Here is a 57,671-nt window from a genome sequence, read left to right on the forward strand (position 1 = left end):
TTTTAAGGTTGCTTTTTAAAAAGCTGTTCGTTTGCGATCATTTCTGATCGACTTGAATTATTCTCTTAGAATCTTTCAAGGTTGTTTCACTGTTCAGTTATCAAGGTTGTCCTTTGTCGCATCTGTCAGACACAACTCATTTAGAATATCATATGTATTTCTCTTTGTCAACAACTTTTTAAAAGTTTTTGAGAAATTATATTTTATTCCGTTGTTGCAACCGCCTCACGTGCGGTGCGAAAATTATATTATCAAAGACCACACCCAATGTCAAGGCATTTTTACTACTTTTTTTCTTATTTTTTTGTTTACTATTACAAGAAAATAGATGTTGGGGCAAACCGATCATTTACCACAACATCTATTGCTCTATTTCTTCTATAATAAAAAGGATGTATTTTGTATCCAAGAGCATTTTCCGGATCACATCGTAGAAAGAAATGCCATAACCAGATTATGATCGTACAGATAAGTCAGGAATTTGCTCTGATCGATGCCGGCAAGAAGCCCCTGCCCAAGTGTCGTTGTACTGATGCAGGCAGCCGCATACATGATGATCCAAACGACCAGAAATCCTTCTGCAGCCCCGGCGACCAGACCAAGAAAGCCATTGACCTGCCCGAGCCCCGGTGCCTTTCTGGCACCTTTGACAAAATAACCCACGATCAGCACAATGATCTGTGCTATCACAAAGGCGATAAAGACTGCAATACCCTGCATCATAAAATCCGCGATCTTACCGCAGATCATTTGTCCAAGGGTCTGCGTGCCATCCGATAATTGCAGGATACTGGATGCCCCGCCAAATTGCGCGACTGTAAGATCATTCTGCGTCTGCAGTCCATTTAAAAGATCCTGTAATTGCGGGTTCTGCTCCACATTCGTCTGCATCTGCCGGATCGAATCCGTCACATCCCCCAGCGCATTTCCCGGAATGGCATCCGTCAGGGATTGATACCAGTCCTCAAGCCCTGTGTCCTGCGGCAGGTTTTCCGCCTTATTTGTCACAAATTTTTCTGCCTGCTCATAGACTTTATCATATATATTTGTCTCTGTTTTCAGATATCCCAGAATATAAGGATTGGCTACCGATACAAATATAAAGATAAAGATCCAAGAAACCAGTCCATATACAATGCCAAGTATTCCCTTACGCCAGCCTTGCAGCGTCAGGAAAAAGAGAATAAACAGCATAACGATCAATACTATGTTCATTTTGTCCCCTTTTCACTATTTCAATCGGACCACATCTGTATGTCCATCTTCCACGAAAACATATCTGCGCGATGCATCCTGTGGTATTATTTTATATATGCTTGTGCTAAATTCGTATGCAAACTTTTTGATCCCCTGCAAGGTGTATAGTTCTACCTCTTTATTATTAGAAAGAACAATTTCATGGTTTGCCACAAATTCCGCATTGGTTGATGCTATGTCGATCGTCTTCTGGCAGCGTTTTCTGCCGGTCAGGGTATAGACTGTCATCTGATCGATATACTTTCCCTCGTCATCCGTCGCCTGACAAATGATCCCCCAATACTTGTCATCATAAAAGACACTCTTGATCTGTCCGTCAACAAAGGTCTCCTTGGCAATGCTCGCCTTGGAATTGTTGTTGAACACGATCACTTCGCTGTCACCAAAAGCGATCGCCTTGTCTCCATCCACATAGGCGATCTGCGGGATGATCTGATCCGAAAAACTGTAGGTAGCAACAATATTGTCGATCTCATCCTTGCCTTTGTTGCTAAAATCATAGAAAGAGATCGTCGTCTTTACATTTCCATCTTTGACATCCAGTTGTGAGACCATGAGCCTTTGCGCAGTAGAGGAAAGAGCGATCGCCAGTGGATAACCACTATTTTTCATGTGAAGTTCGCCGGATGCCAGCACTTTTCCCGCGTCATTGCAGACTTGCACATAACCCGCCTCACCGTCCTGCATCAGGATCGCAACCGTTCCCTGGGATGCGATATTGGCATCCACGATCGGCATGGCTGTCTTAATGGTCTGCTTGAAGCCGGTATTGGTAAGGATAGCCGCCTGCGTGCCCTGCACATCATAGATCAGGATATAATTGCCGCACACATCGATCTGGGGATCATCCATTTCATAGGTATAGTTCCAGATCAGGTCGCCGTCATACTCCGTATAAAAAGCGCCATCCCTGCTATATTTCAAAAAGTTGTCCTGAAAATCCACATAGTGTGTCTCCGCAGAATCCACACGCTCATATGTCTCTTTTACATCAAAGTCATCATACTTGCGCAGATTAAAGACAAGCACCCATAAAATGACCGCAACAATACAAAGGAAGAAGACCAAGATCTTCTTCCGATGTCTCGTATATATGTGCTTATGATTTCGCAGGAATTCGGTTCCCGCCGCGCCCAGATCCTTGACGCTATGTTTCTTTCCTTTTGCTGAAACTACTGCATTATCCTCTGCCATATATCCCTTTCCTTATTCTAAAATACAAATACAGCCACTCCATATGCCGGTAAAGGATAGCCAATTGAATATTCCCGTCCATCACATTCCTGTCGCTTCGGTGTATAGGATACCTGTCGTTTGGTATCTGTGCCGCCGTATTTGGCATCCTCGCTATTGAGGATGAGTTTATGTTTGCGTTGGTTTAATACGCCAACGCGGTAATCATCATAGGCTACCGGTGTAAAGTTGCATACAAAGAGCAGGTCATTCTTGCCATTCTTAGACTTGCGGACAAAACTAAAAATGCCGCGATAACTGTCGTTGGCATTGATCCATTCAAAGCCCGCCCATGAAACATCCTGTTCATACATTGCCGGATACTTCTTATATATATGTAAGAGATCCTTTACAAAGGTCGAAAGATGGCTGTGATTTGGATTGTCTAAAAGATACCAGTCCAGTTCTCTCTCCTCGCTCCACTCCTGGATCTGTCCGAAATCCTGACCCATAAAGAGAAGTTTTTTGCCCGGATGCCCCATCATAAAGGTATAGCCTGCCTTGAGGTTCTTGAACTTATCCCCCTCAAGTCCCGGCATCTTGCTCAGCATGGAGCATTTCAGATGAACCACTTCGTCATGGGATAAGACCAGAATATAACGTTCATACTCGTTGTAACTCATAGCGAACGTCATCTTACTGTGATTGTCTTTTCTAAAATACGGATCCAGTTTCATGTAATCCAGGAAATCATGCATCCAGCCCATATTCCATTTATAAGAGAAATTCAGACCGCCATCTTCTACATCACCAGTGACCTTTGGCCATGCAGTCGATTCCTCAGCGACCATGACAACGCCCTTGTTGCGTCCGCGGATCAGGGTATTGATATGGCGGAAAAACTCTACCGCCTCAAGATTTTCATTGCCACCAAACTGATTTGGCACCCACTGCCCCGGTTCCTTGCCATAATCCAGATAAAGCATGGATGCGACTGCATCTACACGCAGACCATCGATGTGATACTGCTCGATCCACATAAGGCACTGCCGATCAAAAAGTTCTTGACCTCATTCTTGCCATAATCAAAGATCTTGGTACCCCACTCCGGATGCTCGCCCTTTCTCGGATCCGCATACTCATACAAGGGCTGACCGTCGAAATCTGCCAGTCCATGCGCATCCTTTGGAAAATGCGCCGGAACCCAGTCTAAGATAACACCGATGCCTCTCTGATGCAGATAATCGATCAGGTACATAAAGTCTTCCGGGCTTCCATAGCGCGACGTCGGCGCATAATAGCCCGTTACCTGATAGCCCCAAGATCCATCATAGGGATACTCTGAGATTCCCATCAACTCGACATGGGTATATCCCATATCGCATACATAGTCCGCCAGGCTCTCAGCCAACTGGCGGTAAGAATAAAAGCCGTCATTCTCTGCAGTCGGATGCTTTTTCCAGGAACCCGGATGTACCTCATAGATAGACATTGGCTGTTCCCAGAAATTCTCCTGTTTGCGGCGTTCCTTCATCCAGTTGTCATCCTGCCATGCAAAGGAAAATGGCGCAACAATACGGGATGCCGTACCCGGGCGCACCTCTGCCATGGCTGCATAAGGATCTGCCTTGTAGAGTTTGCCGCCGTCCGGCGTATAGATCAAAAACTTGTATAACTGTCCCGGCTTTGCCTCCGGTACAAAGAGTTCATAAATTCCCATATCCGGCTCGACCAGACGTTCCATCATATGTGATGTCTCATTCCAACCGTTAAACTCGCCGATCACTGCTACCGCTGCTGCATGTGGTGCCCAGACATCAAAATATACCCCCTCGATGCCGTCTTTGGTCTGCACATGTGCGCCCATCTTCTTGTAGATATCATAATGTGTCGCCTGCCCAAACAGGTACATATCTAACTCTGAAAAATTGCCCATAGTAAACCCCTTTTCCTTTATATTACAACTCGAAATCCTGCTCCCGTAAGATCAAGTTGCCATCTTCATCATAACGTTTGGATCCAAAACGGCTGAACATTGCCTTGATACCGCCCTTTTCTGCTTTATCAATGGCGGATTCCACAATATCACGCACCTCGATCAGGGAGGTCGGATGGTCTACACGTTGGATCAGATTGATACGGTTATACATGGCAAGGATCGCCATTTCATCCACAACATAGCCCTCCTCTAAGGCATAAACCTTACCGAAATTGACCAGTTCGTCTATGGTAAAGATCGGGATGGTGATCTTTTCGGTAAACATGGCTGCAAATGCACTGTTGTGGGAAAGCATCTTGTCAATGCGCTTCTTCTGGTCTTCCATAAGAACCAGAACATCACAATTCTCCTGCGACATCAACTGGCGCATGGTCTCCTGAGTACGCTCACTCAGTCTGCCTGCTCCCTCAATGATCAGACATCCGCCTGACACCTTGGAAAGTACCAGTGCCACATCTTTTTTATTTAACTGTTCTGCATCAATCTTGCCGACATTGCCTGTCAGTTTGTCTGTCTCAATCTGCAATACCTTGATCAGATTGGATGCCAACATGGTCTTTCCACTGCCGACACCTCCCTGGATGATGATATTGCCACTTGCAGAATTCTTTTTATTTTCCAGACGGTAACGCACACCTGTCAATGCCTGGCAGATTGTATTTTCCATGCCGTCGATCGGCATAAAGTAAGAGAAGATCTCCTTTTCCTCCTCGGACAGGGTCAACTCCGGCATCTCCTCACTGATGGCACGTTCTAAGACATTCTCATCCAGTAGTTCTGCCATCTCTTCCGGGTCCAATACCACATCCGCGATCTCAGGGAGTGGCTCCTCTGCCACCTCCTGCTCCCGGCTTGGCATTGCCTCTTCTGCCACTGCCTCCTGTGGGCCGACTTCCGACTCTGCCGTTTCTGCCTCTGCTACAAACTCCTGTAAATCTTCCGGCAATGTGATCTCCGGCAGATCATCTTCCTCTACATCTGGGGCAATCTCCTCTGCCACCTCGGATGCAAGCGTTTCTTCCTCTAAGTGTCTGACCTCTTCCTGTCCCTCGTTTGCCATGATCCTGTCAATTTCCTGCTGTAACATGTCATTGACATCGGCAACGATCTTGCTTGCCTCTTTATAATCCACGTCTGTCACTTCCTCCAAATCTGCTTCTTCCGGCAGGGACGCTTCCTGCGCAGGATCTGCTTTTTCATCCTGGTCTTCTAGAACCGGTGGATGCCATTCTTCGCTGGCGTCCGGTTCTACAGACTTGACGATAGAAGGAGCCTCCGGGCTCTCTTCCCCTTTAATGATATGCGCACTTGCAGGATCTACGACCGGAATTTCCAGACCAACGCCCATGACGCCATCCGCTTCCACCTTTGGGATCTGGAATACCGCCGGTGCCGGATCCTCAGTCCGATCTTTGACCGGCTCGGATGAAGCCTCATCCTGCTTTGCCATATATTCTTCTTTTAAAAGATCTGTCGGCCTTGCGCCGGCATCTAATTTCGGGATCGCTTCTTCCAGACGATCCATGATCTGGGATGCCTCTTTGAGTGCGATATTCTTGGCGGACTCCAACTTTTGCTGCTCTGCCTCCTGTAATGCCGCCTCAGCTGCACGTCTGGTCTTTTCCCATTCCTCCATGACATCTTCAATGGTCATCTGACCGTCTACCTGCTGCTCGACCTCTTTGGATTCCGGCACGAGCAGACTAATCTGACCGTCGTATTCCTCGGCGAGATACTCATTGAAAGTATCTTTTAAGGACTCATCCAGTTCCTGTTTTGCCTGCTTTTGTTCCTCTGCAATAGCATCACTCTGTTCGTTGACCTGAAGATAGGGAATCTCCTCAACCAGAGTCTTGATATTTTCCATATTCTCGGAAACAGCCTCTGCCTCCGTTGCACGCATGATCTCGTCGATATTCTTTTTGATCTCCGCCTGCAAATTGACCGTGTTGAAGCGCTCCGCCGGTAACTCTACCTGCGGGATCGCCATAGTCTCATGCACGATCTCACCGGAGTGCAGGATCTCATTGGCGCGGATCTCCGTCACACCGTCGCGGCGCTGCTGGAAATGGCGGTACTTGTCCTCCTGCATCTTGTCGAGCGGCTGGTATATCATCTTCATCTCAAGGGCACGCTCCACATAAGGACCGTCACCAAACCAGAGGATGATCTCATCACACAGATCGATACACTTGTCTACCTGCATGGTCTTGTGATAGAGATAGGCAAGTTCATATGCCCACTCCTCCAAGAAATCATGCTCCTTTAACTCTTCCAAAATACCGATTAGTGTCGTATAATCGGCACCTTTTGCCTTGTTGATCTGGTATTTGATGATATATTTGAGACTGTCATGCGGCGCGATCTCCACGAATTCATCATAGAATTCCTTCGCCTCATCCAGATCGCCCAACTTCACACACAGAATCGCCAGATGATAAATGATCATCCTGCCGATCGGAGAGCGGTCGTGCGCCATATAAAGGAGTTCCCGCGCCTCTTCCAGACGGCCTGCCTCCTCGCACACCTCACTTGCCTTGACCAGCGCGTTGACGTTGTGCACCTTGCGCCAGTTTGTGCTCTCTACAATATCCAGAGCCTCATCTGTACGCCCTACTTTTATCAGTTGTTTGATCTCATCGTATTTTGTCTTAAACTCGTTCTTATCCAACGTTCTTACCTCGAAAAAGTATCCTGATACGCTCTTATCTCAAGCTATAAATATACAGTTTCAGTGTATCATAGGGCACATGACATGTCAAAAATATTTGTCTGACAAATCTGTGAAAAACCTGCCATTTTTTAGCAATATAAAGGACAGTTTCCTTTGCTTTTGAAACTGTCCTCCTCATAGTTTTATTCTTTTGTATCCTCTTTCTCAGAAGATTGTTTTTTCTTCTTTTTGAAGAACACATTGACTTTTACATGTGATTCTTCTTCATATTCCTTGGTATGCTCTACAAGAGTATGATCTGCCTCGTTGACTCTTTCCATATTGATATAGTCGGCTGTCTCCTCGGGCAGATCCCGTTTTCTCAGCATGTGCTTGGAGAAGCGTCCCACCAGATAGTAGATGAGCGCCATGGTCGGTACGCCAAAGAGCATACCTGCAAATCCAAACAATCCGCCGCCAACAACGATGGCAACGACAACCCAGAAAGAAGAAAGTCCGGTAGAGTCGCCCAGAATCTTTGGTCCGATGATATTACCATCGATCTGCTGCAATACGATGATAAAGATAAGGAAATATATTCCCTGCATCGGCTCCGTTAAAAAGATAATGATAACGGTCGGCAAAGCCCCAATATATGGTCCAAATACCGGTATGATATTGGTCACGCCGATGATGATGGATACCAGAAGTGGATACGGCATCTTAAAGATCAGCATACATACATAACAGATCACACCGATAATAGCGGAATCAATGATCTTCCCTATGATAAATCCATAGAAAATGTCTCTGGTCTTTCTGCCGATTTCCAGGATGACATTGGCTTGATCTGCACGGAAAATACCGTATATCAGTTTCTTGGCCTGTCCTTTAAATGTTTCCTTGCTACAAAGCACATAGACGGACACGATGATGCCGATAATGCAGTTGACCAGCAAACGCCCTACACCGAGCGCTCCTGTCACCGCCACGGATATCACATCCTTGGTGCTCACATCTATGTAATTTTCCAGCCACTTGACGCCCTTATCGATCGCCTTGTCAAGATTACTGCCCTTAGCGCTCATGATATTCTTTTCATAGCGCCCGCCGGTAATCTGGTTTGCCCAATCCAAGACACCATCGATCTGTTCGTTGATGTGTGTGACCAGATAATGGATGGTCTGGTATAACTGCGGTATGATCGCAACAAAGAACAATACAATAATACCAACCACAATGACCAGTGCGATCAAAGATGTGAGCATACGCGTGGTCTTTTTGGCATTTTCTTCCGCCTTGCAGTGTTTTGCAAAGAAGGGGTACATGTGCCTCTCGAAAAATTCCATGATGGGATTCATCAGAAAGGCAAGTCCAAATCCTATGATGATGGACTGCAGGACGCTCATAAACTTGCTCCAGCCTTCGCCCAGTCCCTGATAACGCTCTACACCAAAATAAAACAGGATCACACAACACGCCGTGAAGATGACCACCACAGAGATGGTCATCATGCGCTTTACATTCCCTCTGCCATTACTCCCCGGTTGTTTTTGTATATCCATAAGTCATTAACCTCTGTAATAGTTGATCAGGCATCCCTTTAAGATGATATCTCTCTCATCATCTGTCAGAGCACCAAGCTGCAGTTTGAACGGCTGCATCTGTCCATCCTTTACCACATATGCCTGAATTTCTTCTGTCTTATCGATGATCGCCTGACGGATCGCCGGAACAAAGAGATAATCTCCGTTCTTAAATGGAAGATCACCTGCCGGGATCAAAAATGGGAGCATGCCCCAGTTGATCAGGTTGGAACGATATCTCTTGGTCGCATATTCGTTGGCAATATTTGCCCAGCCACCCAATACCTTCTGGCAGGAAGCCGCCTGCTCTCTTGCAGAACCATCGCCCGGTTTTACGGCAAAAATGGTAGATCCTACACCAAAGTTGTCATGGTTTACATCCGGGAAGGTCTTTTTCACGGTGTGCACGATCTCACGCAGTTCCGGTACTGCCTGTCCGGCACATTCTCCGGCTTCCAGTGCCTTCTGTGCTTTCTGGATCTCCTTGGCACGGCCTACATATTCCGGATCCTTACGGGAAAGTGTAAATTCTGCCAATCCAAGAGGATTAGAGCGGTAAGAAGATGTCTCTCCTGACGGAATCAGTTCATCTGTCGTTGTTACCGGATCGTGGATCTCAGATACGACCTTGAGGAAAAGATTTTCCGGTAATGGGCTCATTGCCGGCCAATCCTTGATATTCGGTCCAAACTTGATCTCCTCATTCGGATCTGCAACGCCCTTGCTGTCAAAGACGCGGTTGGCATAAATATTTTTATCGAAATAGTATTTTGGCTTGGTGTAGTTGACATCCATATCGGTTGCCGCTGTCAGATAACCCTTATTTGCCGCAGTTGCAGCGATGGAACGGGCATCCATAAGTGCTACGGATGAGATCTGTCCATTCTGTAACTTGGATCCTTCTCTGTTCGGGAAGTTTCTTGTAGAGTGGCGGATGGAGAAGCCGTTGTTGCTTGGGGTGTCTCCGGCACCGAAACATGGTCCACAGAATGCTGTCTTGACGATCGCACCTGTCTCCATCAGATCTGCAACACAGCCATTTTTCACAAGCTCCATATAGATCGGTGTGGACGCCGGATAAACGCTGAGTGTAAACTCATCCGGTCCGATGGATGCACCGCGCAGGATGTCTGCTGCATCCGTGATATTCTCAAAACCACCGCCGGCACAACCTGCAATGATACCCTGATCTACATATAATCTGCCGTTTCTGACCTTATCCTTTAAGGTGAAGTCTACCTGTCCGTCCAGGCTGACCTTGGCTCTCTTTTCGCAATCATCCAGAATATCCATGAGATTTGCATTGAGTTCTTCGATCGTATAGGTGTTGCTTGGGTGGAACGGCATAGCGATCATTGGCTTGATCTGGCTAAGATCGATCTCGATCATACCGTCATAGTATGCAACCTGACCCGGATTTAACTCTGCAAAGTCCTCGGTTCTGCCGTGGATCTCATAGAACTCACGCACCTTGTCGTCTGTTCTCCAGATAGAAGAAAGACAGGTCGTCTCTGTTGTCATAACATCCACGCCGATACGATAATCTACGCTGAGGTTGGCAACACCCGGTCCGACAAACTCCATGACCTTATTCTTGACATAACCCTTGTCAAAGACCTCACCAATAATGGCAAGCGCGATATCCTGTGGTCCCACGCCCTTCATAGGACTACCGGTCAGATAGACACCGACAACGCCCGGCATGGCAATATCATAAGTCTTGTTCAGAAGTTGTTTTACCAATTCCGGTCCACCCTCGCCCATAGCCATGGTTCCAAGAGCACCGTATCTCGTGTGAGAATCGGATCCCAAGATCATCTTACCGCCACCTGCAAGCATTTCTCTTGCAAACTGATGGATAACAGCCTGATGAGGAGGTACATAAATGCCGCCGTACTTTTTGGCACATGTCAGTCCAAACATGTGGTCATCCTCGTTGATGGTGCCGCCTACGGCGCAAAGGCTATTGTGGCAGTTGGTCAGCACATAAGGGATCGGGAATTTCTCAAGCCCGGATGCTCTTGCTGTCTGGATGATACCAACGTAAGTGATGTCATGGGAAGTCAGTTTGTCAAACTTGATCTGCAAATTCTGCATATTGCCGGATGTATTATGGCTCTCTAAGATACCATATGCCATCGTCTGCTTGGCTGCTTCTTCCTTTGTGACTTCTTGTCCCGTCTTTTGTCTGATCTCATCCTGTGCCTGTGGGCCATTAGCGACCAACTCTGTTCCACGGAGCAGATATACTCCCTGTTCATATAACTTCATGTGTTTCCTCCTCAATTTTTATTTTCTGCCGAAGAGAGAGAAAATACCTTTTCCCTCCTCCGGCTTTTTCTCTTCTTCCTGGTCGGATTCCTTCCATGCAAAATACTCTTTGTCCAGATCCTCGGAAAGTGCGGCTGCCTCTTTCTCGGTCAACTCGCCCTGGGTCGGAACCCCCGTGGTCTCTTCCTCATCCTCCAACGGGATGCCATTTTGTATGAAATAATCCTTGTTGATGCGGATCTCCGGCTGCACATTGGCATAGGACGGGGTATCCTTTGGCGCGAAATCGCCTTTTTCTCCCTTTTCCCGCTCTAAGCGCAAACGGTGATTTTCCTCCTCGATCAGATGTAAATACTTTTGCGTGTCGATCAGATCTCCCAACTGCGACTTGAGTTCTGATTGGTTGGACTTGATGGTCTGCTTTTCGCTTGCCATCTTATCCTTGGCGTCTTCGTAGATCTTGGCGATCGCATCTCCCGCATCCTCAATGATCTGCTGAATGTCGTTTAAGGCATTGTCCGTATACATGATCGATGCCGCATAGATATCCTCCGCCTTGCGGGAAGCCGCAAAAATAATGTCGTCTCCCTGCTTTTGCATCTCACGGTTTGCCTTATCCTTTTTGGTCTGGGACAATTCATGTTCATCGATCATGTCATACATGCAGGCATTTAATTCCTTGAGCAGATCCATCATCTCGTTCTTGTTCACGATCACGTCGCGTTTACTGCCGTTGTATGGCTCTGCCTTGGAAAAAAGTACATGAATATCTCGTAGCACTTTCTCTGTGCGATCTGCTGCACTCATATTTCACACCTCATCCGTTCGTCTTTTGGCATTTTACATATAAATATGAAAATACTCTTTAAAATATAGCATACAAGCCAGAGTCTGACAACGCTTGACGGTCGGGGAAATCTTAAATTTTGTTAATAAAAGGACATCATTTCTAAAGAAGATATAAAAAATACAAAATGTAAGCAAGCAGCATGACGATGCCGGCTTTCTTTCGCAATTCTTTTGTCCGTGCCACACATACAAATAACAAAATGCCGACCGCCGCGGCGATCAGGGTATCCACAACAAAGCCGGAAGCAAAGGTAACCGGCGTGATCAGGGCTGTGGTACCTACGATAAAGAGGATGTTAAAAATGTTGCTCCCCACGATATTTCCAATGGCGATATCCGCATTATGTTTTCGTGCCGCGGACACACTCGTCACCAGTTCCGGCAGGCTGGTGCCAAACGCCACAATGGTCAGCCCGATAAAACGCTGACTGATGCCAAGCGCCTTTGCAAGATTACTCGCTCCCTCGACCGCGAAATTACTTCCTGCCGCAATCATGACGACACCCGCCAAGATCAGACCTATGATCTTTGCCGTGGAAAGCTGCTCCGCTTCCCTTTCTTCTTCCTTTCCCTTTTTTGCCATCATGTAGAGATAGCGCAGATAGAGGAGGAATAAGACCCAGAGGATAACGCCTTCCAGCCACGTTACCTGACCTCCGGTATAGCCCAGCCACAAGAGAACAAAGGTAGCGACGATCATAAAGGGGATCTCATAACGGACAGTGGAATCCGCCACCTTAAGCGTTGCAATCAGCGCCGTCACGCCGAGAATGATGAGGATGTTTAAAATATTGCTTCCCACGATATTGCCAATCGTGATCTCCGCATTTCCCCGTAGTGCCGCCGAAATGCTGACAGCCGCTTCCGGCAGGCTGGTTCCCATGGCAACGATCGTAAGACCAATGACCAGTTGCGGTATGCCCAATTTTCTTGCCAGCCCGGAGGCTCCGTCCACGAACCAGTCCGCCCCCTTGACCAAAAGGAAAAATCCCAGCGCTAAAAAGACAATCTGTAGTACAAAGTTCATATCTTTCTCCCTTCCTGCAACTTGGGGATAAAAAAAGCGAGTCCCCTTGTTGCATCAAAAAATAATACAACAAAAGTCTCGCTACTAGGCTACATACCGGATTGCTCGCAATCGTACTGACGATATATAGACACAGGTCTGCTGTGTCAGCTACTCCCTTTTATCTAAGCAGATCGTAGCAAAAAAACAATCCGTCTGTCAAGTCCTATTTATCTCTTTTTATCGACAAAAGTCTCCGTCACGCGCGGCAGGATACCGTGAATGTAGGCGATCATGACTCCGTAGTTGGTGATCGCAACCTTCTGGCTGTCCCCATAGGAGATACGATAGCGCATTTCCTGTAAAGGCAGGGTACAGCCGCCACAATGCACGACCAGTGCATAAGGCGAAAGATCCTTGGGAAATTCTGTTCCACTGGTAAAGGCAAAATGCAGGTCTTTACCAGTGTATTCCCTGATCCAGCGCGGCATCTTGACCGTACCGATATCATCGCACTGTCTGTGGTGGGTACAGCCCTCGGAAATCAGAACGGTATCGCCATCTTTCAGATCCTCAATCGCCTGCGCACCGGCGATCTGCACTGTCAGATCTCCTTTGTAACGCGCCATCAGTATAGAAAATGAGGTCAAAGGAATGTCTTTCGGCACAATCTTTGCCACTGTCCCAAATGCCTGACTGTCGGTCACAACAAGGCGGGGCTTTTTGCCAAGGGCTGCCAGCGCCTGCGACAACTCGGTATCCCTGACCACCACCGGAATGGCACCTGCCTCCAGACTGTCGCGGATGACCTGCTGCTGCGGCAGGATCAAGCGCCCTTTTGGCGCAGCGGAATCAATCGGCACGACTAAAACGACCAGATCTCCTTCCTCTAAGAGATCACGGATCAAAGGTCTTTCTACCTCTTTGGGCTGTAATTTTGCCAATCGCTCCTTTAATTCCCCGATCCCCTGTGCCGGATCTGTACTGACCGGACAGACTTTAGCAGGATCGACCGCCAGTGCCTGTGAGATCTCTCCTGCCTTTTCATCGATCTGCGCCGGATCTGTCAGAAGGTCTGTCTTATTTAAGACAATCAGATAAGGCAGACCACGTTTTTTTGCCTCTGCCAAAAGATCTTGTTCCAGATCTCCTACCATAGTATCTGCTGCGATCACAAGCAGAAGAACATCGGTCTGGCGGAGCATCTGCAGACCTTTTTCCATGCGCTTTTGCCCCAGTCCGCCTTCGTCATCCAGTCCCGGCGTATCGATCAGAACGACCGGTCCGAGAGGCAAGAGTTCCATTGCTTTTTTGACCGGATCTGTCGTCGTACCCTTGACTTCCGATACGATAGCGAGATCCTGTCCCGTGATCGCGTTGATCAGGCTGGATTTTCCCGCATTGCGCCTGCCAAAAATGCCAATGTGCAGGCGCTCTCCGCTTGGTGTCTCATTCATACTCATAGATTTTCCCTTCTCTTTCCAAACGTTTTCTGCTGTCATATCAGACTTTCGTCACATTTAAAAACGGAAGTCGCGGTTGCCCTCGTGGATCTTTTCGATATACTCGGTCGCCTTTTCCTTTACCTTTGGATTGGTGATGACTTCCAGTTCTTTTTTGATCAGAGCCTCTCCCACTTCCTTAGTCTCCGGGCTTGCGTAATCTTCCAGATATTCTTTCAGGGTCATAAGTGCATTTGGATGGCAGCAGTTGACGATCTGCTTACTCTTTAAAAGAGACATGAAACGGTCACCGGTTCTGCCTTCACGATAACATGCCGTACAGAAACTTGGCACATATCCCATATCCATCAGCCACTTGACAACTTCATCCAAGGTACGATTATCACTGACATCAAACTGTGCTGAGTTGTCCTCCTCTGCTTCCGGCTCAACATAGCCACCGACACTGGTTCTGGAGCCGCCACTGATCTGGGAAATACCAAGTTCCAGTACGCGCTCTCTGCTCTCCTTGGTCTCTCTGGTAGATACGATCATGCCGGTGTATGGCACAGCGATACGGATGCAGGCAACGATCTTTGCAAAGGTCTCGTCCGAAATACCATTGTCAAAAACATCCGGGTCAATATCATCTGCACGACGCACACGCGGTACGCTGATGGTATGCGGTCCACAGCCCTTGGCTGTCTCTAAGTGCTCTGCGTGCATAATGATTCCGGTAAAGTCGTAACGGTAATTGTTGAGTCCAAAGAGAACACCAAGCCCTACATCATCAATACCGCCATCCATTGCACGATCCATTGCCTCGGTGTGGTAAGCATAATTACTCTTTGGTCCGGTCGGATGCAGTTTTTCGTAAGATTCCTTATTGTAGGTCTCCTGGAAAAGGATATAAGTACCAATACCAGCTTCCTTTAACATACGGTATTCTTCGACAGTTGTTGCCGCGATATTGACGTTGACGCGGCGAATATCTCCATTTTTATGGTGAATACTGTAGATTGTCTTGATACTTTCCAAAATATACTCGATCGGATTGTTCTTTGGATCTTCGCCTGCTTCGAGTGCCAGACGCTTATGTCCCATATCCTGTAGAGCAATGACCTCAGCGCGGATCTCCTCCTGCGTCAGTTTTTTTCTGTGAATATGCTTGTTCTTTGCGTGATATGGGCAATACTCGCAGCCGTTGATACAATAATTGGACAAATAAAGCGGAGCAAACATAACGATACGGTTGCCGTAGAACTCCTGCTTGATCTCTTTTGCCAACTGATAGATCTCCTCATTCTTGTCTTCCAGTTCGCAGTCTAAAAGCACGATGGCTTCCTTGTGGCTGATCCCTTTCATCTTTCTTGCCTTGTTCAGGATCTGGTCGATCAGTTCCCGATTGTTCTTGTTCTTCTCAGCGTAATCGAGACACTCGCGGATCTCCTTATCGCTGATGAACTCCTCTGCCTTTGATGACATTACATCATACATTCTTTTTTCCTCCCTTTTTCTATGTGTCTTATGTTATAGTCCGTCTCATTTATCCCTTGTAAAATCGACGGTTGTTTGTAAAATTAAATTTTCTTATAATTTCAACACCTATTAAACAGGTGCATCGCCACGGTCAACGACCAGTTCATAACCTATCGACTGCATACGGTTTCCCAGACAGTTACGACACTCTGCTGCTTCGTCTCCGGTGCAGATCTTATTATCGTATAGTTCATATTGCTTACGCACGCCTGTCGGTGACAGGTTCGGCATAACCACATTAGCACCTGCTAGGATACCTTTTTCCCTGCCTCGCGGATCTATCGTTCCCAATGCCGTTGTCGCTGGAAGCAGCAACTTTGGCTGTAAAATACGAAGCAACGAGATCAGATACAAAGTCTCAGCTACCGTTCCCTGTGGCTGATTCCCCAACGGCGTCTCGTGATGTGGCACAAAAGGTCCGATCCCCACCATTGCCGGCTGTAAGTTCTGGATAAAGACCATATCCTTCGCCAGCGTATGTGGCGTCTGTCCCCGGGAACCGACCATAAAACCGCAACCCACCTGATAACCTAAGTCTTTTAAGGTATAAAGGCATTGGATACGGTGATCAAAGTCCATTTCCTGCGGGTGCAGGCTCTTGTAATGGTCTTTATCCGCTGTTTCATGCCTTAAAAGGTATCTATCTGCCCCTGCTTCTCTCATTAAGCGGTAACTTTCTTCACTTCTTTCGCCAAGAGACAGGGTAATGGCGCAATTCGGGTGACGCTCCTTGATCTCCCGGATCAGATCACACATGACCTGATCTGTATAGTAAGCATCTTCTCCCCCCTGCAGGACAAAGGTGCGAAAACCCAGTTCTTCCCCAATATCTGCGCAGGATAAGATATCCTCCCGGCTCAGGCGGTAACGTTCAACCTGCCGGTTATCCCTGCGGATGCCACAATAATAGCAATTATTCTTGCAGTAATTGGAAATCTCGATTAATCCTCGCGTATAGATCCTGTTGCCAAAGATCTCTTTGGACCTCTGACGGGCAATTTCCGCTGCATATTCTGCCACTTGATCGCATCGTCCGCGGATAAGTTCTTCCCATTCATCCAGACTTAGTGCATTTTCTTTATCTAATTTATCAATCAATGCTTTGACATCCTGCATTGCCAGTGCCATAGGCATTTCTCTCCTTTTTCTCTTTTCTTTCGCTATTATCCAAGCGTCACTTACTGCAATTTGGAATAGACGGCTTTTGCCGTTACCCCCTCAATATTGCCGATCTTTCCTGACATGGCACTGATCACATCCTGGGGTGCATCTACGGCGACGCTGATCAGTGAGATCCCGCGTTTTTCATAAGGGATCCCCATGCGCCCGATGATATATTTGCCATATGCATGCAGGACGTGGTTGAGTTCTTCTGCCTTGTCACGCTCCTCCACCACGATCGCAAGAATTGCTACTCTGGTATCCATCAGTATGCTCCTTTCTTTTATGAAGAGTGTGCTTTTACCTATAATATGAAAAAGTCCCTGCATCCAAAGATACAGAGACTTTCCCTATCAAACACCTATAAAATCCCGTATCTTTACGCTCAGGCTGCCCTTTGCGCGCAGATGACTTTAATTCATAATGTAAAAAAGGGAGATACCTTGATCTCCCTGAAATTGTCTTTCATAGCGTTACCTCCACAGCCTGCTCAACCCAGGCACCCTTGCGGCACCCGGAAACTCCTTCTTAGTGCTGCTCCATTCCTGACCTGACACGATTCGTAGGCATCCGTCGCGCAAGACCCAAGTATCAACGCCACTTGTGGAGGCCGCCATTTGCATTGTATGGGATTATGACACATTTGTCAATCAAAACCCATCATTCTATCAACCTTCATATGATCTTGCGGATTTTCCTCCCTAAAACTGCTTCTTCTGCTCACGCAGATCTGCGAAAAATCCGCTTAAGAGGGCTGAACACTCATCTTCGAGGACACCGCGCTCAACCTCGACCTGATGATTGAAAGCATCCATCTGTAAAATGTTAAGGACGGATCCGGCGCAGCCCGCCTTGGCATTCATGCTACCGATAACCGCTTTTTTCAATCTCGCCTGCACCATAGCACCTGCACACATCTGGCATGGCTCAAGGGTCACATACATGGTACAGTCCTCCAGTCGCCAGTCACCTGTCTTTTTACATGCCTGCTTCATTGCGATCAATTCCGCATGGGAAAGTACATTCTTATCCGTGTTGCGCTTGTTGTAGCCCTTGCCGATGACTTTATCATCGCGCACGATCACGCAGCCGATCGGTACTTCGTTGAGATCGTATGCCTTTTTTGCCTCCTTGAGTGCCATCTTCATGTACTTCTCGTCATGTTTTTCCTGTCTGTTCTTTTCGATTTTCTCTTTCAGTGCCATATGGTAAAACCTCCACCAAACTGTTATAATGTTTTTGATTGGTTTCATTATAACACGATAAGAAATGGAGTAACACTATGACTGTAAAAATATATGGAATGCAGAAAACAACCTTGGTTGACTATCCGGGGCGTGTTGCTACAACCCTCTTTACCGGAGGCTGTAACTTCCGCTGTCCTTACTGCCACAATGGTGATCTGATCGTCGGGCTGAACGACATCAAACCATACACAAAAGATGATATTTTTGATCATCTGCGCAAAAGAAGAAATGTCCTGGACGGCGTTGTCATCAGTGGTGGAGAACCGACCTTGAACCGGGATCTTCCGGACTTTATCCGCCAGATCAAACTCCTGGGCTACAAGGTAAAACTGGACACCAACGGAACCAACCCTGCCATGCTCCGCTCTCTGGTCAAAGACCGCTTTGTGGACTATGTTGCCATGGATATCAAGCAATGCCGGACAAAATATGCAGATATCGTCCACGCGGATGAGTTTGATCTGGATGCGATCGCCGAATCGGTGGAGATCTTAAAAGCTTCCAAAAAAGTCGATTACGAGTTCCGCACGACTGTTTGCCAGGAACTCCATGAGACAAAGGATATGACCGCTATCGGTATGTGGTTATCCGGCGCCAAAGCCTACTATCTCCAGCCATACAAGGAATCGCCGGATGTCCTGCACCCGGGATTTCACGCACCGGACGATAAGACCATGCAGGAATTTGTCCAAATATTATCCGCCTTTCTGAATAAGGTAGAAATCCGAGGTTAAGTGAGTGAATCTTGAACAGACGACCGACCGCCTGATTCTGCGTATCCTTTCCGCAGATGATGCCGAAAAGGTATTACAATTTTACAAAGACAACGCTGCGATCTTTGAGCAGTTTGAACCCCTGGTCGGAAATGACTTTTACAGTCTGGAACATCAGAAAAACCTTTTGACCTACGAGTATCAGGAGATCCTTAAGTTACATATGCTACGTTTCTGGATCTTTGAAAAAGATAATCCCGACCGTATCATCGGCACGGTCAGTTTCCACAACATTTCGCCGAATATCTATTCTTCTGCCCAGTTAGGCTACAAGATGGATCAGCATTTCTGGCGAAAAGGCTACTGCTACGAAGCGATCAAGGCAGGCATCCGTATTGTTTCGGGAGACATCGGCATCCGCCGCTACGAAGCACTTGTACTGCCGGACAACACCCCCTCTATCTGCCTTTTGAAAAAACTGGGCTTCCACAAGGAAGGTCTGCTGGTAGATAAGGTATTTTTGCAAAATCGCTGGCGCGACCATTATCTCTATGGTTATATCGTTCCGAAAATGTAAGTGCAGAAAGGAGACCTCATGTCACAAGTAACCAAGCGTGCCCTAGAGACATCACTGAAAAATCTTCTTTTACAAAAGCCGCTGGATAAAATAACGATCAACGATATTACGGCAGATTGCGGTATCAACCGCATGACCTTTTACTATCATTTCAAGGATATCTATGATCTGGTGGAATGGTCCTGTCTGGAAGATGCCGAGAAAGCCTTGAACAACAAAAAGACCTATGATACCTGGGAGCAGGGGCTGTTACAGATCTTTTACGCTGTGCAGGCAAATAAGCCATTCATCATGAATGTCTACCACTGCGTCAGCCGGGAACGTGTAGAAAAATACCTCATGCCCCTGACCGATAAACTCTTAGTCGATGTGATCGAGGAGCAGTCCAAGGGACTCTTTGTCAAGCAGACAGACAAGGATTTTATCGCACAGATCTACTCCTATGTCCTGGTCGGGCTCATGTTGGACTGGGTCGCCGATGACATGAAAGAAGACCCGGAAAAACTGGTCGAGCGTCTTGCTATTGTCATCCAGGGAAACCTGTCGGCAGCCCTACATCGTTTATGTGACCACTGATTTTATCAAAAGACCGGATTTGATAAAATTATTTACAATCATACCCCCATGATAAAAAAATTATCATGGGGTCTTTTTTGTTTATTTTCCTTTTTCTTTGACAAACCTATACTACAGGTACAAAGAAATGAAGGAGGTAATCATTATGTATTACTCAGCAGGAACTTATGAATCATTCGCACATCCGGAGAAACCGGAGGGTGTCGACAAAAAATCCGCATACATCATCGGAACCGGACTTGCCGGTCTGACCGCAGCCTTTTATCTGGTGCGTGATGGTCAAATGAAGGGCGAGCATATCCACCTTTTGGAAAAACTGACCCTCGCCGGCGGTTCATGCGATGGAAGAAAAGATATTACCAAGGGCTTCTTTATGAGAGGCGGACGTGAAATGGATAACCACTTTGAAGTCATGTGGGATATGTTCCGTGATGTGCCTTCCATGGAAAACCCGGAAATCTCTGTTCTGGACGAATATTACTGGCTCAACAAGCATGACCCGAACTATTCTCTCTGCCGTGCTACCGTAAATCGCGGTCAGGACGCTCACACAGACAAGAAATTCGGGCTGGATAAGGCAAGCGCACAGGCACTTTCCAAACTCTTTATCACACCGGAAAAAGAATTGGAAGACAAGAAGATCTCCGAAGTGCTGCCGGATTCATTCTGGGATACCAACTTCTGGCTCTATTGGCAGACTATGTTTGCTTTCCAGCGCTGGTCAAGTGCCCTGGAGATGAAGCGTTACCTTTGCCGTTATGTGCACCATATTGATGGGCTCCCGGACTTTAGTGCCCTTCGTTTTACCAAGTACAATCAGTACGAAAGCCTCATCATGCCGCTTGTCAACTATCTGACGGCACATGGAGTACAGATCGAGTACGGCATGGATGTAAAGAATGTTGTCATTGAAACGGTCGGCGACAAGAAGATCGCACGCCAGATCATATATATCAAGGACGGCGAGGAGCAGACATTGGATCTGGTAGAGGATGATCTTGTATTCATCACAAACGGCTGCTGCACCGATACTTCCTGCTACGGCGACCAGACCCATGTACCGGATCTTTCTAAGGTAAAAAATGGTGCCGGCGAGTCATGGGATCTGTGGAAAAATATTGCAAGACAGGCAAAGCACGGTGAATTCGGTAACCCGGATAACTTCTGTGATGACTACGAAGCAACCAACTGGATGAGCGCGACCGTTGCCACTTCCGATGAAAAGATCATCAGCAAGATCAAGGATATCTGCAAGCGTGATCCGAGAGACGGCAAGGTAACGACCGGTGGTATCGTCACAGTAAAGGATAGTACCGAAAACTGGTATCTGTCCTGGACCATCAACCGTCAGCCACAGTTCAAGGCTCAGGATAAGAATATGGTCCTTGTCTGGCTCTATGCCCTCAATACCAACAAGGAAGGAAACTTTGTAAAGAAAGCCATGCGTGACTGTACCGGTAAGGAGGTCTGCGAAGAATGGCTCTATCATATCGGCGTGGATCCAAAAGAGATCCCGGATCTAGCAGAAAATGCCTGCAACACAACCACATGCTTTATGCCGTTTATCAATGCTTTCTTCCAGCCAAGAAAGAATGAGGATCGCCCAAAGGTCGTACCGGAAGGCTCTGTCAACTTTGCTTTCTTAGGTCAGTTTGCCGAGACACCGAGAGATACCATCTTTACCATTGAATACTCTATGCGTACCGGTATGGAATCTGTTTACACACTACTTGATATTGACCGCGGTGTTCCTGAAGTATGGGGAAGTAAATATGACGTGCGCGAACTCCTGCGTGCATGCTACTATGCAATCGACAAGAAACCGATCACAGATGTAAAACTTTCCTTTGCAGAAAAAGAAGCCCTGAAAGTCCTGCTCAAGAAGGTCAGGGGAACCGATGTGGAGATCCTGCTGAAAAACAGCGGTCTGATCGAATAATCCCATCATTAAAAAATAAATCTTGAATTAAGAAAACGCCAAAACTGGCTCTGCGTCGGCTTTGGCGTTTTTTCTTTTATTTATTTCTTTTCGGATTCTCTGTGCATGCTCACGGCTTCTCTGCGGATATCCCGGTCAGTGCCACATAGACATCCGCTAAAGATACGATCTGGGCTGAGATCGTTTTGTCATAATTATTTATCCGCCTTTCCGCGAAACTACCTATATACCAATATAATAGACTTCTGTCCTACTTTGGTATGTATTTTTTCATAATCCGTAGTAAATCTTTTTTAATGATAGGCTTGGATATGTGTTCGTTCATGCCAGCCTTGTAACTGCGCTCCTTGTCATCACTAAAAGCATTGGCTGTTATGGCAAAGATCGGCACACTCTTTGCATCCGACCGATCCAGGGAACGGATACAGCGCGCCGCATCCAGTCCGTCCATGACCGGCATCATAATATCCATCAGGATGATGTCATAGGTGCCGCCCTCGGATTGCAGGAAACAGTCTACTGCCTCCTGTCCGTTCCATGCCTTGGTCACAGCCGCGCCCGCATTTTCAAGGATAAACTGCGCAATCTCCATGTTGAGATCATTATCTTCTACCAAAAGAACATGGATGCCATCCAGACAGATGTCCTGGTCCTCGCTGTCCTCCTTATCCTCCACATGATCGGCAAGTTTGAAACGCAATTCTATGGTAAAGGTCGTTCCCTGCCCCTGCTGGCTGGTAAAGTGGATGCTGCCACCCATCTTTTCCGTCAACTCCTTGGCGATCGGCAGTCCAGACCGGTTCCGGCATAGGAAGTTCTGGCAGATGCATTTTCCTGGGCAAACGGCTCAAAGGCACGCTTTTGAAATTCTTCCGACATGCCAAGTCCGGTGTCCTGACAGGTAAAGACAAAGATCGCCATCTTTCTGGTCGATCCGGTTTCCTCTACGCTGACATGCACAGTCCCTCCCTCACGGTTGTACTTGATGGCATTGCTCATGATATTCTGCAAGATCTGGCGCAGGTGCAGTGGACTGCCTAAAACATTCCAGTGTACCCCCTTGCAAACGTCCACCTGAAAATCGACCTGGCGCTCTATCGCCTGTACCTCAACCAGTGATACCGTTTCCCGGAATAATTCCAAGAGGTCAAACGGCTTTTGCTCCAGACGCACCTGGCCGGACTCCAACTTATTCATATCCAGCACATTATTGACCAGATCCAAAAGGAAACTGGAGGCGCTGACGATCTTCTGACGACATTCCTCCTGCTTTTCCTCGTCCCCTGCATAATATCGGCTGATCTCGATCATACCCTTAATGCCATTGATTGGTGTCCGGATATCGTGGCTCATCCGTCGAAGAAAGTCTGTCTTTGCCACGCTTGCACGCTCTGCATGTTCCACAGAACGGCGCAGACTGTTCTGATAGTGGATCTCCTTTTTCTTCTCGGTCGACACATCCCGGCACAGAAAGATAACTTCCTGTAATTTTCCGTCCTCATCATATTTTTGCGGCACAAAAAACAGTTGTTCCCACTTGGCATTTTTTTCTTCCATGACACAGGAAACATAGGTCTTACCTGCGACACGCGCCGCCATATCCGCCATATCCGAAAAGCGCAGAAAATCCTCCTGATAGGCTTCAGTCAAAACATGCTCTGCATATCTTTTCAGCATATATTTTACGTCACTGCCCTGACTGAGCGCACTCTCCATCTTATCCGCGGATTTTAAGACCTTCCAGGAGTCCGTCCCCAAATCTATGAGCAAAACAAAACTATAGACCCGGCTGATAGAACTGATGGTACGCAGCTGCTCTGCACTTTTTTCCCGGTTCTTTTCTTCCTGTTTGTAACGCAGGAATAAGAAAAGAATACAGGCAAGCACATACAAGATGATCCCAAAACTTTCCGTCATGATAAAGGTGGAATAGACCCTGACCTCCGGGAAAAAGATATAAATATCATAGCCTTCCACCCGGCGCACATCGCCACACAGATGTCTGCCATTTATCGTCAGGCGGATCAGATTACTGGTCTGGTTCAATTCCCCAAAATCTTCTGCACTCATCTTTAGCCAGTCCTGTAGGCATTTGCCTTTGAGTTCTTCATCGTTGGTACTGATGATCTCATCCCCGGATGCAATGACAGCCGTGCCCTTTAATTCAAAGATAAAATCATCTAAAAGCGTTTGTATGCTGATCTCGTCCTTGGCAAAGATCTCTCTTTTTTCCGATAAAACTGCCACATAGCCCGCCTGATCCTGCCGGGAAACAATGGCAAAATCGTACTGGCTACCCCCGATATCCATACGGGTCGCATAAGAATTTTCCGGATAGTGGGATGCATCATACGAAACATCGTTATTCAAAAATTCATCCCAGACAGACTCATCAATCTCTCCCCAACCGTATGTCGGCACATTGTCCGCATCCGTTACCAGAATACCGTCCAGACGCTGCTCATAGGCATACTGCTCTAAGAGAGCATCTGAGGCCTCCTCCCGCTTTAGGCAACGGCTCAACTCCTTTGCCTTGTCCAAAAGACGGACCTCGCTCTTGGTGCGGTCTCCGACCTCATAGTTATTCCATCGCACGATCCTGGACTTGATCGTGTCAAAACTTTCATCCATGACATAATATAGTCTGGCGCGATCACTCTGTATGATGATCATACCACTGATCAAACTAACGGCTATTCCTAAGATTAAGAGAAAGCATGCCAAACTGATCTCTTTGTTTTTTCTCATATCTCTACTCTGCATCTGCGTCACTCCAAGCGCGGTCTGCGCTCATGCCGTATTTTTCCAGTATCTCCCCTGTGGTTCCATCTTTTTGCATCTCCTGCAAGGTCCGGGTCAGTTCCTCTGCCAGTTCTTCGTGTGTCCCCTTTTCAAAGGCAACGCCAAGTTCGGACTCATAAAGACTTTCATCCAGCATGTAAAACTCGTCCGGCATAGAATCCATAAAAAGGCGCAATGCACTCTCATGTCCCGCAATGGCATCACAATAGCCCTTGCGCAGACAGGCATACACTTCATCTAATGTAGAAAAACAATAAACCTCATCCACCTGTGGTATTCTGGGATCCTCATGGTTGAGCAGGATCTCATCCGGCTTGGAGGACACCTGCACGGCAAAGCGCTTGCCCGCAAGATCCTGCAAGGTCTTGATGCCGCTTTCCTGACGTACGACCACGACCTGACGGCTCTTTAGATAGGGACCCGCCCAGGTGTACTCATCCTCACGTTCAGTCATGGTAAAGGATCCCCAGAGACAGTCAATCTGTCCATCCGCCAGATATTCCTCCTTTTTCTCCCAGACAATATTGCGAAAGACCGGTTCATATCCCATGCGCCCAAAGGCTTCTTTGGCAAGTTCCACGTCAATGCCTGCTGCATTTCCGTCTTCATCCACATAATTGTAAGGTTTATAATCGTCACTGCCTATGATGATCTGCGGTAAGGTGTCCTCTTCCGCTGCCGGACTGCTTCCACAGCCTGCCAGCCCTAGGACCAGCCCTACACAAAGCACCAGGCTTAATAATCTCTTTTTCATGCTCTTTCTCCCCATACGGTCAAAAATCCATTATTCTGCGTCCTCTTGCATTAAGCGGGTCACAGCATCCTGGATCGTCTGATACTGATCGTCCATTGCCTCCATCAATTCTTCTGCACCTTCAAACGTTCCGGCACGAAAGATCTCTGTAATGTCATAAGAAGTATGATAGAGATCCGAAAATCCCAAATTTAGGCAAACACCCTTTAAGGTATGTGCTGCCCGGAATGCATCTTCCACATTTTTCTCCGCTACTGCTTTTTTCATGTCTGAAAAACTCGGATCATCCAAAAACTTGATGGCAAATTTCTTGACGATCGCCTGACTTCCTCCAAATCTCTGAAGCACATCCTGCCAATCTGCTCCGATCATCTCATAACATTCCTGTACGGTCATTATCCGTCCTCCGTATTCTATGTATTTTGCTCTGTCTAAACGCAATTTATCCTATAGGTATAATTCACCTATGTTATCGCTTCATTATACGCCTGCTTTTGCAGAAAGACCAACACTTTTCACTCTCAAAAGCCAGCATACACCAAATTCCTATTCTTAGGTGGGGATTCCTGTCGAAAAAAGACGATAAAATATAAAAAAGAGGAATGTGTAAATCTCATACACATTCCTCTATCTTTTTAACTTCTATAAATCCGGCTTAGCCAAAATATCTGTCAAGCAGACCCTTTAATGCCTTACCATGTCTTGCCTCGTCGCGAGCCATCTCATGTACGGTATCGTGGATAGCGTCCAGATTGTTCTTCTTTGCACATTTTGCAAGATCAACCTTTCCTGCGGTAGCGCCAAATTCGCAATCTACTCTCCAAGCCAGGTTGTCCTTGGTCGTAGCCTTCATGTTTGGCTCAAGGTCCTCGCCTAACATCTCAGCGAACTTTGCAGCATGCTCTGCTTCTTCGTATGCTGCCTTTTCCCAGTAAAGTCCGATCTCCGGATAGCCCTCGCGATGAGCGATACGAGCCATGCAAAGATACATACCAACTTCTGAGCATTCTCCTTCGAAGTTTGCCTTTAACTGATCGAAGATGTACTTCTTGTCCTCTTCGCTGATAGCGTCGTTATTCTTTACCGTCTTAGCATATACGCCATATTCATGCTCAGCAGCAAGTGTCAGTTCTTCGCCTTCTTTGACTTCCTTAAACTTGTCAGCACCAACATGACATACCGGGCACTCCTCTGGTGGCTGCTCGCCTTCATAAACATATCCACATACACTACATACATACTTTGCCATAATTCTTTTCTCCTTTTCTTTACTTATGATGATTCTTAATTACTTACTGTTCCCTTTCGGTGATCTTAATATAACACCTCACCAATGAAATGTCAATAGAAAATTAGGAATTATTATTATTTTTTTCTTTATCCAAACAGGCAGGGCATTTTCCAAAGAAAACTACCTGGCTCTGTTCGATCGTGCCGCCAAACCTTGATTTGCAAGGGTATGCAGAAATTCCAGATTATCCATTTCCAGATCTAAGACTGACTGACAGTAGTTACAGACAAAATGCGGATGCTCTGCTGTGTTGGCATCGTAATGATCCTTGGCATCGTTGCAAGGGATACGCTGCACCTGTCCGGTTTCCTCTAAGACCGTCAGATTTCGATAGACTGTCGCAAGGCTGATCTTTGGGTAATCCTTCTGAACTGCTTGAAATATGGTCTCTGCAGTGGGATGCTTCTTCGTCGAAAGCAGATAATTATATATGGCTTCCCGCTGCCTGCTATAATTCAGAGTTTTCATAATTTCAACCTTTCTTTATCTTAAATAAATCAGTAACTATTATCAATTTAACATGGCAACTGCTATTTGTAAAGCGTTTTATGCAATTTGAATTTTCGATGAACGTTTTATTACGTAAAAAGAAGACGATGCCACAAGACACCGCCTTCCAAAACCGTCTTCAATTGTCATTATACCAAGAGGTCTGTTCGTTCTTTGCTTTCCTCGATCTTTTCATTCAATTTCTTGCAAGGAATACTGATAACCAGTCCAAAGAGCAGAGCGACTCCGATATAGGCTGTCATTTCTGTCAGATACATCCAGTAGTCATTGCCATGCGTACCTGCGATTGCCTCACGCAAAGCGTTCATACCATGTGCGAATGGCATATATTTATAAAGATACTGGAATACCTTTGGCAATACTTCTACCGGGAAGGTACCACCACTTCCAGCAACCTGGATAACCATAAGCACGACTGCTGCTGCCTCGCCGACATTGCCAAAGGCATATGCCAGAGAGTACATAAAGATGGTAAATGTAAAACTGGTAAAGGATGCCGCAAACCAGAACATAAGCGGATGGTCACACTGGATACCTACATAGAGAATACATCCCAAAACAGTAATGATCGTCTGCAACTGTCCCATCAGGTAGAACACTATATATCTTCCGAAGAATTTCTGCCAATTCCGCAAGTTCCTGCATCCCGGATTGGTCTTAAGTCCAGTATGCATAATGGCGATCAGGATCAGGGCACCAAACCAGATAGATAAGATCACATAGAATGGTGCGGTTGCAGATCCGTTATTTGCCATCGCATAAATCGGCTCCTGATCCAGATTAACCGGACTGGAAATAAAGTCTGCGATCAGATCCGGGTCAGACTCGATCAGTGACATCAAAATGTTGTACTGGTCGTTTGACTCAATATCATCCATATCGGCGATCAGATCCTGCAGTTTGCCTTCCATCTCGATGGCATCATCCCTGGTTGCTACCAGTTTATCCTTGCCAAAAGACATCATATCCGGGTAAGAGTCCAAAGCAGATGAAACATCCTTGATGCTATCGCTGGAGTAGTTCAGGATCTTCTGGATCTCGCTGATCGATGACTGGATGGAATTCATGGTAGAGTTCAACTGTGGGTCTACCGTATCTTTATAGGTCGTTCTTAAGGCTTCGACGCTCTTTCTGCAGGTATCAAAATCTGCATGCAGGGACTGTGAGATTGCATTGGAATCTGCAGAAGTCTTGTCAGATGCTGCTTTTAAATTATCCAGATCTGCCTCAATCTTGTCAAAATCTGCATTGACTGCATCTTTTTGCTGTGTAATGGTTGAATTCATATTTACATTTTCCATTGCACTGTTGAAACTCGTCTGCAAAGCTTCGACAGCAAGTTTGATGGAGTCAATCTGGCCTGACATACCATTGCTTGTGTTATCTACCTTGTCAAAAACATCATCCACAGCATCTGCCATGTTATCGATCTGCTTTAAGACATCATCTAAGTTGACCGTCACCATATCCGAAACGGTATCAATGCTGCCGTCTGCCGCATCCGCTGCTGCATCTGCACTGTTTGCCATGCTCCGTCCGGTCTCCATAATGGAATCCAACTGGTCTGTCACAGCATTAGTCGCATCCATCAGACTGTTTGCGGAGTCAATGATGGCAATATAGGAATCTACGATCGTGATATAGGTATTCAGATCGGCATCCATATCATCCAATTTATCCCGGACGGCATTGGTAAAGTTGCCGCCATTGCCGCTATTATCTGTCACGACATACTCGCTCATGCTTAAGAGTGCCTGTGCCATGGTCGATACAAAAGCACTGTTGATCTCCTCCTGAACAGTCGTCTTTACCTTACCGGTAATCTTTGGCGCGATCGCGTTCTTTTTCTCATTTTCATAATAAGTGATCTTTGGATTCTCGATGTCTCCGCCAAGGAAACTGATCAGATCTTCCGAAAATGACTCGTCAATGACTAAAGCCGCATAATAATCACCGCTCTGTACGCCATCTACCGCTTCTTCCTCGCTATCTACAAAAACCCAGCCGATGGTCTTATTCTCTTTGAGGTTGCTGACAACCATATTACCAATATTTAACTCTACGCCCTCAATCTCTGTCCCTTGGTCGCAACTTGCAACTACAACGTTCAAATTGGCTGTAGATGCCTCTCCGTATGGATCCCAGTTGGACATGATGTTAAACCAGGCATATAAACTCGGAATAACCGTCAGACCAATGATCATAACAACTGCAACAACATTTGTTGCCAGTCTCTTTGCATCGGAGGTAAAAATCCGAATAATGTTTCTCATCTTATTCGTCCTCCTTTTCATCTGTATTTTTATTGTCCGGGCTGATCTTCTGGATCACTGCCTCTTTGAACTGCTCCTTACGCTCCTCGATCTCGGCACCGATTCTCTGTTTTTCAGCCTCTATCTTTTGCTTGCCTTCGTCAATGCGGTCATCAACATAATCTAATTTCTCGGAAATGTTGCTCTCTGCCTGCTGCACACCTTCACCGATCAGACTGGTGTCGTCATGCAGTTTATCAACATCCACGCCAAACTCTTTCATCTGCTCCATCATCTTGTAATCACTGTACTCCACATAGATCAGATAGAAGGCTATGCCAAAGAGGGAAAGGATCCAAAGGACCAAAAAGACTAATTTCCCTTCTGAAATGGCAAAACTCATGATCAGAAAGAAGAGTGGTAATATGATGTTGACTTTAAGACCAATACGGATTCTCTTTTGATTTTCCAGATGAAGATCCTGTTCATAATTGATGAACTTTTCATACATCTCTTTGTATTCTCGTTTTTCTGCCACAGTCCTACCCTCCTTACATCATTTCCGTATCTTCCAGACGCTTTTCCATGTAATGGTTGAGCCCCTCGAATGGGATACGGATCAAAAGTCCGATGACAAGACCTACACCTAAGAAGGTCAGTAACTTGAGCAGATAAACTACAATATCCGCCTCGTATAATCCACAGATACATTCACGCATAGCGTTGATCGCGTATGGGAATGGGAAGAAGATATATACCTTCTGGAAAAATTCCGGCAAAAGTTCGATCGGATAAGTTCCGCTACTTCCGGCAATCTGCAGCACTAAGATAACAACGGCAATGGCTTTACCTACATCGCCAAAGGAGTAGACCAGTGCATAGATCAAAAGGGTAAAGGTCAGACTGGTCAGTGCGCCGACCACCCAGAACAAAAGCGGGTGAACACACTGAATCTTCAAGATGAAAAGATCACCCAAGACCGTGATCAGGGTCTGTACCTGCCCCATAGCGATAAAGAACATGCCTCTTCCAAAGAAAAGTTGTGTCGGTGTCGCATCCGGGTATTTTGATTTTGATACTTTTACTTTGACAATGGCTACCATGATGATACAACCTACCCATACAGACAAAACCGTATAGAATGGTGCAACTGCAGAACCATAATTTTCAATCGGATATACCGCAACGGACTCGATCTCTACCGGCTCGGAGAAGAACTCACCGTACATATCCGGATCACCGGTCAGTGTATCTACCAGTGCCTGCACACGCTCGTCGTCCTCGACGCTCTTTGCCTTGTCGATCGCCTTGGTCAGTCTGGTGCTGATCTTGGATAAGGCTTCTTTGGTCTTTTCCAGACTCTTATCCGAAGTAGAAATCGTTGTCTGCAAGGAAGAAAATACATTTCCCATGGAGTTGAGCACGCCGCTCATATTGTTCATGACCGTACTTGCATTGCCGATCACATCCTCTAAGTTATCCACGCAGGTATTGAGCTGTGGTACCAACTGGTTGTTGATGGTATTTCTGGTCGATGTGATATTGGAGACCGCCTTGTCAATATCTGAGATCATGGTCGCCTCGGCATCCTTGATCTGCTGGGCGGTCGCATCATACTGTCCGTCCAGATCTGCCTGTTCTAATATCTTTTGCAGGGCATCCACGGCATCGGATAACTGCTGCAGGGTATTGACCACATCCGTATTCCCGTTTTCATCTGCAATGGACTGGCTGATGGCATTGATATCTTTATTTAACTGGTTGGTATCCTTTAAGGTCTGCTGACAGGCATCTGCCATCTGATCAATATCACCGCTGATCTGCGCCTGCCTTAACTGATTTTCCATGTTTGTCAACATGGTGATCATGGTATCAACCGTCAGATTCATCTGATCTTTGTAGGCATTTAAGGTATTCTGGCTCTGCTGGATAGAACCGTTTGCCTCAGACAGACTTCCTGCGGAAGACTTGGTCTTGCCCTCCAGATCACTCACATCATCTGTGGCATTTGCAATATTAGAGGATAATACCGCATTTCCACTGATGACCTTGTCGATGGTATCCTGATAATCGATCAGATTGTCATTCAACTTCTCTAACTTCTCAATAAAGGCATCCACACCGCCTTCTTCCTCGATGTCGTCATACATATCATTGACATCTTCAAAGATGGTCTTGGTCATGACCTTTACAAACTCTTCGTTGATGTTGCTCTGTACGGTCGTAACGATGGTATCCGAGATCTTATTGGCTACCGGATTCTTTTTCTGATTCTGGTAAAAGATCAGGGTAGGTTCCTCTGTTGTGTTTACGAACATATTATACATATTGTATGTAAAATCTTTTTGCACAACGAGTGCTGCATAGTATTTACCGGATTCCACACCCTCAATGGCTTCATCCGCAGAATCCACGAACTGCCAGTCGACCTTATCGTTGTCTGCCAATTCATCCATGATGTCTTCACCGGTATTTTTGAACTCTCCGTCATCATCCGTATAACCCTGATCCAAATTGACAGCCGCTAACTGTAGATTACCGGTATTGCCGTATGGATCCCAGTTGGAATAGATATTGAACCATGCATAAAGTGCTGGTAAAAAACATACACCAATGGCGATAATCAGGGCAAACAGATTTTTTGCCAGATTTTTCACATCTGTAAAAAAGATTTGTTTGATCGTCTTCATGCCTTTATCCCTTTCGTATTTGTCTGATTCTTGATCAATTCTATTTTCTGCTTTCGCGTTAATTTTTTGATCGCCGCTTCCCGGCGCATTGCCTCTTCCTTTGTGGCATATTCCTCATGGTAGACCATTTCCACCGGAAGACGCGCTTTTGTATATTTGGCACCCTTGCCCGCATTATGCGTTTGCAGGCGTTTGGCCAGATTGGTCGTATAACCTGTGTAGAGTGAATCGTCGCTACACCGGAGTATGTAGGTAAAATGCTTTTTATCAGTCATGATTGGCAAACCTCTCTACATCTCCCAAATGCCCCAGTCGGATGCTGTTTCTGGAAACCTTCTTTACCTGATAGAGAAGTTCATCTGCTGCATGCAGATAGTCCCAGACCTTGTTTTCCTCTACGGGAACACCCCAGCAGATGCCCTGTGAAATGGTCAGAACCTCTGCCGCCTTGGAGTATTTATGCTCTACCGCCTGACGCAGGATCATCTGTTTCAGATGTTCTGCCCACCGATAGGTCTCTTCTTCTGACATCCCGGAGTATATGAGGACAAACTCATCCCCTCCATAGCGGGAACAGAAAACTTCCCCCTGATGCTGCATCTGCATGATCATGCGGGATACCATCTTAAGAGCCTCATCTCCTGCCTGATGTCCGTAATTATCATTATATTCTTTGAAATAATCAATATCTAAGATCTCAATGCCAAGTGGTGTCTGCTGTTCGCGTGCACGGATAAAAGCATCTTCTCCGTATTCGTTTAGTTTGTAGCGGTTGTAGAGTCCTGTCAGAGGATCTGTCTCTGACTTGCGGTGGAGGGCAATATTTTCCTGCTCCACTTCCCAGTTGATCTGCGCCAGATTGTTGAGGGAATTACGCATGTTGATCATGCTCGCCACCATAACGCTGTTTTCTTTTTCCATCTCCTCAGACAACTCATAATAGGTCACGGCCGCCTTCTGGAAATTGTCCTGATCCTCTATGGCTTTATAGTAGCAAACCAGCAGCGTCAGCAATTTTTTCTCCAGATTGCGGATATTGGTCTGCTTGGTCAGTTCCTCGACGATAAAATAGCAATCCTTAAAGTCCTCATAACGCTTGCCATCCAAAAGCATACGCATATACTCATAGAGATCGTCGTAAACATCCATGATCGGCACTTCTTCTTTCAGATAGTCACCGATACGCCTTATCTCACGCAATAAGGCATCTTCCTGTCCTCTTTCATAATAAAAACGCGCCTGAAAACATGACACAACAAGCCCATCGACGTTTTGCAGATATGGCTTGCACTCTTTTTCAATCTTGTCATTGTAACGCGCTGCCGTCGCAAACATTTCCTGACCGGATTCCTCCTTGCCCATGAAAAGATATGCCTTGGCAATGTTGAGATATGCCGCCGTCAAATGCTCTATGTAACCGGGCATGGTCGGATTCACGATAATATAGTGATAGCCGCTCTCCAGGTGGTCAAGTGCCTTTTGATACTCATGGATGTTCAGATACAGGGAACCGATATTCATATGTACGATCCATTCCAGATTCGGCAGTCCGTATTTTTCACAATAGGAAAGTGCTTTCAAGTAATAATCCATGGCATAAGGCGCGTTGCCGCGATTTAGGGACATGATGCCCAGCATATTGTTTGCCATCACGACATATCCCCACTCCCCGATCTTTTCCATGGAAGGAATACACGCGATCATCTGAACATAAAAGTTTCTGGTGTCATCATTAAATAATAGGTCTCGCCCCTGGAAAAGCAGGCAAAACCTATCAATGCATCGTCGTGTATCTTACGTCCGTATTCTTCAATCTTATCGCAGTTCTCCATAAGACGCTTAGAGTCTCTGCCCCGGTCAGACTGAATTTCTTTTATCCAATTTTGAACCTCTTGCATATAAAGACTGATATTCATACGCCCATTATAAACCTGTCATTTTGAAAAATCTATTACCGAATTTTTCTTATTGTTGCAAAAAATCCTGCGGATTTACTGGGTTTCCATCCTTTCGCAACTCAAAATACAGGTTTGCTCCTTCTGCTGAATAATATTTTGATGGCTGGCTGATATATCCTATGCACTGGCCTGCTGCAACATACTCGCCTGTTGCAACCGGAATCTCCTTCAACTGACCATAGACAGCCTCGTAACCATCTCCCAAGTCCATTGTTACTGTCGTTCCCGTTTTTGCATCATTTAAAATGGATGTTATCTTTCCCGCACAGGCGCTGACGACTTCGTCATTGACCTCTGCTCCGATGATCAGTGCCGGGTTGCACTGGTATTGCTGTAATGTCTTAAAATACACCGTCTGCTCCATGCTGTAGTCGATCAGCACCTTGCCATCGACCGGCCAGGTCAATTCGTCCGGGAAATGTAAGGTGATCGCGGATGTCTCTGCCACCTGCTCGATCACGCTCTGCTCGGCTGTCTGCTGGGAGTCCCTCTCTGCAAGGCTTGCCTCGTAACGCTCCTTTTGCAGGGCTTCCATATCTACAGTCGAGGTCTTTGGCTCTACCGTGCCGGATACCGACTGGCTTTCTTCCTCTGCAAGACTTTCCTGCTTTGCCTCCTGCCGCTGCATGACATTCTTCTGATAAAAATACATCAGCGTGAATCCAACCGTGGCAATAATCAGCATAATTCCCGCTATCTGATAGGATAAACGATGATTTTTTATATATTCACTCTGTCTCTTCATTCCACTACCTCCTACTCATAGGATGGCTGAAATGAAAGATTTTATACGATCAATGTACTTTCTTTTTTAAGGCTTCGCTCAGACGCGCAAATTCTTCCAGGGAAAGGGTTTCACCACGCACAGAAGCCGGATAGCCCAGTTCCTCGATGGTCGCGATAATGTCTTCCTTGGCGACCGGAATGGTCGGTGCATTGTTGAGTCCGTTTGCCAGCGTCTTTCGTCTCTGGTTGAAAGATGCGCGGATCACACAAAACAAAAATCCTTCATCCGTGATCTCAACCGGCGGCTTTTCGTGACAGGTCAGGCGGATCACAGAACTTGCGACCTTTGGCTGTGGTACAAAACAGGTCGGTGGCACGACACAGACGACCTCCGGCTTTGCAAAATACTGTACTGCCAAAGAAAGCGCACCGTAATCCTTGGTGCCAGGTCCTACCTGCATGCGATCGGCAACTTCCTTTTGTACCATAATGGTAATGGATGCCAGCGGCACATGGCTCTCAAACAAGCCCATAATGATCGGCGTCGTAATGTAATATGGCAGATTTGCCACGACCTTGATCGGCTTTCCGCTATTTTTTTCTCCGGCAAGGGATGCAATATCCACTTTGAGGATGTCCTCATTTAAAACCGTCACATTGTCGTATTCCTTTAAGGTATCGTCCAAGACCGGCAAAAGATTGGTATCGATCTCGACTGCTACGACCTCTCTGGCGGCTTCGCACAGATACTGGGTCATAGTACCGATACCCGGTCCGATCTCTAAGACAAAATCATCCTTTGTGATCTCGGCCGCATCGATGATCTTTTCCAGAATATGCGTATCGATCAAAAAGTTCTGCCCATATTTTTTTTGAAAATGGAAGCCGTGTTTTTCTAAGACTGCCATCGTATAGGCTGGATTTCCTAAATATGCCATAGTAACTCCTAATTTCTATTGTAATAGACCATACATGTTTCTTGCATTGATCTCTGTCTGCTTTTCTACTTCTTCCGGCAAAATGCCGCGGATGGCTGCAATCTTATCGATCACATAGCGAATCTGCGATGAATCATTGCGCTTGCCACGGTTTGGCTCCGGGCAAAGATAAGGACTGTCTGTTTCCACCAGAATACGCTCAAGCGGAATCTCCTTTGCCGTCTCAACCAATTTTTTGGCATTTTTAAAGGTAACTACACCGCCGATCCCGATATAGTAGCCCATGGCAATGTATTCCTTTGCCATTTCCGGCGAATAGGAATAACAATGAATGACACCCGGGTGCTTGATATCCGGGTGGGCTTTTCCGAATTCCTGCAAAATCTCCATGGTATCTTCCGCTGCATCTCTGGAATGTATGATAAAAGGTTTTTCTAACTCTACTGCCAGATCCAACTGCTGACGGAACCAGTATTTTTGTGTATCTTTGCAGGCATGTCCCTCCTTGCGGAAATAATCAAGCCCGATCTCTCCGATGGCAAGAACCCTTGGATCCTGCGCCATCTGCCGGAGGCGGTCAATACAAGCCGCATCCATAGACTCCACCTCGTCCGGGTGCACGCCAACGGCTGCGTAAATATAATCATAAGACTGTGCCAATGCGACGCTGGATGCAGAAGATTCCATATCTGCTCCCACATTGACAACGATACCTACATTTTTGGATGGGAGAACTCTCAATAAATCCTCCCGATCCACATCAAATTGTCTGTCATCATAATGTGCATGACTTTCAAATATCATCTTTTTCTCTCTTCATTTAAAGTAATCTTATAGACACTTGCAGGGTCAGACCAATCCGACCTGACCCTGAAGTTATGATTATAGTGTTTGATTAACAGATCTCTGCGCCTGCCGGCATGTCTTTTTCCGGTGTCATGAGTGACAGATTGCCCTCTGCGTCCTCTGCACAAAGCAACATTCCCTCGGAAAGTACACCTGCCAACTTGGCTGGCTTTAAGTTCACGAGAACCATGACCTTCTTTCCGACCATCTCCTCGGCACTGTAGTATTTCTTGATGCCGGACACGATCTGCTTGGTCTGACTGCCAATGCGAACCTGTGAGCAAAGCAACTTCTTAGACTTTGGCACTTCCTCACACTTGATGATCTCGCCTACCTGAAACTGCATCTTGGTAAAATCGTCAAAACTGATCTCATCCTTTGGCTCAATATCAATCACATCTGCATCTTCTTCCGGCTCCTCCTGCGGTGCTGCAACCGGCGGATGGAGTTCAGCAACCTTTGTCATGACCTCGCCCAGATCCAATCTTGCAAAAAGGATCTCCGGTGCATCTGTCACCTTGGTTCCGCTGACATAGTGACCAAAGGTGGAAAGTTCCTCGTATGGGACTTCTTTTGCATTTAACTGTGTCAGGATACGGTCGGTTGTCTCCGGCATGAAACTCTTAAGCAGGGTAGCACCGATGGAAATACTCTCTACCAAATTGTAAAGAACGGTTGCCAGACGATCCTGCTTGGTCTCATCCTTGGCAAGTGCCCATGGCATTGTCTCATCAATATACTTGTTGCAGCGCTTGAAGAGTGCGAAAACTTCTGTGATGGCATCTGCCACACGAAGATCTTCCATCTTGGCTTCCACGCGGGAAACGGTAGAAGTAACAACTGCCTTGAGTTCATCATCTACCGGCTCATTTACACCTTTGTCACAAACAAGACCGTCAAAATATTTATTGCTCATGGAAATGGTACGGTTTACCAGGTTTCCAAGTGTATTTGCAAGGTCAGAGTTCATACGCTCAACCAGAAGTTCCCATGAGATAATACCGTCATTGTCATATGGCATCTCATGCAGGACAAAGTAACGTACGGCATCCACGCCAAAGAAGTCTACAAGTTCATCGGCATAAAGCACATTTCCTTTGGACTTGCTCATCTTGCCATCGCTCTGGATCAGCCACGGATGACCAAATACCTGCTTTGGAAGCGGCAGGTCAAGTGCCATCAAAAAGATCGGCCAATAAATGGTATGGAAACGGATGATATCTTTACCGATCAGATGCAGGTCTGCCGGCCAGTTCTTTTTGAAAAGGTCAGAAGAATTGCCGTCGCAGTCATAACCGATACCGGTGATATAGTTGGTAAGGGCATCTAACCATACATAGGTAACATGCTTCGGATCAAAATCTACCGGAATCCCCCAACTAAAGGATGTACGGGATACGCAAAGATCCTGCAGTCCCGGCAAGAGGAAGTTGTTCATCATCTCATTCTTGCGGGATACCGGCTGAATAAACTCCGGATGTGTATTGATATGCTCGATCAGACGATCGGCATACTTGCTCATCTTGAAGAAATAGGCTTCTTCCTTTGCCGGCTGTACCGGTCTGCCACAGTCCGGACAGCAGCCATTCTCATCCAACTGCGATTCTGTCCAGAAAGACTCACATGGGGTACAATACAAGCCTTCATAGGCACCCTTGTAAATATCGCCCTGATCGTATAACTTTTTGAAGATCTTCTTTACCTGCTTCTCGTGATCCTCATCCGTAGTACGGATGAACTTGTCATAAGAAGTATTCATCAGATCCCAGATACGCTTGATCTCTGTAGATACATTGTCTACAAATTCCTTTGGTGTGATACCGGCTTCCTTTGCCTTTAACTCGATCTTCTGTCCGTGTTCATCTGATCCTGTCTGGAAAAATACATCATATCCTTCCTGTCTTTTAAAACGAGCAATACTGTCCGCCAGGATGATCTCATAGGTATTGCCGATATGCGGCTTGCCTGAGGTATATGCAATGGCGGTAGTAATGTAATACTTTCCTTTGTTTGACATTTTAACTTCTAACTCCTACTCTTCATCTTCTTCAACGACTTCGCCGGAAACAGTCTCTACGGTCTCCTCAGCGACTTCATCTGTCTTTTCTTCGGTTACGACCTCATCTTCATCCTCGAAAATGTCCTCGTCCATCTTTGCACCACACTTGCTACAGAAAGCAGCGCTACCACTTACAACAGCGCCACACTTCGGGCATGCCTTACCGCCCTTGGTGTATGCGATCTGCTCCTTGATCTCCTCGATCCGCTTCTGTGCTGCTACTACTTCCTCAAAAAGTGAGGTATATGCCTCTGGTGCGGCATCTTTATTCTCCTGATAGAAGATCTTACCGATCTCCTGATACTGCTTGTTCAAAAAATCTTCCTTTGAACGCATCTCATACTGTAACTTTGCAACATCCGTCATGCCCTTTGCCTTTTCGCCGACTTCCTGTGTTGCACTTACGATAGAATCACCTAATTTGCTGAAAAAATCCATTTGTTTTTCCTCCTTTAGATAAATTTGTCAAAGTCATACTGATATATTCTGTCATTATAACATTATTATGGCGCGCTTTTCAACGTATTATCGCAGACTGTCAAGAATTGAGTGCCCGATCGTATGTTCCGGCATTGCAAGGGAAAAATTGTCTGCGATCGTCGCGCCGATCACCGCAAAACTATCTTCTTCCGGTAAAGGTCCGCTGCCTTTGTGTTTCTTGGAATACGCAAGAAACGGCACCTTTTCTCTGGTATGATCCGTCCCGGTATAGGTCGGATCATTTCCGTGGTCTGCCGTGATGATCAAAAGATCGTCCTCCCGGAGTACCGGGAGCAGTTGACCCAACTTGACATCAAACCGCTCGATCTCCTGCCCATAACCAATCGGATTGCGCCTGTGCCCCCAAAGAGCATCAAAATCCACCAGATTGACAAAGCATAGCCCGCAAAAATCACGCTTTGCGATCTCGATGGTCTGCTCCATACCATGCACACTGCTCTTGGACCGGTTACTTTCCGTAATACCCTGACCGACAAAAATATCATTGATCTTGCCAACGGAGATCACATCAAATCCCGCGTCTTTTAGACTGTTCAAAACGGTCTTTCCTGTAGGTTCCAAGGCATAATCATGCCGGTTGCTGGTACGGACAAATTGACCCTTTTTCTTCCCCACATAAGGTCTTGCGATCACACGTCCAACCCGCCACTCATCTTTCATGGTAAGTTCTCTTGCAATCTCGCAGTAGTGGTAGAGATTTTCCAGTCCCATGGTCTCCTCATTGCCACAGATCTGCAATACGGAATCCGCAGATGTGTATACGATCAGGTGGCCTTTTTCGATCTCTTCCTCACCCAGTTCGTCCAGAATTTCCGTACCACTTGCCGCCTTGTTGCCAATGATATGGCGACCGGTACGCTCCTCCAACTCCTTGATGAGTTCCGGCGGAAAACCATGTTCTGTAAAGGTAATGAAAGGTTTTGTCGTCTCAATCCCCATCATTTCCCAATGTCCGGTCATGGTGTCCTTGCCATTGCTTTTTTCACGCAGGGGCGCATAGTAGGCAAGAGGGCTTTCTACCGGATCTACTTTATCCATCGCTTTTAGATTTGCCATGCCAAGCCGCCGGAGATTGGGTATGGTAAAGGAATCCATCTTCTCTGCAATGTGTCCTAAAGTATCCACACCAAAATCACCGAATTTGTCGGAATCCGGCATGGCGCCAATGCCAAGTGAATCCATAACAATGAGAAAAACACGTTTGTAACGATACATTACAATTCCTTCTTTCTTCCTGATCTACTCTAATATCTTTAGCATTTACAATACTTCTAATCCTGTCTTGTCATCCCGGATTAAGATTCGAAGGGCATCCACGGCTGTCTCAATCGCCAGTTCCGTATCATGTACCTGTGCATTGGAAAGTCCCAACTTGGCACGCTCCTGATTTGCCACAACCAAAAAGCAGGATCCCACGCGCACCCGCAGAAAACTGCCTGCAATAAAGAGTGCCGCAGATTCCATCTCGGATGCCAGACAGCCCATCCGAAGCCATGCCTGCCACTTATTCTCCAGTTCATAGGATACCGGCATGACCTCCGGCTCATGCTGTCCGAAGAAAGAATCCTTACACTGGACAACACCGGCGTGATATGTGATTTCTTTCTCTTTTGCTGCCTGTATCAAGGCATGCATGACATCGACATCCGCTACTGCCGGATACTCGATCGGTGCATATTCCCGGCTAGTCCCTTCCATACGGACAGCACCGCTGGCGATCACTATGTCACCTCCACATACATCCTGCTGCATGCCACCGCAAGTACCCACACGGATAAAGGTATGCGCACCTGCCTTTGACAATTCCTCAAGGGCGATGGCTGCCGACGGTCCACCGATCCCGGTTGAAGTCACACTGACTTTTTCCCCATCCAGCATCCCTGTGTATGTAACAAACTCTCTACTATCTGCCACCAAATGCGCATCCGTAAAATGTTCAGCGATCTTGGCACAACGCTTGGGATCTCCCGGCAGGATCACATATTTTCCAATGTCTTCCGGTCCGATTCCGGTATGATACTGTTTGCCGGACCCTTCTGTGTAATCAACCATACGTTACCTCCTTTTTAGGGACGTTCCTTTTGCCATATGGAGTGTCCCCTTTTGCTCATCTTATAAATTATCCGGTCCAAAACTTTCCGGTAAAAGTTGACCTAATGTCATCGTCCGGTAAGAGATCTCTCCCTCCGGCGTCTGCTTTCCCAGATAGATCAAAAATTCGTCCTTGCAAAATTCCCGCATGACCTGACGACAGACACCACACGGCGGACAGATCTGCGCACAAGTCATGTCTGCCCTGCCACCCACAATGGCAATGGCTGAAAATTCGTGCTCGCCCTGGCTGACTGCCTTAAAAACGCTGTCCGCTCAGCACAATTTGTCGGTGTGTATGCCGCGTTTTCAATATTGCATCCTGTGTAGATCCTGCCAGTTTTTCCCAAAAGTGCTGCACCGACAGCAAAGTGGGAATAGGGCGTATATGCATTTTTTCTTGCCTCGATGGCTTGCTCCATCAAACTTATGATCTCTGTACTTTCCATGGTCTTATTATATCCCATAATAACTTATTTTTAAACAGGATATCCTCTTTTGCAATAAACATGATTATAATGATAGAAAGCAAAATAGCCGCCCACAGGCGGCTATTTTAATAGTTAAATAATATTTTATCTCAGGCAAATATAGACAAGATAAATAGCATACAGAACCAGCATGATGATGCCTTCCTTTTTGCCGATTTCCTTTTTGGTTATGCAAAATACCCATGTGATCAGTGAGAATACTAAAAGCACGATAATGTCGATCACGTTCTCCATAAGGAAAGTGATCGGGCTGATGGTTGCCGCAACACCCAGCACCATCAGAATATTGAAGACATTCGATCCAACGACATTACCAACTGCCATATCCAATTCGTTCTTTCTGGCTGCCACAATGGATGTCACAAGTTCCGGTAAAGATGTTCCAACGGAACAGATGGTAAGCCCGACAAGCGTTGCACTGATACCAAAACTTGTAGCAATGGTAGAGGCAGAGTCTACAACCCAATCGCCGCCATATTTGATAGCAATAGCTCCACCTACGATATAGATAATGGATTTCCAGACGGGCTGTTCTTTCATTTCACTCATCTCTTCGTTCATCTCACGCTCTTTTTCAGAGATTTCTCCACGCTTTCTTGCATCCATTGCACTCTTGATCAAAACTACGATAAATCCTACAAAGATGACCAAGAAGACAATTCCATCGATACGCCCCAGTTCCATGCCAATGCATCCGCAAACAAGCAGTAGAATGGCACATAGCACAGAAAACGGATAGTCTCTTTTTAAGACATCCCGGCTTACCTGTAACTTTGAGATCACTGCACAGATACCAAGTACGACCATCAGATTAAAGATATTGGATCCGACAACATTGCTGACCGCAAGTGTATTCTGATTGTTCATGGATGCCGCAATACTTACAGACGTCTCCGGTAAACTGGTTCCCATTGCAACGATCGTCATACCAATGATGAGTGATGGAACCTTTAACATCTTTGCAACCGATGAAGCACCTTCAACAAAGAAATCTGCTCCCTTTACTAATAATACAAAACCAATGATCAGTACGACCACTGCCTTTAAAATTGTTACTGCCATTTCTTTCCCTCCTATAAATATACTGCCCTTCTCTTATCCCAACAGATGCTCGGTCAAAATTTTTAATCCCAGTAATACTAAGATCAGACCACCTACCAGTTCTGCTTTCGCCTTGTATTTGTTTCCAAAAATGTTACCAACAAAGACACCGATCGCAGATATGACCGCCGTTACCAGACCTATGATCGTAATGGCTTCCACAATGTTAACTTCCAAAAATGAAAATGTGATGCCAACCGCCAGCGCATCGATACTGGTCGCGATCGCCAAAATGAACATTTCCTTGATATCAAGTGGCGGATCCATCTGATCAATCTCTACGACTTCATCCTTTTCCCTGATTGCCTCTGCCATCATCTTGCCGCCAATATAAGCAAGCAAAACAAATGCAATCCAATGATCGATCGCGCTGATCTTATCTGCGAACTGACTTCCCAAGAGCCATCCAAAAAATGGCATCAACGCCTGAAATCCGCCAAAGAAAAGCGCAATGACAAAACATTGCTTTTTGTTGACCTTGCGCATGGCAAGACCCTTGCAAATAGACACGGCAAATGCGTCCATAGCAAGTCCTACGCCCATCAACATGAGTTCAACAAGTCCCATATTACTCCCTTCTTCTAAAGTGTGTGGATTTTAACTTTTGTATGTGTGCTTGTCCATAAAAATAAAGATTATCTTATAGAATAAAAAAGAGACTCCATATGCATATGATCTGCTACTACAAAATGTAATAGTCACCATATACATATGAGTCTCACCATTTAAGATTTGCCAGGCTATTGCCGGGTCTGTTGACAAATCACACAATTCTTATGTGCTAGCTACTCCCTCATAGCCATTTCAATATATCGGAAATGTCAGAAAGTGTCAATGTAAAGCATGTCTCATCCATTGTACTTTTATAGATACAATCCTACTATGCAACCTTTGTTTTTTTCTCCTCCATCTTGCGATAGATAAAGCGTACAATGATACCCGCGAGAATTGCCTCAATAATGCCTAGAATGGTTCCCGTCAGCACGTCTGTTGGAAAATGCACAAAGACATACATTCTGGAAATGGCGATCAGCGCCGCCAAAACCACTGCTGCAATTCCCTGCTTTCGATACCTTGCATACTGGACAATGGATACCGCAGATGCAAAAGAGGCAGAAGAATGCCCCGACGGGAAGGAATAATCCTTTGGATTTTTCACTAAGAGCGTTACTGAATCATCAATCCAGCAAGGTCTTGCCCGCATGACTGTATTTTTTAAAAATACATTGATCACCAGCAGTGAAAATAAGAGGGCAAGCGCAGATGTCCAAGCCACCTTCTTATCTTTGCAGAAAATCAGCATAGCGATCGTAAGCAGAATCCAAAAGATTCCGGCATTACCAAGTGATGTGATCGCCACCACGATCTTATCTAAGACCGGATTGTGCAGTCCCTGAAACCAATACAAAAGATCAAATTCCCAGTCAAAATAAAAAACATTTCCCATTGTTGCTATCATATGTATACCCCCAGAATAATTATTTTATGCCAACTCTACCTTGCAGAATTTCTTCTTGCCCTTTTTCAAGATAAATTCCTCTGCAAAGGCTTCTTTTTCATAAGTTGCATGTGAATCTGTTACTTTTTCGCCATTGACAGAAACACCGCCCTGCTCTACCGCACGTCTTGCTTCATTACGGCTTGTGGCAAGATTTGCACTGATCAGAAGTTGTAAGATGTCAACACTGCCATCCTTAAAGATATCCTCTGTGATGGTCTCCGTCGGCATATTTGCAGCACTTCCGGTAGAAAAGAGTGCCTTAGAAGCCTCTTTTGCCTTTACGGCTTCCTCCTCGCCATGCACCAATTTGGTAAGTTCATAGGCAAGGATATCCTTAGCTTCATTTAACTGGCTTCCTTCCCATTTATCCATCTCGTCGATCTGCTCAAGTGGCAGGAAAGTAAGCATACGCAGGCATTTTAAAACGTCCTGATCGGATACATTGCGCCAGTACTGGTAGAACTCAAACGGTGATGTCTTATTCGGGTCAAGCCAAACGGCACCTGACTGGGTCTTACCCATCTTTTTGCCTTCAGAATTAAGAAGAAGATTGATCGTCATCGCATAGGCATCTTTTCCAAGTTTACGACGGATGAGTTCTGTACCACCTAACATATTGCTCCACTGATCGTCTCCGCCAAACTGCATATTACATCCGTATTTCTGGAATAACATGTAAAAATCATAACTCTGCATGATCATGTAGTTAAACTCAAGAAAACTCAGTCCTCTCTCCATACGCTGCTTGTAGCACTCTGCGGTAAGCATACGATTGACGGAAAAATGTGGTCCAACATCACGCAGCAACTCAACGTAATTCAAGCCCATCAGCCAGTCTGCATTATTTACCAGAATTGCCTTGTCTTCTGAAAAATCGATAAAGCGGCTCATCTGCTTTTTGAAACAATCTACGTTATGTGCGATCGTTTCTGTTGTCATCATCTGACGCATATCGGTTCTTCCGGATGGATCACCGATCATGGCTGTTCCGCCACCGATCAATACAACCGGCTTATTTCCAGCCATCTGCAAGCGCTTCATCAGACAAAGTGCCATAAAATGTCCTACATGAAGACTGTCTGCGGTAGGGTCAAATCCAATATAGAATGTAGCCTTTCCGTTATTGATCAACTCCTTGATCTCTTCTTCGTCTGTTACTTGGGCGATCAGTCCCCTAGCAACCAATTCATCATAAATTGTCATTTTTTCCTCCATTTCCGCAACCTGACAAAAGTTGCTCTTATATTCTATGCGTGGAAGATCTGTTACAGAGCGTTATTTATAGGAATAAAAAAACGCCCTCTATCTTCTTCCAAAGATAAAGGACGAGTAAACTCGTGGTACCACCTTTATTCACAAATATCTCACGATACCTGCCTCATCAAGTCTCATAACAAATAATGTCATGTGAAACTCTTAGCACGATAACGTGTGCCAATCCGGCGCATCCTACTTTTGAACTATAGATCCAGGTTCAGACTGCTACTCAGGAAGGTATTCAAGATACCGTCTTCTGCGTCTCGCACCAACCGACGCTTCTCTGATTCCGATCTCTGTATCTCTACTCTTTTCCATCAACGTATTTATCAATCTCCCTCATTATACAGGCGCAGGTTTTCATTTGTCAACAAGTAAAAAACGGCATGCGCAATCCAAGGACTGCACATACCGCTTTTACAAGAAGGGTTTTATCTAAAATTTACGGAAATTGCCTTGATCCGGTTGTTATCGGTAGAATTTGTTTTTGTTTTTCCCATTGTTGTTTTACCCCTTTCAACACAACTTGTATTGGATATTTCTATCATATATAATTATATGTGATAGAAACATATCAGTTTTAACTGTGATTTTATTATTTTTTTACATATTCGAGGTAATATTTATGTTTTTTATGACAGGTCATCCACAAAGTGATATCAGTGAAGCACAAAGTGATTTTATTATTCAGCATGATTCATCAAATACAGGACGATTTGTTTTAAACCATCCTTACCGTCTCATGTTGATCTCCATTCAGCCGGACAACCCGGATCATTATCAGAAATTGACCATAATCTCGCCTAAAGAGACTTTCTTCTTTGAACTATCCATGAAGGAACTTAAGCAGGTACCGGATGGAAGAAATCTTCATAAACATGACTTTTATGAGATCATGATCGTATTGGATGGGGAGGTATATCAGAATATCGAAAACGAAAGACATCTCTATACCAAAGGAAGCTGCTGTATCCTCAATAAAAATGTGCGGCATACTGAGGAATATCGCGATTACTATCGCGTTGCATTTGTCCAGATCTCATCGAATTTTCTGAAACACCTATATGAATGCATGACCCTGCATATCTTTGGCAGACATAAGACAAAGGACTCCAAATTCTTACAGTTTCTGGATAACAATATCAACGAACGACAAACGGCAAATAAGAATTATCTGGATCTGATTTCCCAAAAAGAGCATACATTTTTGGTAAAGCATGTGCACAGCATCTTAGATCAGATCGTACATATCACGGTCGATCCTACGCCGGATGCCAATATTCGGGTACAAGGTCTCTTTTTAGACCTACTCTATAATCTCTCCCGCCCGGATTATTACAACTCAGTTCCTATCCGCATCGGAACAGACACGGAAAACCGCCTTTTCCAGCAGATCACCAAACTTTTAGAGGCAAACCACGGACATATCTCCAGAAAAAAATTGTCTGATGCACTCAGTTATTCCGGCACCTATCTCAATGCCATCTGTAAAAAATACTCGGGACTTTCCCTTTTTGATTATGGCATGCATTTTTGTATGAAGGAAGCCAGCATACGTCTTCTGGATACTGACCAGACTATTGCTGATATTTCCAGAGACTTGGGTTTTACCAACCAAACACATTTTTATAAAGTCTTTAAAGAAAAATATAAAATGACACCTATGCAATACCGCAAACAGAACCAGACAAAGGAATAAAAACAGTCATAGGAAAAGGAGCCGAGACTTTCGTCCCGACTCCTGTTATTTTATGACTTATGTATTTTATGCTTCTGCATTTTCGTTTGCTTCTGCTTTTGCCTTCATCTCTGCTACTTTCTTCTGAACCTCAACCATTTCTTCCTTGTTCAGTTTGTAGAATCTCATAGCAACGATGTTGCACAACCATCCAAGAATTGGAAGACCGAACATTAAGAACATTGTCATCCAGAATACACCCTTTGTTGCAGGATCGCCCATCTGAGGAACGGTATCCTTATATCCGATCAATGTAATACAGAATGCTGCAATGGTAGATGCAAGTGATGTGATGAGTTTATCAATAAAGTTGTAAACACCGGAAATAACAGCCGGTAAGTAGTTACCTGTTCTTGCATATTCATAGTCAACAATATCTGCCTTCATAGCAGTACCTGTTGTGGTAAGAACCATCTTTGTACCGGTTGTAGCCAACTGCAATAATGCATAAATGATCATTGGTACACCGAAGACACCGATGGACTTCATACCGGTTGGTCCTAAGATCGCACAGAATACAACTGTAATCACTGCTACTGCAATAGAAAGCCATGACCAAACGGTTGTTGCCTTCTTTGCACCCATCTTAGCTACAAAGACACCACCACCAAAGGCAAATAAAATACCTACGATCATAGTAAAGTTACCGATCATAGTTGCTGCTGCATAGGATCCGATCAAGATACCGGACGCCATGGTTGTAATGATAGACTGTGATCCGACCTGCTGAGCCAACTTATCAGAAATACCGGTAAGCATATACATCTGGCAAGGCTTGTTGTCTTTTAAGATAGCAACCATGTCCTTAAACTTAACGGTCTGGTTCTTCTGACCATCTTTTCCGATAACTTCAAATGTCTTTGCATTATCTGACTTACGAACAGCGAAGCATGCAAGTAACATAAAGATACCAGCTGTAATTACATACCAGTAGCAAGCTTCTTTCAGCATCGGAGCATTATACTGATTGTCGTATCTAGGCAAAATAGCAAAGGTAACAATGTTGTTAAAAATAAGTGGAACAAGATATGAGAACAATGTTCCAAATACACCCATCATTGGACGCTGTGTTGGGTCATTCGTAAGTACGATACCGATGGTACCACCTGCCATACCATTGATGGTATATCCGCAGATATATACAACATAAATAAGGATAAATACTACAATACCAGTTGTTCCTGTGTATTTACCGGATGCCCAATCAAACATCATAAGAACTGCAAGTGCTGCCATCACCCATCCAGTCACAAGGAAGATACGGATCTTTCCATGTTTTGGATTCATTTTTTCGAACAATGCTGCAAAAAGCGCATCTGTGAATCCATCAAAAAGTCTTGTTCCTGTAATAATGATACCTGCAACTGCCGGTACGATTGCGTATCCTGCATTTGCAATGTAAGATGCATACATCATCAGCAAATAAAAGCAGATACCACATCCGTTATTTGCGTTACCAAGTATCATTTCGAGCATGGATGCTTTACGATACTGAACGCCATCACGTGCGCTGGCATTAAAAATGCCGGCTTTTTTCTCGTTTGCCATAGTCAAACCCTCCATATTCTTTTCATTTATCACTTCTCAACACTGCGCTTTCCTATTTCGTAGAAAGTTGTGCAGTATCTCTGTGGCTTATGATTAAATTATAAAGAGTTTATAAAATCAGATGTCGGAAAATTCGACGAAATGTAAACAAATTTGTCTGATCTAGCTATTTTTTCAACTTTACTATACAAATTCGTTGGAGATAAGGCTTTCTCTTTGTTCTGCCTTATTTATTAACTATACATTTGTATATCAAAACTATAAAGACACAACTCTCTCATAAGATCCTGACTTCAGGGTCTCTGGACCGCAGCCTTCCAATCGGACCGTAGCAGTCATATTTGCCGGGATCTCAAAGGTGTAGACAATACGGTTTTTTTCATATTTCCAGCCAGACGTGATCTTTCCATATGGAGAATCATAGGAAGTATGCAAATAACCAAGTCTTTGGTCTGGCTGCGGCGCGATCACGATCTTTCCATCATTTACAAGAATACCGGCAGCACAATCCATCAGCCAGCCGACAATCGCCCCATAAGAATAATGATTAAAGGAATCCTTTGGATTACCATTTTCATCAAAGCAATTCCAATTTTCCGGTAGTCCGATATGGAATTTTTTGACTCAGATGATATTGCATCTGACTCCCGCTTATTTTTCTACTTACTTCAATCTCCTCCTTGTTTTCCTTGTCACTTACATCGTAAACTTCTACCTCAAAAGCACTCTGCTGACTTCCATCTTCCAGTTTCCATCGCAACGTAATATCCGACCCATCAATTCCGCATGGCTTAGACAGATGGTTTACCTGTAAATCTCTGATCTTCATGAAAAAACCTCCCATTTTGTTTTTAGCAATCTTTTCTTTATTGTAGATTGCAAAATAAAACAAAAAAAGAGGTCTTTCATACCATAAAATATGGTGATATAAAACTAATCAATATCATTTCTATATTGTAAAGGTGTCTTTTTATACTTTTTCTTAAACAGTTCGATAAAATAGGATGTATCCTCATATCCGACATGTAGGGCAATATCTTCCACAGACATTCTCGTATTTTTCAAAAGCAGACAAGACTCCTGCAAACGTGTATCCTGAATCTGTTTTAAAATAGTCGTACCCATGTGTTTTTTAAAAATCCGGTTCAGATAAGTTTTTGAATAGTGAAATTCTTCTGCGACTTCTTCTAGGGAAATGCTTGCATAGTTATGATTGATATACAATAAAATCTGTGTCATCTGCTCTCCTTCTTTTCCAAGCCTGGAGGACAATTTTACATTTTTACACTGACCAAGAAGTTCCAGAAAAAAGATACTCAGATAATGATCACAAATTCTTGCTCCGTATGTAGTTTCATTCAGATAAGCTACCATGAGATCAAGTAACTTGTCCCTTAATACTTCATCATTTCCACCTGAAAAAACAACATATGCATTGGATTCCTGCGAAAAAAGTACCTCACTGAAAAACTGATGCAAAAGACTCTGTTGCGGAATATCCCCCAGAAATGTCTTCTCAAAAGTGTATTTATTAACTACAATATTGATCATCATACTGTCATCATAAATATTTACTTTATGCTGCATTCCCGGCGGAATGATCAGCAGGTTTCCTTGATTCAAAGTCTCCTTTTTTTCTGCTTTTCCTTCTTTACTGCGTAAAAATTGATCAACCTTTCCCCTATATATGTAGCACATCTCTATAAATTCATGATCGTGAAATTCTCCGGGAGAAAATCGAATGTGTTTATTGATAAAGATGTTTTTGTCTGTTTCAAAAAATTCCTTGTGAAGAAAATGTACTCTGTTTTTTTCCTTTATTTCGTGATCCATATTCTTTTGTACATTTTCTTTTTCCCATGCATCCAAATCTACATTATCCAGATCAAGAATCTTTTTGGGATATTTTTCATCGAGTTCTTTTTTTCTCTGAAGAAATCTGCTACCTTCCTTCATAAAAAAAGCATATTTTTTTTCCATATCATAAAAAGAATTCACTTTACCATCCTGTTCATAATATGTGCGAAATATTTCTTCGATTGCACTGTATTCTGTCAGATAAGATATAATCATTTCTCTGCTTATCATAAGGTCTCCTCATCTTTACAAATCAGGGAATTCCACAGGATTTTCCTGTGATATAAAAACAAAAGCGGCTCACTACTGTGAACCGCTAAATCAGAGGCGCCAACCAGATTTGAACTGGTGATAGAGGTGTTGCAGACCTTTGCCTTACCACTTGGCTATGGCGCCATAACTTGCATCAACATGATGCATTATATAAAAAAGTCATACATCCGTCAAGATGTAAGTGACTCCGACGGGAATCGAACCCGTGTTACCGCCGTGAAAGGGCGATGTCTTAACCGCTTGACCACGGAGCCATATGCATTATGAAAACGGAGAAGGAGGGATTTGAACCCTCGCGCCGGTTACCCGACCTATACCCTTAGCAGGGGCACCTCTTCGGCCACTTGAGTACTTCTCCATAGTCGAACTAAATCAATATTCACAATGCACAAACTATTCTACTAAAGGTATCCCCATTTGTCAACGAAAATATTGCATTTCTTCGCAATTTTCTTTTATTTCTGATACTCCAGAATGGCTGTTTCATAGAGATTATTTCCGTGGCAATCTGCTACAACTATGACCGGAAAATTTTCGACCATAATCTTACGGATGGCTTCTGCACCCAGATCATCATAGCAGATGACTTCTGACTCTGTGATGCATTTAGAAAGAAGGGCACCGGCACCGCCAACGGCTGCAAAATATACAGCGTGATTGCGGATGACAGCATCTAAGACTTCTTTTGTCCGCTTTCCCTTACCGATCATAGCCTTTTGTCCCAGATCTAATAGGCGCGGTGCGTATTTATCCATACGGCTGGCTGTTGTCGGTCCTGCGGAACCGATCGGTCTGCCCTCTCTGGCAGGTGAAGGTCCCATATAATAAATCGTTGCATCTTTGATCGGGATCGGAAGTTCTTCTCCACGATCCAGGACTTCCATCATACGCTTGTGCGCTGCGTCGCGTGCTACATACATCTGACCATCCAGATATACATAGTCCCCAGAAGTCAGGCTTTCTGCGATTTCTTTTGTAATTGGTAATGTAATATGTCTATCCATCTGAAACCCCTTTTTACAATTATAATTCTCTCACTACGTGGCGATTGACGTGACAACAGATGTTGACTGCCACCGGAAGTCCCGCAATATGTGTTGCATAGGTATTGATATTGACTGCAAGTGCCGTGGTGCTTCCGCCGAGTCCACCCGGTCCGATTCCCAGTCCGTTGATCTTTTCAAGCATTTCTTTTTCCAGATCTGCCACCCATGGAATTTCCGGCTTCTGATTGAGATTTCTGGTAAGTGCCTGCTTTGCCATCAGTGCAGATTTTTCAAAGGTTCCGCCAATACCGACACCTACGACCATAGGCGGGCAGGCATTCGGACCTGCATCCTTTACCGCGGTGAGAATGGCATTTTTTACACCCTCGATCCCATCTGCAGGCTTTAACATAAAGACCCGGCTCATATTTTCACTGCCAAAACCCTTTGGCGCAAATGTGATCTTTACCTTATCTCCGGTCACGATAGAATAATGGATGACAGCCGGTGTATTATCCTTGGTATTGACGCGCTCGATCGGATCACCTACGACAGACTTGCGCAGATAGCCATCAATATAACCTTGGCGCACACCCTCATTGATGGCATCTTCCAGACTACCGCCGACAAAATGCACATCCTGTCCGATCTCCATAAAGACAACTGCCATACCGGTATCTTGGCAGATGGGAATGGTTTCCTGGTCTGCGATCGTGAGATTTTCCTGCAACTGCTCCAAAATCTTTTTGCCCAGAGGAGATTTTTCTTCTTTTGTCGCAACTTTCAGTGCCTGATCCATGTCCTCTGACAGATAGTGATTTGCCTGAATGCACATATCTGCAATTTCTTTTGTGATGTCTTTTACCGCTATTTCTCTCATTGTATTTTCTCCCTCTACCACCAGTCGCTATCCCACAGGATCGTGAATGGTCCGTCATTTTCCAGATCCACTTTCATATCTGCGCCAAAACTGCCACATTCCACCTTGCCAAATGCCTCCTGACATTTTTCTTTAAAATATTCATAAAGTCCATTGGCAAAATCAGGTGCGCCTGCTTTGACAAAACTCGGTCGGTTTCCTTTTTTACAGTCCGCATAAAGTGTAAACTGTGATACTACAAGTATTTCACCATCCACATCTTTTATGGACAGATTTGTCTTTCCATCCGCATCCTCAAAAATGCGAAGTCCCTGCAACTTTTTGACATATTTATCTACCATTCTCTGGTGTCGCCATCCGCCACACCAAGAAATATCAAAAGCCCTTTGCCGATCTTTCCGATCACGTCACCATCTACTTTGACAGATGCATGATTTACCCGCTGAATTACTAACCGCATGCATATTCTCCTTTACATCTAAAATTTATTATATACGCAGGTGTCTGTATCAGCAATGGTTAATTTTTTCTCTTGACTTTTGTATTATTTGTATTACACTAAATAATACAAAAATAAAAAGAAAGGAGTCTATCATGGTCATCTGTATTGATGAGGTTTCTGAAATTCCTATTTACAAACAGATCCGCAATCAGATTGTCTTAGGTATTTCTGATGGGAGATTACAGCCCGGAGAGCAATTACCGACTGTGCGCGCCCTTGCAGAAGAAATCGGGATCAATTCCATGACGGTAAACAAAGCCTATGCTCTTTTAAAACAAGAAGGCTATATCGTTACCGACCGCAGAAACGGCGCAAGGATCCGAAATGAATTTGACCAGGGCAAATATCTCTCACAGGCTTCTTTGGACAATTTGCAACAGATCATATCCGAGGCAAACATCCGCGGATTTTCAAAGGAAGAATTTTTCCAATTATGTGAAAAGTATTTTTAGGAGGCAGATCTATGTTTAATATCATTCTTTTTATTAGTACATATCCGGTACTGCTTATCATATATTTTGTGTTAAAGAACAACCATAAATTTCATGATCATTTGCTGTTTTCCGTCTCCATGAAGGAAGAATGGATAGAACAACCTGCAGTTCAGAAGATCATAAGCGACTTTAAGAAGCAGATGAACATCCTGCTTCTCATCTTTTTTGCTATTCCTCTCACCAGTTTACTGACAAGTCATTTTTCCATACAGTTTACAATCTGGATGAATTGGCTCATGCTCTTAATTCTATTGTTTTATGTGCCATATGCCATAGCCAATAAAAAGTTAAAGAAATGGAAAAAGGAAAATCAATTATACGAAAATCAGATTTTAGTATCTTATGTAGAGATGAAAAATGCCGGAAATGTCAGAAAGGTCAGATTTTTGCCATTCTTCCTTCCGACTTTCCTCAGTTTTTTCATTTTTGTCCTTTCCATTGTATTTTCGGCTCTCTCTGAAAAAACAGATTTTGACAGCACGATTATGGTTCTTAGCATTGCGGCTATCAGTTTATTGTACTGGATCATTGCCTTTTGGATGGATCGTAGACCGGTAGAAGTCATCTGCAATGACAGTGACATCAACATCAATTACACAAGATCCAAGAAAAACGTGTGGAAAAATTTCTGGTTAGCCTGTGTCTGGCTAAACCTTGCCTACACTTTGATTACCTTTTTGCCTCTTATATCCGATACTATCCATCTAGGTATTTTTCTTGTTGGATCCATTGCTTATGCCCTTGTCCTTTTAATCTTAATTATCCCGTTAGGGAAAAAATTCAAAAATATTGAAAAACGTTATGCAAGTTCTTTTGATCCGGCATTTAAGACCAACGAAGACGAGGCATGGATCTTTGGACTGTTTTACTACAATCCTAAGGACAAAAGCAGCATAGTAGAAACGAGAGCCGGCATTGGAACTTCCGTAAATATGGCAACAGGTCTCGGAAAAGGGCTTACAATCTTTTCTATTATTGCAATGCTCAGCATACCTTTTATCAGCATTTTTATGATCATGGAGGAATTTACACCAATCCACCTTGTCATAAAAGATGACACTCTTTACTGTGAACACATTTTTGAAAACTATGCTATTGATACAGATACCATTTCCAATGTATCTTTGGTAGATGAACTGCCATCTATGGTAAAAAGCAATGGAACCGCTATGGATAATCTCTTAAAGGGAAAATTCCATGTGAGAAATCAGGGAAACTATGAACTATTCTTAAATCCGCAACACAAGTATTATATAAATTTTTCGGCTGATGAAAAAAATTATTATGTAAATGGATTTGATGATAAAGAAACCGTAGAAATTTATAGCGAACTCACAGATTGATAAAACTCCGCCAGTTTTGCAATTAACTGCAATCAACTCTGGCGGAGTTTTATTTTACCTCTTATTCTTCTGTAGAATCTTCTTCAGAAGCAGAATCTTCCTGATTTTCTTCACTTTCATCCATAATCATGTCTTCCTTGCGTACTTTTGCAATACTTGCAACCGTAACGCCCTCACCGACATTGATTAATTTCACACCGGAAGTAATTCTTCCGAGAAGTGCTATATCATTGACCTTGATGCGGATAATAATACCTTCGGTATTGATAAGCATCATCTCATCATCTTCATTGACAGCCTTACATCCAACGACATTTCCTGTCTTTTCTGTAATCTTGTAACACTTGACACCCTTACCGCCACGGTTCTGCGGTGTAAATTCTTCTACCAGTGTGCACTTTCCAAGACCCTTTGCAGAAACGATCATCAGAGAATCTCCCTGAGAAGCAAGCTGCATTGCGATCACTTCATCCTGGTCTGTCAGACTCATACCGATAACACCCATGGAAGTACGTCCAGTATTTCTGACATCTGTCTCATGGAAACGGATACATTGACCAAACTTGGTAATTAAAATAATATCTTCGTTATTATCTGTCAGTTTTACCTCAATCAATCTGTCATCTTCACGCAGATTGATGGCTGCAAGACCCGTCTTACGGATATTTTCATAATCTGTGATCTTCGTCTTTTTCACAATACCATTCTTGGTAGCCATAAAAAGATACTGGCTGTCTGAGTATTCCTTGATCGGTATCATGGATGTGATCTTTTCGTCCGGCTGCAACTGCAAAAGGTTGACAATAGCAGTACCTCTTGCGGTTCTGGAACATTCCGGAATCTCATAGGCTTTCAGACGATAAACTCTACCGGTATTGGTAAAGAACATGAGATAATGATGCGATGTCGTCATCATCATTTCGACAATGTAATCTTCATCGATCGTCTCCATGCCCTTGATTCCCTTACCGCCACGATGCTGGCTCTTAAAGTTATCCACATTCATACGCTTGATATAGCCAAGTTTTGTAAATGTGATAACAGTATTTGTAACCGGAATCATATCTTCCATGGAAATATCATATTCATCAAATCCGATAGAGGTTCTACGATCATCCCCATACTTATCAGAGATAGCAAGGATTTCTTCCTTGATAACACCAAGCAACTTCTTTTCATCTGCAAGAATTGCCTTTAACTCCGTAATGAGTTCCATCAAAGACTTATATTCTTCTTCCAGTTTGTTTCTTTCCAAACCGGTCAATGCGCGCAGACGCATCTCAACAATGGCATTTGCCTGTGCTTCTGATAAAGCAAAACGCTCCATCAACTGCTGCTTTGCCGTAGCCACATCAGCAGAACCACGGATGATCTTGATCACTTCATCAATATTATCCAGAGCGATCAATAATCCCTGTACGATATGTGCTCTTTCTTCTGCCTTGTTCAGGTCGTATCTGGTTCTTCTGGTTACGACATCTTTCTGATGCAGCAAGTAATAATTTAAAAGTTCATAGAGGTTGAGTACCTTTGGCTGGTTGCCGACCAAGGCAAGCATAATTACACCAAAAGTATCCTGCAACTGTGTATGCTTGTAAAGTAAGTTGAGCACGACATTCGGATTGACATCACGACGCAACTCAATACAGATACGCATACCTTCTCGTGATGATTCATCACGAAGATCGGTAATACCGTCGATCTTTTTATCGCGGACAAGTTCTGCGATCTTTTCGATCAGACGTGCCTTATTTACCATATATGGAAGTTCGGTTACAACGATACGGTTCTTGCCGTTGTTCATCGGCTCGATCTCAGATACCGCACGCACACGGATCTTACCGCGTCCTGTACGATATGCCTCATCAATACCGGCATGACCTAAGATCGTACCACCGGTCGGAAAATCAGGACCCTTGACGATCTCAAGTAATTCCTCAATATCTGTCTCACGATCTTCCTCTACCTGATTATCAATAATCTTTACCACGGCTGCGATAACTTCACATAGATTGTGTGGCGGAATATTTGTCGCCATACCAACAGCAATACCTGTTGTTCCATTTACCAGCAGGTTTGGATAACGGGAAGGAAGAACGGTTGGTTCTTTTTCCGTCTCGTCAAAGTTTGGCATGAAGTCTACGGTATCTTTGTTGATATCGGAAAGCATAGCCATGGAAATCTTGGAAAGTCTTGCCTCTGTGTAACGCATGGCAGCAGCGCCATCTCCATCCACAGAACCAAAGTTACCATGTCCGTCGACAAGTGGATATCTGGTCGACCATTCCTGTGCC

Annotated in this window: 47 protein-coding genes, 3 tRNA genes, 1 other RNA gene, 4 pseudogenes and 1 other annotated feature (1 of these 56 running past the window's edge); of the genes and pseudogenes, 7 read left to right on the forward strand and 48 right to left on the reverse strand. The window is 44.8% G+C overall.

What is annotated here, in order from left to right:
• Nucleotides 1-423: 423 nt before the first annotated feature.
• From DW996_RS03550 to tadA, 14 genes and pseudogenes are all read right to left on the reverse strand, one after another.
• Nucleotides 424-1,215, reverse strand: a complete 792-nt coding sequence (locus DW996_RS03550; RefSeq protein WP_118534893.1) for a CvpA family protein — start codon at nucleotides 1,213-1,215, stop codon at nucleotides 424-426.
• 15 nt (nucleotides 1,216-1,230) lie between these two features.
• Nucleotides 1,231-2,451, reverse strand: a complete 1,221-nt coding sequence (locus DW996_RS03555; protein ID WP_118534894.1) for a DUF5711 family protein — start codon at nucleotides 2,449-2,451, stop codon at nucleotides 1,231-1,233.
• Nucleotides 2,452-2,468: 17 nt separating this feature from the next.
• Nucleotides 2,469-4,366, reverse strand: a pseudogene (gene glgB / locus DW996_RS14745) (1,4-alpha-glucan branching protein GlgB).
• A 22-nt stretch (nucleotides 4,367-4,388) separates the two neighbouring features.
• The gene (locus DW996_RS03565) at nucleotides 4,389-7,100 is read right to left on the reverse strand and encodes a tetratricopeptide repeat protein (RefSeq protein WP_118534895.1); all 2,712 of its coding nucleotides are present in this window, start codon (nucleotides 7,098-7,100) and stop codon (nucleotides 4,389-4,391) included.
• Nucleotides 7,101-7,285: 185 nt separating this feature from the next.
• The gene (locus DW996_RS03570; protein WP_118534896.1) at nucleotides 7,286-8,647 is read right to left on the reverse strand and encodes an AI-2E family transporter; all 1,362 of its coding nucleotides are present in this window, start codon (nucleotides 8,645-8,647) and stop codon (nucleotides 7,286-7,288) included.
• Between the two features lie 6 nt (nucleotides 8,648-8,653).
• Nucleotides 8,654-10,939: a hydratase gene (locus DW996_RS03575; RefSeq protein WP_118534897.1), complete on the reverse strand. Its 2,286-nt coding sequence runs from the start codon at nucleotides 10,937-10,939 to the stop codon at nucleotides 8,654-8,656.
• A gap of 18 nt (nucleotides 10,940-10,957) precedes the next feature.
• A complete protein-coding gene (locus DW996_RS03580; protein ID WP_118282462.1) occupies nucleotides 10,958-11,746 on the reverse strand; it encodes a hypothetical protein in 789 nt (262 codons plus the stop codon).
• Between the two features lie 142 nt (nucleotides 11,747-11,888).
• On the reverse strand, nucleotides 11,889-12,815 hold the full coding sequence (locus DW996_RS03585; RefSeq protein ID WP_118534898.1) for a calcium/sodium antiporter: 927 nt from the start codon (nucleotides 12,813-12,815) through the stop codon (nucleotides 11,889-11,891).
• 209 nt (nucleotides 12,816-13,024) lie between these two features.
• Nucleotides 13,025-14,257, reverse strand: a complete 1,233-nt coding sequence (hydF, locus tag DW996_RS03590) for a [FeFe] hydrogenase H-cluster maturation GTPase HydF (protein ID WP_118535239.1) — start codon at nucleotides 14,255-14,257, stop codon at nucleotides 13,025-13,027.
• A 57-nt stretch (nucleotides 14,258-14,314) separates the two neighbouring features.
• Nucleotides 14,315-15,733, reverse strand: coding sequence for a [FeFe] hydrogenase H-cluster radical SAM maturase HydG (gene hydG, locus DW996_RS03595; RefSeq protein ID WP_118534899.1), 1,419 nt, complete (start codon nucleotides 15,731-15,733; stop codon nucleotides 14,315-14,317).
• 111 nt (nucleotides 15,734-15,844) lie between these two features.
• The gene (gene hydE / locus DW996_RS03600) at nucleotides 15,845-16,903 is read right to left on the reverse strand and encodes a [FeFe] hydrogenase H-cluster radical SAM maturase HydE (RefSeq protein ID WP_243098656.1); all 1,059 of its coding nucleotides are present in this window, start codon (nucleotides 16,901-16,903) and stop codon (nucleotides 15,845-15,847) included.
• A 50-nt stretch (nucleotides 16,904-16,953) separates the two neighbouring features.
• Entirely contained in the window at nucleotides 16,954-17,202 is a 249-nt protein-coding gene (locus DW996_RS03605; RefSeq protein ID WP_118282445.1) for a TM1266 family iron-only hydrogenase system putative regulator, read from the reverse strand.
• Between the two features lie 210 nt (nucleotides 17,203-17,412).
• An RNA gene (ffs, locus tag DW996_RS03610) (signal recognition particle sRNA large type) lies at nucleotides 17,413-17,545 on the reverse strand.
• A 92-nt stretch (nucleotides 17,546-17,637) separates the two neighbouring features.
• The gene (gene tadA / locus DW996_RS03615) at nucleotides 17,638-18,141 is read right to left on the reverse strand and encodes a tRNA adenosine(34) deaminase TadA (RefSeq protein ID WP_118282442.1); all 504 of its coding nucleotides are present in this window, start codon (nucleotides 18,139-18,141) and stop codon (nucleotides 17,638-17,640) included.
• A gap of 77 nt (nucleotides 18,142-18,218) precedes the next feature.
• On the opposite strand from tadA, the gene DW996_RS03620 reads away from it, so the two are divergent.
• The 4 genes from DW996_RS03620 to DW996_RS03635 all read left to right on the forward strand — a co-directional run bounded on the left by DW996_RS03620 (nucleotide 18,219) and on the right by DW996_RS03635 (nucleotide 21,988).
• Nucleotides 18,219-18,917, forward strand: coding sequence for an anaerobic ribonucleoside-triphosphate reductase activating protein (locus tag DW996_RS03620; RefSeq protein WP_118534900.1), 699 nt, complete (start codon nucleotides 18,219-18,221; stop codon nucleotides 18,915-18,917).
• 4 nt (nucleotides 18,918-18,921) lie between these two features.
• Nucleotides 18,922-19,473 (forward strand): GNAT family N-acetyltransferase, encoded by a 552-nt coding sequence (locus DW996_RS03625; RefSeq protein ID WP_118534901.1) that lies wholly within the window; start codon nucleotides 18,922-18,924, stop codon nucleotides 19,471-19,473.
• 18 nt (nucleotides 19,474-19,491) lie between these two features.
• Nucleotides 19,492-20,049 carry a TetR/AcrR family transcriptional regulator gene (locus tag DW996_RS03630; protein WP_118534902.1) on the forward strand — a complete coding sequence of 186 codons (558 nt, stop codon included), beginning with the start codon at nucleotides 19,492-19,494 and terminating at the stop codon, nucleotides 20,047-20,049.
• 145 nt (nucleotides 20,050-20,194) lie between these two features.
• Nucleotides 20,195-21,988: an oleate hydratase gene (locus tag DW996_RS03635; protein ID WP_118534903.1), complete on the forward strand. Its 1,794-nt coding sequence runs from the start codon at nucleotides 20,195-20,197 to the stop codon at nucleotides 21,986-21,988.
• A 250-nt stretch (nucleotides 21,989-22,238) separates the two neighbouring features.
• On the opposite strand, the gene DW996_RS03640 is transcribed toward DW996_RS03635, so the two are convergent.
• From DW996_RS03640 to tyrS, 23 genes and pseudogenes are all read right to left on the reverse strand, one after another.
• On the reverse strand, nucleotides 22,239-22,748 hold the full coding sequence (locus DW996_RS03640) for an ATP-binding response regulator (RefSeq protein ID WP_243098657.1): 510 nt from the start codon (nucleotides 22,746-22,748) through the stop codon (nucleotides 22,239-22,241).
• Nucleotides 22,740-24,751: pseudogene (locus DW996_RS03645) on the reverse strand (sensor histidine kinase); the annotation flags it as partial. The gene DW996_RS03640 and the pseudogene DW996_RS03645, both read right to left, overlap by 9 nt.
• On the reverse strand, nucleotides 24,741-25,544 hold the full coding sequence (locus DW996_RS03650) for a substrate-binding periplasmic protein (RefSeq protein ID WP_243098659.1): 804 nt from the start codon (nucleotides 25,542-25,544) through the stop codon (nucleotides 24,741-24,743). The pseudogene DW996_RS03645 and the gene DW996_RS03650, both read right to left, overlap by 11 nt.
• 30 nt (nucleotides 25,545-25,574) lie before the next feature.
• Nucleotides 25,575-25,940, reverse strand: a complete 366-nt coding sequence (locus DW996_RS03655; RefSeq protein WP_118282419.1) for an Hpt domain-containing protein — start codon at nucleotides 25,938-25,940, stop codon at nucleotides 25,575-25,577.
• A gap of 259 nt (nucleotides 25,941-26,199) precedes the next feature.
• Nucleotides 26,200-26,793 (reverse strand): NADH peroxidase, encoded by a 594-nt coding sequence (locus DW996_RS03660; protein WP_118282416.1) that lies wholly within the window; start codon nucleotides 26,791-26,793, stop codon nucleotides 26,200-26,202.
• A gap of 162 nt (nucleotides 26,794-26,955) precedes the next feature.
• Complete coding sequence (locus DW996_RS03665) at nucleotides 26,956-27,303, reverse strand: Fur family transcriptional regulator (protein WP_118534905.1); 348 nt, start codon at nucleotides 27,301-27,303, stop codon at nucleotides 26,956-26,958.
• Nucleotides 27,304-27,473: 170 nt separating this feature from the next.
• Nucleotides 27,474-29,618 carry a YhgE/Pip domain-containing protein gene (locus DW996_RS03670; RefSeq protein WP_158575180.1) on the reverse strand — a complete coding sequence of 715 codons (2,145 nt, stop codon included), beginning with the start codon at nucleotides 29,616-29,618 and terminating at the stop codon, nucleotides 27,474-27,476.
• A 1-nt stretch (nucleotide 29,619) separates the two neighbouring features.
• Entirely contained in the window at nucleotides 29,620-30,135 is a 516-nt protein-coding gene (locus DW996_RS03675; RefSeq protein WP_118282406.1) for a hypothetical protein, read from the reverse strand.
• 13 nt (nucleotides 30,136-30,148) lie between these two features.
• Nucleotides 30,149-32,287, reverse strand: a complete 2,139-nt coding sequence (locus tag DW996_RS03680; protein WP_118534907.1) for a YhgE/Pip domain-containing protein — start codon at nucleotides 32,285-32,287, stop codon at nucleotides 30,149-30,151.
• Nucleotides 32,284-32,562 (reverse strand): GIY-YIG nuclease family protein, encoded by a 279-nt coding sequence (locus DW996_RS03685; RefSeq protein WP_118534908.1) that lies wholly within the window; start codon nucleotides 32,560-32,562, stop codon nucleotides 32,284-32,286. Before DW996_RS03685 ends, DW996_RS03680 begins: the two co-directional genes overlap by 4 nt.
• A complete protein-coding gene (locus tag DW996_RS03690; protein ID WP_158575182.1) occupies nucleotides 32,555-33,970 on the reverse strand; it encodes a GGDEF domain-containing protein in 1,416 nt (471 codons plus the stop codon). Before DW996_RS03690 ends, DW996_RS03685 begins: the two co-directional genes overlap by 8 nt.
• Nucleotides 33,971-34,252: 282 nt before the next feature.
• Complete coding sequence (locus tag DW996_RS03700; RefSeq protein ID WP_118282383.1) at nucleotides 34,253-34,990, reverse strand: M23 family metallopeptidase; 738 nt, start codon at nucleotides 34,988-34,990, stop codon at nucleotides 34,253-34,255.
• Between the two features lie 49 nt (nucleotides 34,991-35,039).
• Nucleotides 35,040-35,909, reverse strand: coding sequence for a 16S rRNA (adenine(1518)-N(6)/adenine(1519)-N(6))-dimethyltransferase RsmA (rsmA, locus tag DW996_RS03705; RefSeq protein WP_118534911.1), 870 nt, complete (start codon nucleotides 35,907-35,909; stop codon nucleotides 35,040-35,042).
• Nucleotides 35,910-35,924: 15 nt separating this feature from the next.
• Nucleotides 35,925-36,713, reverse strand: a complete 789-nt coding sequence (locus DW996_RS03710) for a TatD family hydrolase (RefSeq protein ID WP_118534912.1) — start codon at nucleotides 36,711-36,713, stop codon at nucleotides 35,925-35,927.
• 91 nt (nucleotides 36,714-36,804) lie between these two features.
• A complete protein-coding gene (gene metG / locus DW996_RS03715) occupies nucleotides 36,805-38,772 on the reverse strand; it encodes a methionine--tRNA ligase (RefSeq protein WP_118534913.1) in 1,968 nt (655 codons plus the stop codon).
• 15 nt (nucleotides 38,773-38,787) lie between these two features.
• The gene (locus DW996_RS03720) at nucleotides 38,788-39,252 is read right to left on the reverse strand and encodes a zinc ribbon domain-containing protein (RefSeq protein WP_118534914.1); all 465 of its coding nucleotides are present in this window, start codon (nucleotides 39,250-39,252) and stop codon (nucleotides 38,788-38,790) included.
• Nucleotides 39,253-39,339: 87 nt separating this feature from the next.
• The gene (deoB, locus tag DW996_RS03725; protein ID WP_118534915.1) at nucleotides 39,340-40,530 is read right to left on the reverse strand and encodes a phosphopentomutase; all 1,191 of its coding nucleotides are present in this window, start codon (nucleotides 40,528-40,530) and stop codon (nucleotides 39,340-39,342) included.
• A gap of 45 nt (nucleotides 40,531-40,575) precedes the next feature.
• The gene (gene udp / locus DW996_RS03730) at nucleotides 40,576-41,367 is read right to left on the reverse strand and encodes a uridine phosphorylase (RefSeq protein ID WP_118534916.1); all 792 of its coding nucleotides are present in this window, start codon (nucleotides 41,365-41,367) and stop codon (nucleotides 40,576-40,578) included.
• A 60-nt stretch (nucleotides 41,368-41,427) separates the two neighbouring features.
• A pseudogene (locus DW996_RS14750) lies at nucleotides 41,428-41,855 on the reverse strand (cytidine deaminase).
• 126 nt (nucleotides 41,856-41,981) lie between these two features.
• Nucleotides 41,982-42,959: a calcium/sodium antiporter gene (locus DW996_RS03740; protein WP_118534917.1), complete on the reverse strand. Its 978-nt coding sequence runs from the start codon at nucleotides 42,957-42,959 to the stop codon at nucleotides 41,982-41,984.
• 33 nt (nucleotides 42,960-42,992) lie between these two features.
• Nucleotides 42,993-43,565 (reverse strand): manganese efflux pump MntP, encoded by a 573-nt coding sequence (locus DW996_RS03745; RefSeq protein ID WP_118534918.1) that lies wholly within the window; start codon nucleotides 43,563-43,565, stop codon nucleotides 42,993-42,995.
• A gap of 313 nt (nucleotides 43,566-43,878) precedes the next feature.
• Nucleotides 43,879-44,457 carry a phosphatase PAP2 family protein gene (locus DW996_RS03750; RefSeq protein WP_243069574.1) on the reverse strand — a complete coding sequence of 193 codons (579 nt, stop codon included), beginning with the start codon at nucleotides 44,455-44,457 and terminating at the stop codon, nucleotides 43,879-43,881.
• A 24-nt stretch (nucleotides 44,458-44,481) separates the two neighbouring features.
• Nucleotides 44,482-45,702, reverse strand: coding sequence for a tyrosine--tRNA ligase (gene tyrS, locus DW996_RS03755; protein ID WP_118282361.1), 1,221 nt, complete (start codon nucleotides 45,700-45,702; stop codon nucleotides 44,482-44,484).
• Nucleotides 45,703-45,817: 115 nt separating this feature from the next.
• Nucleotides 45,818-46,086 (reverse strand) — a binding site (T-box leader).
• 295 nt (nucleotides 46,087-46,381) lie between these two features.
• Here tyrS and DW996_RS03760 point away from each other — a divergent pair.
• Nucleotides 46,382-47,455, forward strand: coding sequence for an AraC family transcriptional regulator (locus DW996_RS03760; RefSeq protein WP_118534919.1), 1,074 nt, complete (start codon nucleotides 46,382-46,384; stop codon nucleotides 47,453-47,455).
• A 66-nt stretch (nucleotides 47,456-47,521) separates the two neighbouring features.
• Here DW996_RS03760 and DW996_RS03765 read toward each other — a convergent pair whose 3' ends face one another.
• The 10 genes and pseudogenes from DW996_RS03765 to dtd all read right to left on the reverse strand — a co-directional run bounded on the left by DW996_RS03765 (nucleotide 47,522) and on the right by dtd (nucleotide 53,498).
• Nucleotides 47,522-49,042: an MFS transporter gene (locus DW996_RS03765; RefSeq protein WP_158575184.1), complete on the reverse strand. Its 1,521-nt coding sequence runs from the start codon at nucleotides 49,040-49,042 to the stop codon at nucleotides 47,522-47,524.
• Between the two features lie 258 nt (nucleotides 49,043-49,300).
• Nucleotides 49,301-49,555 carry an alpha-L-rhamnosidase C-terminal domain-containing protein gene (locus tag DW996_RS03770; protein ID WP_158575186.1) on the reverse strand — a complete coding sequence of 85 codons (255 nt, stop codon included), beginning with the start codon at nucleotides 49,553-49,555 and terminating at the stop codon, nucleotides 49,301-49,303.
• 64 nt (nucleotides 49,556-49,619) lie between these two features.
• Nucleotides 49,620-49,871, reverse strand: coding sequence for a glycoside hydrolase family 78 protein (locus DW996_RS03775; protein ID WP_118282351.1), 252 nt, complete (start codon nucleotides 49,869-49,871; stop codon nucleotides 49,620-49,622).
• 104 nt (nucleotides 49,872-49,975) lie between these two features.
• Nucleotides 49,976-51,130 carry an AraC family transcriptional regulator gene (locus tag DW996_RS03780; RefSeq protein ID WP_118534923.1) on the reverse strand — a complete coding sequence of 385 codons (1,155 nt, stop codon included), beginning with the start codon at nucleotides 51,128-51,130 and terminating at the stop codon, nucleotides 49,976-49,978.
• A 94-nt stretch (nucleotides 51,131-51,224) separates the two neighbouring features.
• Nucleotides 51,225-51,295: transfer RNA gene (locus tag DW996_RS03785), tRNA-Cys, on the reverse strand.
• Between the two features lie 59 nt (nucleotides 51,296-51,354).
• Nucleotides 51,355-51,426 (reverse strand) — tRNA-Glu (locus tag DW996_RS03790).
• Nucleotides 51,427-51,442: 16 nt separating this feature from the next.
• Nucleotides 51,443-51,530: transfer RNA gene (locus DW996_RS03795), tRNA-Ser, on the reverse strand.
• Nucleotides 51,531-51,627: 97 nt separating this feature from the next.
• Complete coding sequence (locus DW996_RS03800) at nucleotides 51,628-52,176, reverse strand: Fe-S-containing hydro-lyase (protein ID WP_118280670.1); 549 nt, start codon at nucleotides 52,174-52,176, stop codon at nucleotides 51,628-51,630.
• Nucleotides 52,177-52,195: 19 nt separating this feature from the next.
• Nucleotides 52,196-53,038, reverse strand: a complete 843-nt coding sequence (locus DW996_RS03805) for a fumarate hydratase (protein ID WP_118280669.1) — start codon at nucleotides 53,036-53,038, stop codon at nucleotides 52,196-52,198.
• A gap of 14 nt (nucleotides 53,039-53,052) precedes the next feature.
• A pseudogene (dtd, locus tag DW996_RS03810) lies at nucleotides 53,053-53,498 on the reverse strand (D-aminoacyl-tRNA deacylase).
• A gap of 134 nt (nucleotides 53,499-53,632) precedes the next feature.
• Between dtd and DW996_RS03815 the strand changes: the two are divergent.
• Both DW996_RS03815 and DW996_RS03820 read left to right on the forward strand, forming a co-directional pair.
• A complete protein-coding gene (locus DW996_RS03815) occupies nucleotides 53,633-53,992 on the forward strand; it encodes a GntR family transcriptional regulator (protein WP_118280667.1) in 360 nt (119 codons plus the stop codon).
• Nucleotides 53,993-54,003: 11 nt separating this feature from the next.
• The gene (locus DW996_RS03820) at nucleotides 54,004-55,377 is read left to right on the forward strand and encodes a PH domain-containing protein (RefSeq protein WP_118534924.1); all 1,374 of its coding nucleotides are present in this window, start codon (nucleotides 54,004-54,006) and stop codon (nucleotides 55,375-55,377) included.
• A gap of 61 nt (nucleotides 55,378-55,438) precedes the next feature.
• On the opposite strand, the gene gyrA is transcribed toward DW996_RS03820, so the two are convergent.
• A protein-coding gene (gene gyrA / locus DW996_RS03825) for a DNA gyrase subunit A (RefSeq protein WP_118534925.1) crosses the window boundary here: on the reverse strand, nucleotides 55,439-57,671 show its 3' portion. The gene runs 278 nt beyond the window's last position; only the last 2,233 of its 2,511 coding nucleotides appear in the window; its start codon lies off the right edge, out of view — the gene reads right to left on this strand; it ends in the stop codon at nucleotides 55,439-55,441.

It is taken from the genome of Roseburia sp. AM51-8 (genome assembly GCF_003478275.1).
Taxonomy (GTDB): Bacteria; Bacillota; Clostridia; order Lachnospirales; family Lachnospiraceae; genus Pararoseburia; species Pararoseburia lenta.

Excerpts from the sequence above, each read along its gene's own strand:
- DW996_RS03550 (WP_118534893.1), bottom strand. The coding sequence starts at position 1,215 with ATGAACATAGTATTGATCGTTATGCTGTTTATTCTCTTTTTCCTGACG.
- DW996_RS03555 (WP_118534894.1), bottom strand. The coding sequence starts at position 2,451 with ATGGCAGAGGATAATGCAGTAGTTTCAGCAAAAGGAAAGAAACATAGC.
- DW996_RS03570 (WP_118534896.1), bottom strand. The coding sequence starts at position 8,647 with ATGGATATACAAAAACAACCGGGGAGTAATGGCAGAGGGAATGTAAAG.
- DW996_RS03575 (WP_118534897.1), bottom strand. The coding sequence starts at position 10,939 with ATGAAGTTATATGAACAGGGAGTATATCTGCTCCGTGGAACAGAGTTG.
- DW996_RS03580 (WP_118282462.1), bottom strand. The coding sequence starts at position 11,746 with ATGAGTGCAGCAGATCGCACAGAGAAAGTGCTACGAGATATTCATGTA.
- DW996_RS03585 (WP_118534898.1), bottom strand. The coding sequence starts at position 12,815 with ATGAACTTTGTACTACAGATTGTCTTTTTAGCGCTGGGATTTTTCCTT.
- hydF (WP_118535239.1), bottom strand. The coding sequence starts at position 14,257 with ATGAGTATGAATGAGACACCAAGCGGAGAGCGCCTGCACATTGGCATT.
- hydG (WP_118534899.1), bottom strand. The coding sequence starts at position 15,733 with ATGTATGATGTAATGTCATCAAAGGCAGAGGAGTTCATCAGCGATAAG.
- hydE (WP_243098656.1), bottom strand. The coding sequence starts at position 16,903 with ATGGCACTGGCAATGCAGGATGTCAAAGCATTGATTGATAAATTAGAT.
- DW996_RS03605 (WP_118282445.1), bottom strand. The coding sequence starts at position 17,202 with ATGGATACCAGAGTAGCAATTCTTGCGATCGTGGTGGAGGAGCGTGAC.
- tadA (WP_118282442.1), bottom strand. The coding sequence starts at position 18,141 with ATGGCACTGAAAGAGAAAATCGAAAAGAACAGACAGGAAAAACATGAC.
- DW996_RS03620 (WP_118534900.1), top strand. The coding sequence starts at position 18,219 with ATGACTGTAAAAATATATGGAATGCAGAAAACAACCTTGGTTGACTAT.
- DW996_RS03630 (WP_118534902.1), top strand. The coding sequence starts at position 19,492 with ATGTCACAAGTAACCAAGCGTGCCCTAGAGACATCACTGAAAAATCTT.
- DW996_RS03635 (WP_118534903.1), top strand. The coding sequence starts at position 20,195 with ATGTATTACTCAGCAGGAACTTATGAATCATTCGCACATCCGGAGAAA.
- DW996_RS03640 (WP_243098657.1), bottom strand. The coding sequence starts at position 22,748 with ATGGGTGGCAGCATCCACTTTACCAGCCAGCAGGGGCAGGGAACGACC.
- DW996_RS03650 (WP_243098659.1), bottom strand. The coding sequence starts at position 25,544 with ATGAAAAAGAGATTATTAAGCCTGGTGCTTTGTGTAGGGCTGGTCCTA.
- DW996_RS03655 (WP_118282419.1), bottom strand. The coding sequence starts at position 25,940 with ATGACCGTACAGGAATGTTATGAGATGATCGGAGCAGATTGGCAGGAT.
- DW996_RS03660 (WP_118282416.1), bottom strand. The coding sequence starts at position 26,793 with ATGGCAAAGTATGTATGTAGTGTATGTGGATATGTTTATGAAGGCGAG.
- DW996_RS03665 (WP_118534905.1), bottom strand. The coding sequence starts at position 27,303 with ATGAAAACTCTGAATTATAGCAGGCAGCGGGAAGCCATATATAATTAT.
- DW996_RS03670 (WP_158575180.1), bottom strand. The coding sequence starts at position 29,618 with ATGAGAAACATTATTCGGATTTTTACCTCCGATGCAAAGAGACTGGCA.
- DW996_RS03680 (WP_118534907.1), bottom strand. The coding sequence starts at position 32,287 with ATGAAGACGATCAAACAAATCTTTTTTACAGATGTGAAAAATCTGGCA.
- DW996_RS03685 (WP_118534908.1), bottom strand. The coding sequence starts at position 32,562 with ATGACTGATAAAAAGCATTTTACCTACATACTCCGGTGTAGCGACGAT.
- DW996_RS03690 (WP_158575182.1), bottom strand. The coding sequence starts at position 33,970 with ATGGAAAAGATCGGGGAGTGGGGATATGTCGTGATGGCAAACAATATG.
- DW996_RS03700 (WP_118282383.1), bottom strand. The coding sequence starts at position 34,990 with ATGAAGAGACAGAGTGAATATATAAAAAATCATCGTTTATCCTATCAG.
- rsmA (WP_118534911.1), bottom strand. The coding sequence starts at position 35,909 with ATGGCATATTTAGGAAATCCAGCCTATACGATGGCAGTCTTAGAAAAA.
- DW996_RS03710 (WP_118534912.1), bottom strand. The coding sequence starts at position 36,713 with ATGATATTTGAAAGTCATGCACATTATGATGACAGACAATTTGATGTG.
- metG (WP_118534913.1), bottom strand. The coding sequence starts at position 38,772 with ATGTCAAACAAAGGAAAGTATTACATTACTACCGCCATTGCATATACC.
- DW996_RS03720 (WP_118534914.1), bottom strand. The coding sequence starts at position 39,252 with ATGGATTTTTTCAGCAAATTAGGTGATTCTATCGTAAGTGCAACACAG.
- deoB (WP_118534915.1), bottom strand. The coding sequence starts at position 40,530 with ATGTATCGTTACAAACGTGTTTTTCTCATTGTTATGGATTCACTTGGC.
- udp (WP_118534916.1), bottom strand. The coding sequence starts at position 41,367 with ATGGTTGATTACACAGAAGGGTCCGGCAAACAGTATCATACCGGAATC.
- DW996_RS03740 (WP_118534917.1), bottom strand. The coding sequence starts at position 42,959 with ATGGCAGTAACAATTTTAAAGGCAGTGGTCGTACTGATCATTGGTTTT.
- DW996_RS03745 (WP_118534918.1), bottom strand. The coding sequence starts at position 43,565 with ATGGGACTTGTTGAACTCATGTTGATGGGCGTAGGACTTGCTATGGAC.
- DW996_RS03750 (WP_243069574.1), bottom strand. The coding sequence starts at position 44,457 with ATGATAGCAACAATGGGAAATGTTTTTTATTTTGACTGGGAATTTGAT.
- tyrS (WP_118282361.1), bottom strand. The coding sequence starts at position 45,702 with ATGACAATTTATGATGAATTGGTTGCTAGGGGACTGATCGCCCAAGTA.
- DW996_RS03760 (WP_118534919.1), top strand. The coding sequence starts at position 46,382 with ATGTTTTTTATGACAGGTCATCCACAAAGTGATATCAGTGAAGCACAA.
- DW996_RS03765 (WP_158575184.1), bottom strand. The coding sequence starts at position 49,042 with ATGGCAAACGAGAAAAAAGCCGGCATTTTTAATGCCAGCGCACGTGAT.
- DW996_RS03770 (WP_158575186.1), bottom strand. The coding sequence starts at position 49,555 with ATGGATTGTGCTGCCGGTATTCTTGTAAATGATGGAAAGATCGTGATC.
- DW996_RS03775 (WP_118282351.1), bottom strand. The coding sequence starts at position 49,871 with ATGAAGATCAGAGATTTACAGGTAAACCATCTGTCTAAGCCATGCGGA.
- DW996_RS03780 (WP_118534923.1), bottom strand. The coding sequence starts at position 51,130 with ATGATAAGCAGAGAAATGATTATATCTTATCTGACAGAATACAGTGCA.
- DW996_RS03800 (WP_118280670.1), bottom strand. The coding sequence starts at position 52,176 with ATGGATAGACATATTACATTACCAATTACAAAAGAAATCGCAGAAAGC.
- DW996_RS03805 (WP_118280669.1), bottom strand. The coding sequence starts at position 53,038 with ATGAGAGAAATAGCGGTAAAAGACATCACAAAAGAAATTGCAGATATG.
- DW996_RS03815 (WP_118280667.1), top strand. The coding sequence starts at position 53,633 with ATGGTCATCTGTATTGATGAGGTTTCTGAAATTCCTATTTACAAACAG.
- DW996_RS03820 (WP_118534924.1), top strand. The coding sequence starts at position 54,004 with ATGTTTAATATCATTCTTTTTATTAGTACATATCCGGTACTGCTTATC.